This window comes from Flammeovirga aprica JL-4, from assembly GCF_012844305.1.
Taxonomy (GTDB): Bacteria; Bacteroidota; Bacteroidia; order Cytophagales; family Flammeovirgaceae; genus Flammeovirga; species Flammeovirga aprica.
The window spans coordinates 1-49,546 of sequence record NZ_JABANE010000068.1 but is presented as its reverse complement, the minus strand read 5'-3'; the positions used below and the strand labels follow the sequence as shown (position 1 = coordinate 49,546).

At 36.3% G+C, this 49,546-nt stretch carries 33 protein-coding genes; 20 read left to right on the top strand and 13 right to left on the bottom strand.

Annotated elements, in window-relative coordinates; genetic code table 11:
* Positions 1-387: 387 nt before the first annotated feature.
* Positions 388-1,494 (top strand): sensor histidine kinase, encoded by a 1,107-nt coding sequence (locus HHU12_RS21735; protein ID WP_169658846.1) that lies wholly within the window; start codon positions 388-390, stop codon positions 1,492-1,494.
* A gap of 81 nt (positions 1,495-1,575) precedes the next feature.
* A complete protein-coding gene (locus tag HHU12_RS21730; RefSeq protein WP_169658845.1) occupies positions 1,576-4,929 on the top strand; it encodes a methylmalonyl-CoA mutase family protein in 3,354 nt (1,117 codons plus the stop codon).
* A 251-nt stretch (positions 4,930-5,180) separates the two neighbouring features.
* On the opposite strand, the gene HHU12_RS21725 is transcribed toward HHU12_RS21730, so the two are convergent.
* The 4 genes from HHU12_RS21725 to HHU12_RS21710 all read right to left on the bottom strand — a co-directional run bounded on the left by HHU12_RS21725 (position 5,181) and on the right by HHU12_RS21710 (position 9,051).
* On the bottom strand, positions 5,181-5,552 hold the full coding sequence (locus tag HHU12_RS21725; protein WP_169658844.1) for a hypothetical protein: 372 nt from the start codon (positions 5,550-5,552) through the stop codon (positions 5,181-5,183).
* A 133-nt stretch (positions 5,553-5,685) separates the two neighbouring features.
* Positions 5,686-6,153, bottom strand: coding sequence for a hypothetical protein (locus HHU12_RS21720; protein WP_169658843.1), 468 nt, complete (start codon positions 6,151-6,153; stop codon positions 5,686-5,688).
* A 298-nt stretch (positions 6,154-6,451) separates the two neighbouring features.
* Positions 6,452-7,795, bottom strand: a complete 1,344-nt coding sequence (locus HHU12_RS21715; RefSeq protein ID WP_169658842.1) for a tetratricopeptide repeat protein — start codon at positions 7,793-7,795, stop codon at positions 6,452-6,454.
* 131 nt (positions 7,796-7,926) lie between these two features.
* Positions 7,927-9,051: a hypothetical protein gene (locus tag HHU12_RS21710; protein ID WP_169658841.1), complete on the bottom strand. Its 1,125-nt coding sequence runs from the start codon at positions 9,049-9,051 to the stop codon at positions 7,927-7,929.
* Between the two features lie 619 nt (positions 9,052-9,670).
* On the opposite strand from HHU12_RS21710, the gene HHU12_RS21705 reads away from it, so the two are divergent.
* The 3 genes from HHU12_RS21705 (at position 9,671) to HHU12_RS21695 (ending at position 12,598) form a co-directional block, all read left to right on the top strand.
* Positions 9,671-10,852 (top strand): hypothetical protein, encoded by a 1,182-nt coding sequence (locus HHU12_RS21705; RefSeq protein ID WP_169658840.1) that lies wholly within the window; start codon positions 9,671-9,673, stop codon positions 10,850-10,852.
* A 161-nt stretch (positions 10,853-11,013) separates the two neighbouring features.
* Entirely contained in the window at positions 11,014-11,721 is a 708-nt protein-coding gene (locus tag HHU12_RS21700) for a phosphoadenylyl-sulfate reductase (RefSeq protein ID WP_169658839.1), read from the top strand.
* 190 nt (positions 11,722-11,911) lie between these two features.
* The gene (locus tag HHU12_RS21695; protein WP_169658838.1) at positions 11,912-12,598 is read left to right on the top strand and encodes a hypothetical protein; all 687 of its coding nucleotides are present in this window, start codon (positions 11,912-11,914) and stop codon (positions 12,596-12,598) included.
* A 168-nt stretch (positions 12,599-12,766) separates the two neighbouring features.
* Here the strand turns inward: HHU12_RS21695 and HHU12_RS21690 are convergent, their stop codons facing one another.
* Together HHU12_RS21690 and HHU12_RS21685 are read right to left on the bottom strand one after the other, a co-directional pair.
* Positions 12,767-13,060 carry a Dabb family protein gene (locus HHU12_RS21690; protein WP_169658837.1) on the bottom strand — a complete coding sequence of 98 codons (294 nt, stop codon included), beginning with the start codon at positions 13,058-13,060 and terminating at the stop codon, positions 12,767-12,769.
* Positions 13,061-13,137: 77 nt separating this feature from the next.
* Positions 13,138-14,352, bottom strand: coding sequence for a hypothetical protein (locus HHU12_RS21685; RefSeq protein WP_169658836.1), 1,215 nt, complete (start codon positions 14,350-14,352; stop codon positions 13,138-13,140).
* Between the two features lie 557 nt (positions 14,353-14,909).
* On the opposite strand from HHU12_RS21685, the gene porX reads away from it, so the two are divergent.
* From porX to HHU12_RS21640, 9 genes are all read left to right on the top strand, one after another.
* Positions 14,910-16,460, top strand: a complete 1,551-nt coding sequence (porX, locus tag HHU12_RS21680) for a T9SS response regulator signal transducer PorX (RefSeq protein WP_169658835.1) — start codon at positions 14,910-14,912, stop codon at positions 16,458-16,460.
* 233 nt (positions 16,461-16,693) lie between these two features.
* Positions 16,694-17,536, top strand: coding sequence for an exonuclease domain-containing protein (locus HHU12_RS21675; protein ID WP_169658834.1), 843 nt, complete (start codon positions 16,694-16,696; stop codon positions 17,534-17,536).
* A gap of 12 nt (positions 17,537-17,548) precedes the next feature.
* Positions 17,549-18,898 carry a 1-acyl-sn-glycerol-3-phosphate acyltransferase gene (locus HHU12_RS21670; RefSeq protein WP_169658833.1) on the top strand — a complete coding sequence of 450 codons (1,350 nt, stop codon included), beginning with the start codon at positions 17,549-17,551 and terminating at the stop codon, positions 18,896-18,898.
* Positions 18,882-19,694 carry a patatin-like phospholipase family protein gene (locus HHU12_RS21665; RefSeq protein WP_205959955.1) on the top strand — a complete coding sequence of 271 codons (813 nt, stop codon included), beginning with the start codon at positions 18,882-18,884 and terminating at the stop codon, positions 19,692-19,694. The genes HHU12_RS21670 and HHU12_RS21665 overlap by 17 nt, the downstream gene beginning before the upstream one ends.
* Before the next feature lie 94 nt (positions 19,695-19,788).
* Complete coding sequence (locus HHU12_RS21660) at positions 19,789-20,565, top strand: hypothetical protein (protein ID WP_169658832.1); 777 nt, start codon at positions 19,789-19,791, stop codon at positions 20,563-20,565.
* Between the two features lie 112 nt (positions 20,566-20,677).
* The gene (locus HHU12_RS21655) at positions 20,678-21,238 is read left to right on the top strand and encodes a TerD family protein (protein ID WP_169658831.1); all 561 of its coding nucleotides are present in this window, start codon (positions 20,678-20,680) and stop codon (positions 21,236-21,238) included.
* A 218-nt stretch (positions 21,239-21,456) separates the two neighbouring features.
* Positions 21,457-22,080 (top strand): TerD family protein, encoded by a 624-nt coding sequence (locus HHU12_RS21650; protein ID WP_169658830.1) that lies wholly within the window; start codon positions 21,457-21,459, stop codon positions 22,078-22,080.
* A gap of 459 nt (positions 22,081-22,539) precedes the next feature.
* The gene (locus HHU12_RS21645) at positions 22,540-22,914 is read left to right on the top strand and encodes a n-acetylglutamate synthase (protein WP_169658829.1); all 375 of its coding nucleotides are present in this window, start codon (positions 22,540-22,542) and stop codon (positions 22,912-22,914) included.
* A 183-nt stretch (positions 22,915-23,097) separates the two neighbouring features.
* The gene (locus tag HHU12_RS21640; RefSeq protein WP_169658828.1) at positions 23,098-23,697 is read left to right on the top strand and encodes a superoxide dismutase; all 600 of its coding nucleotides are present in this window, start codon (positions 23,098-23,100) and stop codon (positions 23,695-23,697) included.
* A 98-nt stretch (positions 23,698-23,795) separates the two neighbouring features.
* Here HHU12_RS21640 and HHU12_RS21635 read toward each other — a convergent pair whose 3' ends face one another.
* Positions 23,796-25,430: a sulfatase family protein gene (locus HHU12_RS21635; RefSeq protein ID WP_169658827.1), complete on the bottom strand. Its 1,635-nt coding sequence runs from the start codon at positions 25,428-25,430 to the stop codon at positions 23,796-23,798.
* A gap of 439 nt (positions 25,431-25,869) precedes the next feature.
* Here HHU12_RS21635 and HHU12_RS21630 point away from each other — a divergent pair, with 439 nt between their 5' ends.
* The 4 genes from HHU12_RS21630 to HHU12_RS21615 all read left to right on the top strand — a co-directional run bounded on the left by HHU12_RS21630 (position 25,870) and on the right by HHU12_RS21615 (position 29,823).
* On the top strand, positions 25,870-27,441 hold the full coding sequence (locus HHU12_RS21630) for a sulfatase family protein (protein ID WP_240971065.1): 1,572 nt from the start codon (positions 25,870-25,872) through the stop codon (positions 27,439-27,441).
* 519 nt (positions 27,442-27,960) lie between these two features.
* Complete coding sequence (locus HHU12_RS21625; protein ID WP_169658825.1) at positions 27,961-28,938, top strand: hypothetical protein; 978 nt, start codon at positions 27,961-27,963, stop codon at positions 28,936-28,938.
* Positions 28,935-29,327 carry a hypothetical protein gene (locus tag HHU12_RS21620; RefSeq protein ID WP_169658824.1) on the top strand — a complete coding sequence of 131 codons (393 nt, stop codon included), beginning with the start codon at positions 28,935-28,937 and terminating at the stop codon, positions 29,325-29,327. The genes HHU12_RS21625 and HHU12_RS21620 overlap by 4 nt, the downstream gene beginning before the upstream one ends.
* Before the next feature lie 97 nt (positions 29,328-29,424).
* A complete protein-coding gene (locus HHU12_RS21615) occupies positions 29,425-29,823 on the top strand; it encodes a hypothetical protein (RefSeq protein WP_169658823.1) in 399 nt (132 codons plus the stop codon).
* Positions 29,824-30,059: 236 nt separating this feature from the next.
* Here HHU12_RS21615 and HHU12_RS21610 read toward each other — a convergent pair whose 3' ends face one another.
* From HHU12_RS21610 to HHU12_RS21590, 5 genes are all read right to left on the bottom strand, one after another.
* A complete protein-coding gene (locus tag HHU12_RS21610) occupies positions 30,060-31,598 on the bottom strand; it encodes a sulfatase family protein (protein WP_169658822.1) in 1,539 nt (512 codons plus the stop codon).
* Positions 31,599-31,670: 72 nt separating this feature from the next.
* Positions 31,671-34,118 carry a glycoside hydrolase family 2 TIM barrel-domain containing protein gene (locus HHU12_RS21605; RefSeq protein ID WP_169658821.1) on the bottom strand — a complete coding sequence of 816 codons (2,448 nt, stop codon included), beginning with the start codon at positions 34,116-34,118 and terminating at the stop codon, positions 31,671-31,673.
* A 203-nt stretch (positions 34,119-34,321) separates the two neighbouring features.
* Positions 34,322-37,213 carry a glycosyl hydrolase gene (locus tag HHU12_RS21600; RefSeq protein WP_169658820.1) on the bottom strand — a complete coding sequence of 964 codons (2,892 nt, stop codon included), beginning with the start codon at positions 37,211-37,213 and terminating at the stop codon, positions 34,322-34,324.
* A 78-nt stretch (positions 37,214-37,291) separates the two neighbouring features.
* Positions 37,292-38,830: a RagB/SusD family nutrient uptake outer membrane protein gene (locus tag HHU12_RS21595; protein ID WP_169658819.1), complete on the bottom strand. Its 1,539-nt coding sequence runs from the start codon at positions 38,828-38,830 to the stop codon at positions 37,292-37,294.
* A gap of 10 nt (positions 38,831-38,840) precedes the next feature.
* A complete protein-coding gene (locus HHU12_RS21590) occupies positions 38,841-41,894 on the bottom strand; it encodes a SusC/RagA family TonB-linked outer membrane protein (RefSeq protein ID WP_169658818.1) in 3,054 nt (1,017 codons plus the stop codon).
* 381 nt (positions 41,895-42,275) lie between these two features.
* Here HHU12_RS21590 and HHU12_RS21585 point away from each other — a divergent pair, with 381 nt between their 5' ends.
* A complete protein-coding gene (locus HHU12_RS21585) occupies positions 42,276-43,874 on the top strand; it encodes a sulfatase (protein WP_169658817.1) in 1,599 nt (532 codons plus the stop codon).
* Between the two features lie 297 nt (positions 43,875-44,171).
* Positions 44,172-48,191 carry a hybrid sensor histidine kinase/response regulator transcription factor gene (locus HHU12_RS21580; RefSeq protein WP_169658816.1) on the top strand — a complete coding sequence of 1,340 codons (4,020 nt, stop codon included), beginning with the start codon at positions 44,172-44,174 and terminating at the stop codon, positions 48,189-48,191.
* A gap of 48 nt (positions 48,192-48,239) precedes the next feature.
* On the opposite strand, the gene HHU12_RS21575 is transcribed toward HHU12_RS21580, so the two are convergent.
* Complete coding sequence (locus HHU12_RS21575; protein WP_169658815.1) at positions 48,240-49,346, bottom strand: Fic family protein; 1,107 nt, start codon at positions 49,344-49,346, stop codon at positions 48,240-48,242.
* Between the last annotated feature and the right edge of the window lie 200 nt (positions 49,347-49,546).

The window sequence follows — 49,546 nt, the reverse complement described above, 5'->3', positions numbered from 1 at the left end:
GGACGTCCATCTAAAAAAGACCAAATATTAATAGATAGGTGGTATAACAACACTTAAATAGTTATCTACCATCAGACATATGAGTATCTTTATTGAAAAAATGGGAAGAAATAGAACTGACCTTTCTGAATCAGTTTTTCTACAAATAGTTAGCTTTATTTCAAAATGACAACCAACATATCTTTATTTACTAAGCACAATAGTTGTTTTACCAGCGATATAATGAGTTGGGGTTATTATCATTTTGAGCATCACAATATTATTAAAATAAATGTATTTCACAAAACCTTTACCCAACAAAAAACAACTCCTTCCTAAAAGATTAAATGCAAAGTGATGTAGAGTTCGTATCTTGTGAAAGAATTTCATTTTTACCTTTTGAACTCAATGTTATCACTGCAAAAAATAAAACAAGATCATATATGGCAAGGTCTACTGATACTTGCTTACCTGCTTTTGACGTATAGTTTTTTTGAGCAACGGTTTGGTTTTGCTTATGGGTCAATGAAAGCGATTTTGCTGGTGAGTTTTCAGGTTTTTATTTGGCAAATCAATCTCAACTATTTAGTACCCAAACTTCTTTTAGAGAAAAAGCATGTGATTTATGCTATTTCTCTTTTCGCTTTTGTGTTGACAATTGCCTTCATTTATCAATACATCGAAAAGGAAATATTCCATGCATGGAAACAGTCTAATATTGAACGGTCGATGTTTCCCTTCGATGATCCTGAGCTTAGGGAAAGAGCTATGAAAAACCGTAATGTGAAAAGGGTTCGAAAGGGATGGAAGATTTTTGAGAGTACTTATAATGTCATTTTGTTTAGTGTGATTGCTTTGGCTAGTACGGCTTATAGAATGACGCTTTTTGGTTTGAAAAAGGAAAATGAAGCTACGGTATTAAGGGAGGAACAGGTGAAATCTGAAATGAGTTTTTTGAAGTCACAAGTCAATCCTCACTTCCTTTTCAATGTGCTAAACAATATCTACACGCTGTCTTTTATAAAGTCAGATAAAACACCAGAGGTGGTACTTCAACTTTCGGATATGTTACGCTACATGCTTTATGATACTTCTACTGAAACTGTTCCTATTCATAAAGAAATAGATTATCTCAAAAACTTTATTGAGCTACATTTACTTAAAAGTGATGGAATAAAAGAAAACATTGAGACAAGTTGGAATGTTGAAAAGCCATCCCTACAGATTGCTCCTTTGCTCTTTGCTCCATTTATTGAAAATGCTTTCAAGCATAGTCATATTGAAGATGAAGATCATGGATGGATTAAGGTAAAATTAGATGTAAGTGCTTCTAATGAAATTTACTTTGAGGTAGCGAACAGCAAACCCCGCACAAAGCTTTCAAAAGATCAATTAGGGGGCATTGGTTTGGAAAATGTAAAAAAACGTCTCAATTTGCAATATAACCTCAAACATCAACTAGAGATTATAGACACTCAAGACAGTTTTACTGTCAAACTTAAAATACACACATAAACACTAGTACAAAGCCAACTAACGGTGCTGGACTAGTACTTAACCATAACTTAAACACACATCACAAAAATGACTTCACAAATGAACAACACTACACCTTACAAACCGAAAAACAAAGTAAGGCTAGTCACCTCAGGCTCTTTATTTGACGGACATGATGCGTCTATCAACATCATGCGTAGAATCATGCAATCTTCGGGTGCAGAGATCATTCACCTTGGACACAACCGTACAGCTCAGGAAATTGTAGACTGTGCCATTCAGGAAGATGTTCAAGGCATAGCAATCACTTCTTATCAAGGAGGTCACTTGGAATATTTCAAATACATTTATGACCTTTTGAAAGAAAGAGGGGCCGGTTATATTGGTCTCTATGGCGGTGGAGGCGGAACAATTCTCCCTTCTGAAATTGATGAACTGCATGATTACGGCATCAAGAAAATCTACTCTCCTGACGACGGCCGTACGATGGGGCTTCAAGGAATGATCAATGATATCTTGATTCAATGTGATCATCCTACAGGAGAAAACCTAGGAAAGGAAAAACTGCAATTAAATCAGAAAAACCATAGAAATCTAGGTCGTATTATCTCAGGTATTGAGAACTTCAAAGCAGATCAAGCGGACTTTATTCAAGAATTGAAGTCACAGAATAAAGATAAAAATATCCCGGTGCTTGGTATAACAGGCACAGGTGGTGCTGGTAAATCTAGTCTTGTAGATGAACTTATTCGCCGATTCCTCTCTCAATCAGAAGATAAAACAATAGCGATTATATCTATTGATCCTTCTAAAAGAAAAACAGGAGGGGCGTTACTTGGAGATAGAATTCGTATGAATGCCATTGCAGATGGACGAATTTATATGCGTTCTTTGGCTACACGAAAGGCACATCAAGCTATTTCTGAACATATTGAAGATGTTTTGGAAGTAGTGAAAGCCGCTGACTTTGATTTGATCCTTTTGGAGACTTCAGGAATTGGGCAATCGGGAACTGAGATTGTGGATTACAGTGATGTTTCCCTTTATGTGATGACACCGGAATATGGCGCTGCTACGCAATTGGAAAAAATTGACATGCTTGATTATGCTGATGTGATTGCTCTTAATAAATTTGATAAAAAGGGAGCATTGGATGCATTGAGAGATGTAGCCAAGCAATATAAAAGAAATCATGGGCTTTGGGAACTGAAAGAAGAAGATGTGCCTGTTTATGGTACAATGGCTTCTCAATTCAATGATGAAGGAGTAAATGAACTTTACAATAAAATCATTTCTCTGTTAGAGGAAAAAAGTACGGTAAGTTTCCCTAAAGTGGAATTGAACAAAACCTCAGACCGTTTTCATATTATACCTCCATCAAGAGTAAGATATTTATCTGAAATTTCTGAAGTAGTCCGCAATTATAATTTACATGTCAATGAGCAGGCCACTATTGCTGATCAACTTTTTGGACTTCAGAAATCCATAGAAATTCTTCAATCAGATGAACATACAAAGGCTACCTTACAAAGTGCTTTTGATAAAATAAAAAGAGACTTAGACCACGATGTTTTTGATGTTTTAGAAGGATGGAAGGCGAAAGTGGAAGCTTATGCTGGAGATACTTTTACTTATCAAGTAAGAGGAAAAGACATCAAAGTAGAAGCTAAATCGGAAACTTTATCGGGTAATAAAATCTCTAAAGTTACACTTCCTAAGTTTACAGGATGGGGTGATATTACACAGTGGGTAATGCAGGAAAATGTACCTGGCGAATTTCCTTATACAGCAGGTGTTTTCCCTTTCAAACGTCAAGGAGAAGACCCTACAAGAATGTTTGCAGGCGAAGGCAACCCTGAAAGAACAAATAGAAGGTTCCATTACCTTTCACAAGGGCAACCCGCTGCACGATTATCTACCGCTTTTGACTCTGTAACGCTTTATGGGGAAGATCCTGATTTCAGACCTGATATTTATGGAAAAATTGGTAATTCAGGCGTGAATGTAAGTTGTCTGGACGATGCTAAAAGGCTGTACTCTGGTTTTGATCTTTGTGCACCAAGCACTTCTGTATCTATGACCATCAACGGACCTGCGGCCGCAATGACCGCTTTCTTTATGAATGCGGCAATTGATCAGCAATGTGAGGTTTACATTAAAGAAAATGGTCTTGAGAAAGAAGTTCAAGGCAAAATTGCTACTATTTATAAAGGACAGACGATCCCAACGTATAGAGGTGAATTACCACCAAATCATAACGGATTAGGGTTGATGCTTTTAGGAGTAACAGGTGATCAGGTTTTACCTTCAGAAGTTTATGATGAAATCAAGAAAGCGACGATTGCAAAAGTAAGAGGAACTGTACAGGCAGATATCCTTAAAGAAGATCAAGCACAAAACACTTGTATTTTCTCTACAGAATTTTCTTTACGTTTGATGGGCGATATGCAACAATATTTCACTGACAATGGTATCAGAAATTTCTATTCCGTTTCCATTTCAGGCTATCATATTGCAGAGGCTGGTGCCAACCCTATCTCTCAGCTCGCCTTTACATTAGCTAACGGATTTACTTTTATAGAGTACTATCTGAACAGAGGAATGAAGATTGATGACTTCGCTCCAAATTTCTCTTTCTTCTTCTCCAATGGTGTTGATCCAGAATACGCTGTGATTGGTAGAGTAGCTCGAAGAATCTGGGCGAAAGCATTAAAATTAAAATATAAAGGAAGCGAGCGTTCTCAGAAGTTGAAATACCATATCCAAACTTCAGGAAGGTCACTGCACGCTCAGGAGATTGCTTTTAATGATATCAGAACCACATTACAAGCATTATACGCTATTTACGACAACTGTAATTCCTTGCATACCAATGCTTATGACGAGGCAATCACCACTCCTACTGAAGAGTCGGTAAGAAGAGCAGTGGCTATACAACTGATCATTAATAAAGAGCTTGGTTTAGCAAAAAATGAAAATCCATTGCAAGGCTCTTTTATTATTGAGGAGTTGACGGATTTGGTAGAGGAAGCCGTAATGATGGAGTTTGATCGAATTACAGAACGTGGAGGCGTATTGGGTGCTATGGAAACCATGTATCAACGTTCTAAAATTCAAGAAGAATCCCTTCACTACGAAACATTGAAGCACAATGGCGATTACCCTATTGTAGGTGTGAATACTTTCTTAAGTAAGGAAGGCTCCCCTACTATTATTCCAGAAGAAGTAATACGATCATCAAAAGAAGAAAAAGACAGTCAAATTACCTCTCTCCAAAGTTTACATCAACATGCTGAAGAGCATGCCACTCTAAAATTAAAAGAGTTACAAAGTGTTGCTTTGGCCAATGAAAATACTTTTGATGCTTTAATGGAAGCCGCTAAATATTGTTCACTTGGACAAATCACTCACGCGTTATTTAATGTTGGAGGACAATACAGAAGAAATATGTAAAAATTAAAAGGGGCAATCACTACGTTTGCCCCTTTTTTAAGCAGTTATACAATTGTAATCGAAAGTTTTAGACTTTCTTTTTTTGACTACTCTGCGTTAGAATTTCATCACGTAGCTATACTATGCTCTTCAATTCTGCCTTGATTAGTCAAAAAAAAATAATCTAACTTTTCCCAATTTCAAATATATAACTACTTATTAATCAATAAACAACCCAAATTAAGCCAATTGATTCACTACGATTTATCATACTAATCATTAACACTTATCTTATCAATTACTTTTTCTTCTTTTATCAGCCCCATCAATTGATAGCTTAAAACAACTACTTCAACCAATGACCCTAAACTTTGACGAATAAAAAAGTCCATATCTAAAATTCCAATCATGACATTGCTTACAAGAACTATTGTCAGAATTAAGAATAATGTATCTTTCATATTTTGAGCTCTTAGAGCAGCAAACACATAAATACTACTCATAAGCGTAGTAATGACTTTTTCCGAAAAAGTGGCCAATTCAATATCCATTAAAATAAAATTCAGAACGCCTAACCCTAATAGGATAAACTTGATCTGATTCATTTTTTGTCCGTATTTCTTTAATTTTTCTTGTAGCATCATTGAAATGTTTTTGATTTAAGAGAGGTTTCATAGTATTATATCAGAAGGATTGAAATGTCACCATGGTGTATAAAAAAAGATAGAGCAACACCCTACCTTTTTCAATCCTTACTTTATTCACTCTTATATTAAACTAAAGACCTATACTAATTCCGATTTGCGCACCAGTACCAATATTACCCTGAATACCAAAATTGTCAGTAATATGGTATTTTGCACCAACACCTAGTCCCCAATGCAATGCATCACCATGTCCAAACTCAAACCCTACATCACCTACAGCATAAACATCCCATTTAGGGTTTGTAATATTTAAAACTCTATCTGCATACCATCTAAATCTGGCACCTGCTCCAAAAGAGCTTCCTTTGCCACTCCAGCTTTGGTAATCCACAAAGGCTCCCACTGTAAAATCTTTACCTAGTTGTGCTATTTCATAATCGGCCATCAAGCCTAATGTTCCATTTGTAAAACCAGAGGTAAAACCAATATTTAATGTTCCTGGCCCTTTAAAATCTCCACCCTTTGTGCTTTGAGCATAAGAAAGATTTGCAAATGAGAAGATTGATAATGTTGACAGAATTAAGATTATTTTTTTCATATCAGTAGATTGATTGTTGATAATTTTTTTTGTTACAACTACTTAAGCAGTTGTACAATTAAAATTGGAAGTTTTGAATTTTCTTTTTTAGCCTACTCTGCGTTAGAATATCATCACGTAACTATGGCTATGCTCTTCTATTCTACCTTGATTAGACTAAAAAATAATTATCCAATTTCTCCCAATTTCAAATGTTCAACTGCTTATATCTACCGATAAAAAATGTCACCGATTTTTTTCAAAAAAAAAGGCCAACCTCAATAAATAAGGTTGACCTCTCTATATTTTTCATTGAATTCTAATTCGTAGATTCAATTTCTTTAAGATCTTTCAGCTTCTGAATATCCGAAAACTCATATCTTACAGCACTCTTATAAGAACCTCCATAAGCGGCTTTCAAGAAAGTCTCTGCATTTTTATAATCTCCAATTTCTTTATATACCAATGCGATAGCAAAATTATACTTTGCCTTTACAGGAGGAGTGATACTTGGATTGTGAATCACTTTTTTCAATTTCTCTGTTGAACCTCCAATCTCACCAAGGTTTTTCTCACACATGGTTTTGATGAAGATCACGTTGATATTTCTCTCATTTTGAGGCAATGCATCTTGGAATTCCTCTAAGTGAATATATGCCGTTGCAAAATCTTCAGATTGATAATTTAGAGTGGCTAATTCAAGTAACTTTTGAGAACGCTTCTTGATATCTTTTTCCGCCATTAAAGCTCTATCTTGTGCTGCAATTACTTTAGTTTTATCAGTATGAATTGCTGCTAATTGCTTTTGCAAGTCAAATGCCTCAATATAAGATGAGTTGATACCTAAAGTAATATCAATCATTTTCTGCGACTTAGGGTAATCCATTACTTGGAAGTAAGTCTGTGCCAAACTGAAGTAATATTCTTCTCTAAAGATCGTAAACATTGCTTCCGCCTCGTTAGTGGTCATTTTGTCCATCCACTCACTTGCTTCTTTGTATTTTCCTTGATTGAATAATGACCAAATGTATTGATAATAATATCTCTCATTACCTGATAAAGGCTCAATATCACCGATAATTTTTGCCATTAACTCCTCCGCTTTTTCTGGATGATCCATTTCATTCCAGTACATTGCTTCATAGTAATCCAAATCAAAAGACTCCGCTAAATTTAATTTTCTTAAATCATCAATATGTTTTTTAGAAAAACGGTGTCTATTCGCTTGATCCAAGATATCTAAGATTTTAAGCTTATAAAGATATTTTTGATCAATATTTTCGTCCTTTTGGAAAGCTAAATCATAATATTTTACAGCTTCAGAAGGTTTTTTCTTCTGAGAATACAGATCGCCCAGCATTTCATACGCTCTGAAAAAACTTGGATCCGATTGTACACAAGCCTCTAATGTTTTAATAGCATCATTAAATTTTGTAATAGCCAGTAGTGTATTTGCTTTTTTGAAATAAACACTACCATCAGAAGGGTTAGCTTGTATTGCCTTGTCTAATTCCTCAAGTGCCTCACTATAGCGGTTGTTCGCTAAAAGGAAGTCAGCTGTTTCAAGATGTGCTTTTGCGGCATCTCCCTGAGCTTTTAATTCCGTGACAAAAATTAATGAACAGAATAAGGACAGTATAATATTTAAGTGTGATAGTTTCATAGATGCTATAAAAATGAATTACTTTCTCTTGTATTGTTATTAAAAAAACTTTGAAACTAAAGTGCTTCTAGTATTAAAACTAATAATTATGCCACTTTAGTATTTCAATTAAGTATTTCGTTATAGAAAAATTAATAGGATTTCAAGAAATCTGTCAATTGACCATCAACACCATAAGAATTCAAGATTTTCAGATAAGATTCTGCACTTTCTTTACTTACAAAGTTTCCAGCAAAAACCTGATAGGTGATATCACCACTATATTGATCAATCATAATATAAACATCTTCGATTTCATATTCTTGAACAATATGACAGTGCTCCTGAGCGGACTCAAGGTCACCTACATCAGTAATCAGTACAGACCATCTGTTTTTCTCTATTCTCACGCCGTTGGGGTTGTATAGGTATCTATACATAGGGTCAAAAGAGATATATTCTGCAAAATAGGTGGTTGGCTCTGCGTCAGAACCTTCCTTATTTTTCACATTGAAGAACCAGTAAGCTTGCAGTACATTAAATTGTCTGGCTTCTTCATCTCCTTCTACATATAAATAATAAGAGTTACCCTGATCCGTCAATTGTTTCGGGATACCTCTTCTCATTGTGTAAGCCGTTATGAGGTAGTTATTTACTAATTCCCCTGGCTGTTGATCTTTTGGTGGCTTAGGAGCAACCCTTAGGAAGTCCAGTTTACCATCGTTGTTAAAATCACCGAAGCTGTCTGTTCCTTGGTATAAACTAGAAAAAGAGGTTTGTCGGATTTGTGCTGGATCTGTAACATCAAACACATTATAACAACGGTATCTACAATTATCCCCCAAACAATCTTCTCTGAAGGACACCAACATCAGGTAGCTTCTACCTAAATATTCAAACTCTTTTGCTTCCAATACATTGGAGTAGTTCTGTCTGATAGATTTTTCCATCGAACAGAAAAAATTAAACTCTCTATTCCCTAAAATAATCCCAGTAGGGTTAGGGTTAAAGATGTTATCATACTGCGGTCCGTTTACAAAATAAATTTTGAAAGGGATCGACGCATCTCCATATATTGTAAAAGTTGTATCCCCTACCTCAGATGAACTGGTAGGAAACAATTCCTTTTTCACTTGTACAGGCTCCTGAGATAAACTTGCAGGAGTATATGAATGTCCTTCTGTTACTTCTTGCGCAATAGTTTGGTCAATCCAAATTGAAGAAATAATAGCAAAACAGAAAAAAAATGAATTTATCTTTTTAGTGCAACAAAACATATCCGACTTCTTAACAATATTCTAACTTGATAGTAATTACGATAAATTAACAAATGTAATCTGAAATTATTCTCCAAATTCAAATGAAAAACAAAAAAAATACAAGTTTTTCATTAAATACCTCTCAATTCATCAAAGGATGATTCTCAAAGGCTTTTTCTAATAAAATAACTTCGATATTTCTATACTAACAAATCTTGTTCCGTTAATGCATTACAATTCGCAGACCAAATGTACAAATCTATTTTGGATTCGTGTTAAACAAACTTCAATACGTAAGAAAATGTAATATTTCAAAAAGGTTTTTTCGTTGAAATCGCTAGGTTGAGAATAGTAATCTTTGCTATAAAATATCAATTTACTTTTGTCTTATTACTTAATTGAGTACTATTTTTGCAATTACCAACGTTGTACATACTAAAAGGCAAGTATCAGAACAAAATCATGTTTTAATGAGTCCTATGATTGTTTTGAGATGACTTCCTCTAAAGACTGAAATAGTATCACTATTGATAAATTTTTAGCGTAGTACTCTCATAAAAATAATTTAGGGTTACTTTTTGAACAATTTTTGAACTGTATACGTAAAGAATAATTTTATTTATTAGAAAAATTCACAATGAGAATCTTATTTATCTCAATACTATCAATATTTATTTTTAGCATACAATCCATCGCTCAAAACTCTTTAGACCGTACAAGAATAATATTTAAGTCTGGAAAATATTCTAATTCGACGCACATTGAAATAGAGATTCATGGCGTAGGTATTACACAGATGATGGCTAGTGGATCAAAATCTTTTGAGGGAGCTAGATGGATAAAATTTTCAAAGTTATTCTCTTATCACCTTTCAAATGGTGACGGAGTAAAGGAAGTTTATTTTAAATTTAAAGATGCGGATGGAAACGAATCTAAAGTATTAATGAAAAAAATAATACTGGATACGACTCCTCCTTCTGACATTTCTGTAAAAATTGACGTACCAACGAAATATTTTACAGATCCCAACAGCCTTAAAGTCGGCGTTATTTTAGGACATAAAGGTGCCAAATATTTTCAGATCAGTAATACTTCTGCCTTCCATGGCAATAAGTGGCGATTGATTCAAGATGAGTATGTAGAATGGGATTTGGCTCCAGGAGATGACGGTGTTCGCAAAATATATGCTCGATACAGAGATCAGGCAGGCAATATTACTCCAGTGATTACGGATGAAATCATTGTGGATAGAACAGCACCTTTTGCCGGTAAACTGACCATCAATGCTGGACAGAAAATAACCAACAGACAAGATCATAAAGTGGATCTGTCGTTTTTCTGTAGACAAGCCGATTCAATGATTGTAGCACAAAGCAGTAATTTTGATGGAGCAACATGGGAACCTTATGCGACGAAAAAAAGCTATAAGCTTTCTGATGGAGATGGTCCAAAGCAGGTATTCGTAAAATATAAAGACCTTGCTGGCAATCAAACACAGACCTACTCTTCAAGTATTTCTATAGATACGAGCGCACCTCAAAATATTACTCTTGTAATCGATCACGGTGCAGAGTCAACTAAAAATATCAATAAGCTTGTGGTTCTTCAGCTAGACGGGGATGATGCAACCATGATGATGGTCAGCAATACTTCCTCTTTCCAAGGGGCACACTGGCAACAAGTACAGCCTTCTATCTCTAACTGGAAACTAAGTGGTGAGACAGACGGAATGAAATATGTTTATGCCAAATTCAAGGATGAAGCTGGTAATATTTCAAGACCAATTAGGGCTAGCATAGAATTAAAAAGGGGTTTTTAGGTTGTTATTTTAGTAATCAACTTACTCTCAATACAGTAAAAAGGATTCATTTATACGTAAATGAATCTTTTTTTTTGTGATAAAATTTTGAAAAAAGTAGATTCTTTTATTAATTCGCATTTATCCTATATAATTAGTAGATTAAATAAAAGTTAAAGAATATGTCATCGCAAAGCATCATTCCACAAGCTTCAGCAATATCATTTGATCAGCGAGTTGATGAAATCGCAAAGCAGGTGGCTACCTATCATTCGGAAGGGAAAAAGATTTTCGCTAGTTCATCATTCCAACCACAAAGTGTTGTTTTGTTGGATATCATCAGCAGAGTTGATAAAAATATACCCGTATACTTTTTAGATACGAATTATCATTTCCCTGAAACAATCGAATTTAGAGATCAATTAGCCAAGAAGCTTGGATTAAATATTATAGACTTGAAGTCGAAAATCCCTGTTGATAAACAAGTGGATGAAAATGGCGAACCTCTTCATGTTCATCATCATGATAGATGTTGTCATATCAACAAGGTTGAGCCTTTAGAAGATATCCTTAAAGAAAACGACGTTTGGATTAATGGTATCAGAAAAGGACAATCTGCAGTACGTGCTCAAATGCAAAAGGAAGAAGTTGCAAAGCATGGTGTTATCAAATACCACCCTATCTTAGACTGGGACTCGAAAATGGTATTCCAATACATCAATGAAAGAAAACTTCCTTTACACTCACTTATTGCTAAAGGATATTTTAGTGTAGGTTGCTTGCCTTGTACGGCAAAAGCTGATCCTACAAAGCCTTTATGGTCAGATGACCGTTCGGGTAGATGGGCCGGTAAAGCCAAAACTGAATGTGGCTTACATACTAGCTTGTAAGATACTAACTGGTAATACAATGGAACAAATTAAGTCTCAAGTGTCATGCTTGGGACTTTTTTTATGCCCTTGTTTTTGTTCGTTGGTTGAAAAAAGAAGAACGTTCGTTGAAATCATTATCAATATTGAATCCCAGACATGACCTTTGGAGTATACAAAATCAAACAAAACAATTATAAAAATTAGTGTCATGAAAAAATCTAAAGTTTTTATTTTATCATTAATCACAGTCGCTACTCTAGCTGTATCATTTGCAGGAATCGCTCAAGAGGAAAAGAAAAAGAAAAGAGAAGAAGCTCGTAAAGAAATCAAAGCGTATATGAAAGCACAGGTCCTTCCTGTTGTTTTGGAAAACAGAAAAGACTTTGATAAAAAGCTCTCGAAATCTGAAAAGAAAACATTGGTTTCTTTGAGAAGCAGAATGGACGCACTTTCAAAAAAGAAAGAAGGAATGAAACGTCCTGAAGGTGAACCTACTGAAGCACAACAAAAAGAGCGTCAGGAAATGGAAAAAGAAATGCGTCATATCACTACTGCCGCTTGGGAAATTGTAGACAATCATGAGGCTGACTTAGAGGCTATCAAAGCTTCTACAAAAACGCAACAAGAGCAATGGAAAAGCGATATGCAAGCCATTATGGAGAAATATAAGCCTGAAAATAAAGAAGGAAAAGACGGTAAAGGAAAAGGTAAAGGCCACGGTAGAAGAGGCAAAATGGGGCAAGGTATGATGGGCCACTATCAGCCAGTGATGTTTGTCTTAATGGACCCTTCAAAATCAGTAGATGAAATTGCTGACGAGATGGAAAAAAGACAAATGAAGAGAATGAAGCATCACAAAGGTGGTAAAGGTCACAGAGGTGGCGGAAGAAACTAGTCATTGATAATTAAGAATGAAGATAAAATGGTCCTTATTGTGGTTCGTGAAAACGTTATATAGCTTCTAATTTGACCACTATAAAATCACTTTAAGAACGGCATTCTTCATACAAAAAAAGCCATTACAATTTCGGTTGTAATGGCTTTTTTGCATTTGATACAAATATTAGTACTCAATATCCGCAACAAGAATATCTTCTAAAATTGGCTTTACATTTTCACCTACAACTTTTACATGTGCTGGGTGAACTTGGTAAGACTCTAAATCTTCTTTTGAATCAAAGATAGAATAAAGAACTACATCAAAACCTTTTGAACGGTCTGAGAAGTTTTCCTTCACTTGAATCTCTTTCAACTCATCAATTTTTTCACCTAAAGCTTGTAAAGCGTCAATAAGTTCCTGCTTTTGAGTAGCAGTTGTCTCTTCTTTTAATTTGAAAAGTACTGTATGATTAATCATCTGTCTGTGTTTTATTGTTCAACACAAAATTAGGAACCTTTCCATAAATTAAAAGCAAACGGCTTACTTTTTAAAAGCTACTGTGCACTCACCTCATTTTCTAATTTACCTGGAAGAATTAGCTGATCACCATCTTCATTTTCAAATGATAAATTGTAAGAGGCCTTCGCTACTACAACGCCAGAAGACAATGGAGTTCCCTCTACCCTGTAAACTACCACAAGCGGAGTGTGGGCATTTTCTTCAGAGATAGAGTATTCCCACTCATCATCCGTGACAAAATCCATCGAAGTGAAATTATCAGCCGTAATAGAAACACCAGCATTACCATAAAGCTCATTTAAAGCACCAAGATGTTCTGACAACTTATTGTATTCATTGAGCTTCATTTCTCTTTTCTGTTGTAGCGCCACCACTTCATCCAAAGAACCTAATCGTTCTTTAGTTTCCGCCACTACATTATCAAATTTCCCTTTTTTACGATAGAAATTATCCTGAGAGTGCTTTACAATAATTTTATCATAAAGGTAATCTTGCAAAGCAATATAAAATACATCAATTCGCTCTCCATCATCACCAGCCTTACGGTGTTGATTATAAACATATTCGAATGCAAATAAAGTTCTTAATAGCGACCTTCCCTCTTCAAACAGGCGGGTATTGGCTACTTCTAATTCTTCAATAGCTTGCGTAACACCGCCTACTGAGGCATTTTGATTTTTAGCGTCATTCAACACATTCAATACCTTATCAATATTTTCCTGCATCAAATTAATATCTCTGATATAGCCATCTCTTGTAGATAAAAGACGTACAACCGCTGACTGCACAGCACCACTTTTTCCTGAAGCATCATCCACGGCGATTTGTCCGGCAATCACTTCAGTGTGCTCATAAATATCAGACATCCCAGAAAGTTCCTCTTGCAAATTTCGAAGACTGTTTTCCAGATCGCCCGTATCGTCACCAAGTGAATTCCATATTTTTTTAATATCAGCATCTACCTGCCTTACGCTTTGATCTGCACGTTCAACAGCATTCTCTACTTGTTTGATATTCATGTTGGGCAGACGCAAAGTAATAGCTACGGCACTTCCTTCAACGGCATCCCCATTCAACTCCCATATTGCTTTTTCTTTGATAAATTCATCAATAGTTACGAGCTGAGGGTCAATTTCCTCGTCATCACTAAAGATAAAAAAGAAGATAGTAGTCAAAAGTAAAACACCACCGAAAACAGCTCCAATTATAACTAATAGTTTTGTAGAGGATGTCCCTGTATTTTCTTCCATATGCTATAGTTAATTTAAAATTAGGTAAGTACTCTCTCAAAGAACACTTATGAAAACTAATTGTTTTTATGAGTACAACGACAAAAAAGCAATAATAGTGAGGCTATTTAAAGTTTTTTGAGGAATGTAGGAATAACAATTAGTATAAGTGATTTTAATGCAGTGCTTACTGTCTTTTTCTCATTAATAATTTGTACTCCATATATTAAGTACTAGGACAAAAGTAAACGGACATTTTATCTTATCTTTTTTATCCTACTCTTCGTTAGATTTTTATCACGTAACTAAGGCTATGCTCTGCAAATCTGCCTTGATTAGAATAAAAAATAACAAGCTAAAATTATCCCTTTTCTTATGTCCTAGTACTTAACACCAACTAGTGGTATGGAGTGTTGAATATAGTATGATATATAATATTCGTTTTATGTCCTATTTTTATAACGATTATTTGGATCTGAAATTTTAATAATCTAAAAAAAAATAATTGTGGTGAAATCTTGGTGTGTTTTGAATGACAATTTCATAAATTGTTAGTCCACAAAAAATACAAAAAACATATGAGCCAACAACGCATCTTATGGGCAGATGATGAAATTGATTTACTCAAGCCTCACATTTTATTTTTAACAAAAAAAGGTTATGAAGTAACTCCCGTTTTGAGTGGTTTAGACGCCATTGAAAAATGTGAAGAGGAAGAATTTGATATTATTTTTCTGGATGAAAATATGCCGGGCATGACTGGTCTTGAAGCTTTGGAGCAAATCAAAAGAATCAAGCCGAATATTCCTGTTGTGATGATCACGAAAAGTGAAGAAGAGTATATTATGGAAGATGCTATCGGGGCCAAAATTGCAGATTACCTGATTAAGCCAATTAACCCTAAGCAGATCCTTCTGTCAATCAAAAAAATACTGGACACAAAAAAATTAGTTTCTGAAAAAACCAACTCTGCTTATCAGCAGGATTTCCAGAGTATCATGATGTCATTTATGAATGATATGGAATGGGAAGACTGGGTGGAAACTTATAAAAAGCTTGTCTACTGGGATATTGAAATCACACAGACGGAAAACAGAAGCATGAGTGAGGTCTTTGAAATGCAAAAAAACGAAGCCAATCACAATTTCTGCCGTTTTATCAAAGACAATTATATTGACTGGATGGAAGATCCGGAAAACCGTCCTATCCTATCACATGAATTGCTTTCTGAAAAAGTTTTGCCTTATGTAAGGGAAAATGATGAGAGCGTATTCTTTATTCTGATTGACAACCTAAGATATGATCAGTGGAAAGTGATTGAACCATTGGTAGCGGACCTTTTCAATATTAAGGAAGAAGTCTACTGCCCGATTTTACCAACCACTACTGCTTATGCCAGAAATGCCATTTTCTCAGGTTTAATGCCTTCTGAAATTGAAGCGACTTACCCTGAATGGTGGGTAAATGACAACGATGAAGACAGCAAAAACAACTATGAGGAAGAGTTATTAGGCGAGCAATTATTACGTCATGGTATTCAGGAGAAGTTCAGTTACCACAAAGTAATTCGTGCTTCACAGGGCAAGCAAGTCAATGATCAATTAAATAGCTTATTGCATAAAAAATTCAACGCTGTTGTTTACAACTTTGTAGATATGCTTTCTCATGCTAGAACAGACACCAATATGGTAAGAGAACTAGCACCTGATGAAGCGGCCTACCGTTCGATTACAAAATCGTGGTTTGAGCACTCTACTTTGTATGAAATGCTGAAAATGCTGGCGGAGAAAAACTGTAAAGTTTATATCACAACAGACCATGGTACTGTAAGAACGAAGAAACCTTACAAAATCATTGGTGATAGAGAGACGAATACCAACTTGAGATACAAACAAGGCAAAAACCTTTCTTATAATAAGAAAAATGTACTTGTTGCTCGTCATCCTGAAGATTTTGGTTTACCAAAAACAGAGGTTTCTACTTCTTACGTTTTTGCTACTGAAGATTATTTCTTCGCTTACCCTAATAATTATAATTATTACGTAAGCTACTATAAAGATACTTTCCAGCATGGTGGAATTTCGATTGATGAAATGATTATTCCATTTATTGAGCTGAGTAAAAAATAGATCTTTTTTAGGTTAAGAATTAAGAAGGAAGAGTTAAGGTGGTTCTTGTTGTGGTTTGTGATATGCAAATCATAATGTCTAATGAACCTCATTATAGCTTCCTTCTTATCTTCCCCCTCACCTACCTCCTCTCTTAACCTTTCCTAATGAACAATATTGATGACCTAAACCATTGTTAATTCTGCTTCATAATGTCGAATTTTATAAATTCGATGTTCGAGGTATAAAAATATATGGAATTTACAGCATTAGATTTTGAAACAGCACATGGTGCAAGGTGGAGTATTTGTCAAGTAGGTATTGTCAAAGTAAAAAACGGTGAAATCATTGATCGTTATGAAACTTTGGTACGTCCTCCTGATAACCGTTATCATAGTTTCAATACTACTATTCATGGTATTACTGCTGAAATGACTAAGAATGCTCCAAGCTTTTTTCAAGTTTGGGAGGATATAAAACCTTATATCGAAGGGCAACTGATTGTGGCTCATAACGCTGGTTTTGATGTGGGAGCATTAGAACAGACCTTAGAGCTTTATGACCTTGATGTTCCAGAATTCCAATACGATTGCACGTACAGAATTACAGGTGCAGCACTAGATGACGTATGCTATACTTATGGGTGGACGCTCAATCATCATAATGCTTTGGCAGATGCTGAGGCTTGTGCAAAACTGTATATTGAATGCCTTTCGGAGAAAGAATTACCTATTTTTGAGAAAAATCCTTTTAAAAAGAAAAAAGGAAGCAACCCTTTCCGTACACAGCTGACTGGCGATATTTTAAAGCCTGATTTTGAAAATGCTGACCCTGACAGTCCATTTTATAGACAAAAAGTGGTTATTACAGGTATTTTTAATGCTTGGGAAAGACTGGAACTCGCCACTATTATTAAAGGATTGGGTGCAAAAATAAATACTAATATCTCAGGGCTTACTAATATTGTTTTGGTGGGATCAGATCCTGGACCGTCAAAACTGCAAAAGGTAAAAATGCTTAATGCAAGCGGTAAAAATATTGAAATCGTCAAAGAGGAAGAATTGAAAGAAATCCTCTCTGTTTTAAATCACAACTAACAATCGTTTCTCATGGGAAACCTTTTATACAATGTCATTCGCTTTTTTGCAAAATACGTATATTTAAAACTCGTATTTTACAAAGTAGAAAAAACGGGATGGGAGAAAATCCCTAAAGATGCACCTATCCTATTTGCTGTTACTCACCCTCTAATGTACATCGATGCATTAGTATTGGGATGCAGTTACAATAAACCTCTTTATTTTATTACAAAATCCACTGTTTTTAAGGGGAAATTCAATAAATGGCTCTTCAAAAAACTCAATATGATTCCCGTAGTTCGAAAACAGGACGTTCCTAAAGGGCAGCCTTTTTCGAATAAAGACATGTTCAAACACTGTATAGACACACTGACCAATGGCGGTGATATTCTTATTTTTTCTGAGGGAACAAGTATTTGGGAAAGAAAATTAAGAGGATTGAAGTCGGGAACGGCTAGGATTGCATTGGAGACAGAGGTCGCAAATCAGTTTCAATTGAATGTACATATCGTTCCGGTAGCATTAAATTATACACATATAGGTAGTGTTTTTCCTAGCGTGAGTATAGAGATTGGAGATCCAATCAAAGCCAATGACTACAAAGAGGACTACGAGAGCAACAGCGGTAAAACAGCTCAGGAAATCACTAAAAAAATTGAGGAGGAAATACTGAAAAGCTATTTTACTCTTCCTAATTTGGAAGCTGAAGCTTCTTTAGTACAATCTGTAACAATGTATACAGAGAGCACTCCTTTCAAAAGAAAACAATCGTTGAGGGATTACTTTCATTACCTTAATAAAGGGCTTGACTTTTTAGAAGAACTATCAGAAAGCCAATTGAATACCATCAGAGGTAAAATAGAAAATTATGATGCACTGCTGAAAAAGGAGAAAATAAAGGATGAATCTTTCTGGAATAACGGCAAATCGCACCAAAGTTTCTTTTCACTTTTACTCCGTTCGATTGTAGTACTTTTCATGATTCCTCTGCATTTGGTCAACTGGGTTTTAAATAAAATCCCTTACAAAATAGCCAAAACTATCGCTTTAAAATCTTCAAAAGAAATGGAAGTCTGGGGCGCCAATTTGATAGCGCTCTGCGGGATTATTTTTCCCATTTTCTATTTTGCATACCTTTTCCTTGCTCATTCATTACTGGGAGGATTTCCTTGGTATTACTTTCTGATTGTACTCATTTTTCCATTTTTTACCTATGCTTCGTATTTTTTCAATAATTATTTGAATTTCCTGATCTCCGACTGGAGAGTGCTTTTGATGTCAAAACGAAACAAAACGGTTTATCAATCCATCAAGGCTGAAAGGAAAACAATAATTGAAGCAATTGATATAATTATCAACAATCATGGCAAAGAAGCATAAGCTAGGCATAGTATTTTCGGGTGGCGGGGCCAAAGGTCTGGCTCATATTGGTGTATTATTTTATTTGAAAGAATTAGGAATTGTTCCTGATGCAGTAGCCGGTACCAGTGCGGGTTCAATCATAGGGAGTATGTATGCTTATGGTATCCCATTAACGCAAATTCAAGACTTTTTCCTTACTACTGATCTGTTTGATTGGGAAAGAAGAGCATTCTTCAAGTCCAATGTACTTTTCAGAGGAATTGTAGACCCCATGACACTCAAAAAAGACCTGCTGAAAGTTTTTCCTGATGATGATTTCAGGCACTGTCAGCAAGAACTTTCCATAGTGGCTACCAACATGCTTTCTGCTGAAGAAAAAGTATTTACTTCGGGTTCAATTACTGATGCCATACTCGCCTCAATCGCCTATCCTTTTGTTTTTTCTCCGGTAGAAATTGATGATCAACTTTACAGTGACGGCGGTATTCTGAATCACTTCCCTGTAGATGTTTTACGTGAGAAATGCGAAAAAGTAATAGGTGTATATGTTTCTCCAATCCGTCAATACGAAAAAGGTGAATTGAATAATATCCAGAAAATAACCCTTAGGGCATTGTCCTTGAAGGGAGATAAAGCAGAACTGAAAAAGCTGGAAGATTGTGATATTTCTATTTTCCCGCAGGATCTTGTACACTATAATACTTTTGATACTGATCCCGAAAAACTGATTGAAATTGTAGAAGTCGGCTATGATGAAGCCGCCAAATATCATGATCAATTCATCCAATTGAGAAGAGAATTAAGGGAAATTTAATACTAGAAGGACAGTTTGAAGCACTAGACAGTAAAAAAATGGAGGAATGTAAGTATATTGGTGATAAAATTATAAAGATTATCAAGTTACTGTGATGTGGAGTAAAATCGAAAAACTTATTCATCATAAATCATCCGCCAAAGAGATTTTAAAAAATACTTCTTTACAATTAGAGAAAGAGTCTGAACGCCTGTATCATTTACAGATGTCTTTACGGTCTCAGGTTGATGCTCTGAGAGGAAAGGCTGAAAATATTCAGAAACATATCAAAAAAAATCAATTTGATGTGAAAGCGGCTATTGGCAATGAGATGAGATCGAAAGCCATGGAACTGAATAATTATGGTAATACGTTAAAGAAAGAAAGAGATCATTATATCAATTCGATCAAAGATTTTGATCATCAATTACTCGATACCTCCACTCGTATTTCTGTTCTTCAAGTTCAAAAGGAAAAGGTTGCCACTCAATTGATGTTTATAAAGTCCAATCATGAGCAGGGTTCTTTTGATGTAAGGCAGTTTCTTTATGATGTATTTAATGAGGAAGAACCAATTGATTTTACTTCTGAGGAAGATATCCTTTCTATGGAAATAGATCTTGCATTACAGCAAACAAAAGAGGTGGAAGAATCGGAAGAGAAAATTCAAGATTTTTTCGATAAAGCCACTCCTGTAAAAGAAACTCCGCCTGCTCCAAAAGAAAATTCCGAGGATAAAATACATGAGTTTTTTGATAAGATTGAACCCAAAAAAGAAGTTCCTCCCCCACCTAAAGAGGAGAAGGAGAACTTGATTGATTCATTTTTTTCTAAACCGAAACCACAATCATCACAAGACAAAAAAATTGATGATTTTTTCAATAAAAAATAGACTGGAAATCTAATATTCAGTTTCTTATAAATATATTTAAGTCTATAAACAACTTCAGGCAAGTTCTGTCGTTTTATAAACAAACTTTTATTAATACTATTACAGCTTTATTATGAGTATTTCTCTCAAAAAAGGGAACAGATTCAACCTTACTAAAAACGAAAAAGGCCTAGACAAAATTATGGTAGGCTTGGGTTGGGATATGGTACCAGGCAACAACATGGATTTGGATGCTTCAGTTTTCATGATCAATGGCAACGGCAAGCTTCCTGCAGACGAATACTTTGTTTTCTTCAATAACCTAAAATCACCTGACAACAGTGTAGAACATACTGGCGACAACAGAACGGGTAAAGGCGATGGTGATGACGAAATGATTTTGGCTCACCTTTCTAAGATTTCTGAAAGTGTGGAAGAGTTGGTATTTGTAGCTTCTATCCACAATGCAGATGTACTAAGACATCACTTTGGTTTGCTTCAAAACGCCTATATCCGTATTGTAGATATTGATACGCAAAGAGAAATTGTCCGTTTTAAATTGGATGAAAACTATGTTGGTATCACAGACATGGAGTTTGGACGTTTGAAAAAGTCAAATGGAGAATGGCATTTTATTGCCGCTGGCGAAGGCTCTAAGAAGGGTCTTCAAGGCTATGTGGACCTTTATGCTTAATTCATATCCTCCTTTAAGACCAAACTTTAATGGATAATTAAGTCGACAGGCGAAATTAGTTTTCAATATCAACTCTGAAGTGGAAAAACTTCTTCCAACATCATAAATTAATTTCGCCTTTTTTCTTAAATTATCAGAGGATTTTTTCAAATCTATTTCTGTCTGAATTCAAAAAGCAAACGATCAGGCTATAATTAAACTACGTAATCCCTTAATCAATGAGTACATCTCTTAAGAAAAAAACAGGAATTTCATTATCGAAAGGAAGTAAAATTTCCCTTCTCAAAAAAGACGGCAACACACTTGACTATGTACGTGTGGGTGTAAACTGGGGTGCTATCAAAGAAAAAGTACTTTTTGGACTTATCAACAGCAAAGTAAATGTTGACCTTGATGCCAGTATCAGTGCTTTTGATAAAGAAATGAACGAAATCTATACTGTATACTACAATGAACTGGTTTCACCTGATGGTGCTGTCACGCACACTGGTGATGATTTAGAAGGAGATGGTGATGAAAACGATGGACTAGATAATGAGACTATTCAAATCCACCTTAATGAAGTCGCACAGGAAGTAGATCAAATTTTCCTCTACTTGAACTCTTACAAGAAACAGGATTTTGCTACAATTCCTTATTCTGAAATCAGAATTTATACAAGAAATGATGTGATTGCTACCTTCAACCTTTCTTCCAATTCAGAATTTGCCGGTTACGTTTCCATGATTATGGGACGCCTTTACAAAATAGAAGGCAACTGGAAATTTGAAGCTTTGGGCGAACCTATCCGCTCGAGAGATATTGAGGGTACAATCAAATATTTACAGGTAAAATATTCTTAAGTACTAAGCCAAAAATAAATGATAATTAATTCTTAGTTATTTTTTGTAAGTACTACGCTCAAAAACGTATAAATAGTGGTTCTATTTAAAGTTTTTGAAAGGCAGTAATCAGAAAAAATAATATGAATTAGTGTTATATAATTTTGTCTTAGTACTTAGTACTTATTACTTCACAGTTCTTTCTACAGAAAGTAATTACATGTATGGAATGAGTGAATAATGAAAGGATAAAAGCAAACGGAGAAGGAAGAAGGGAAGGAATGAATTGTATGTACGTTTCTATGAGATGTGCTTGCAGGGTGTAGCCTCCGTTTATTTTATTCTAAGTACTTAGTACAAAGACAAAAGAAGGCAATCATCTACTACTCGTTGCCTTCTTTTTATGAAAATATATATTCAGGTACTAATCTTTTAGTACTTTTCCGAATCCACTTAAACTTTTGACTATTACATTACGCTATGGAACGAATCAACTATCACAACAAGCGATTTAAGGCAATTTCCAACTCCGAAAACGGAGAAGTTGACAGCGAAACCTTTTTTCATTACAGACAAGGAGGAGATGTTATTTGGGCTACCTATTACGGCACAAACATCAGAATGGGAACAATTACAGGTATTGTTAAAGAAGACAGTTCTTTGGAATTCACGTATCAGCATGTGAATATCAACAATGAAATTATGACTGGAAAATGCACCTCAACTCCTGAGAAACAGTCAGATGGCAGTTTGATCATGAAGGAGACTTGGGAATGGACTTGTAAAGACTTTTCTAAGGGTACTTCTGAGATTGCTGAATTGGTAGAAAAAGAAAATCTAGTTCGCCTCTTCTAGCAGAACTTGCAGTATCAATAAACTTTATTGAATTATAGTTTTTTTCGATCGGATTTTAATTCACTTTTTAGAGTTTATTGTGTTAATTGCGAATGAAAAAAATGATCTATCTCACCAAAACTGCGATATATCATCTTTTTTGAAGACGAAAAATATTATTCATAACAATAAAAACTTACTACAATGGCATTCGAATTACCTCAGTTACCGTATGCATACGATGCTTTAGAGCCACACTTTGACGCTCGTACAATGGAAATTCACCACTCTAAGCACCACGCTGCTTATACTTCTAAATTAAACGCAGCTATCGAAGGTACTGCTGACGCTGACAAGTCTATCGAAGACTTACTTTCAGCTGACGAGTTATCAGGTGCTGTAAGAAACAACGGTGGCGGTTTCTACAACCACAACTTATTCTGGACAATCTTATCACCAAACGGTGGTGGAGCTCCTACAGGAGATTTAGCGGCTGCTATTGACGCTGTATTTGGTTCTTTTGATGCTTTCAAAGAAGCTTTTGCTAACGCTGCTGCTACACGTTTCGGTTCAGGTTGGGCTTGGTTATGTGTAGACAATGGTACTGTTTCAGTTTGCTCAACTGCAAACCAAGACAACCCATTAATGAAAGGTGAGTGCGGAGGAACTCCAATCTTAGGTCTTGACGTTTGGGAGCACGCTTACTACCTAAACTACCAAAACCGTCGTCCTGATTACATTTCTGCATTCTGGAATGTTGTAAACTGGGAAGAAGTTGCAAAAAGATTTGAAGCTGCTAAGTAATTAGAACTTAAGCACTAAGTCAAATAAATGTAAGAAGCCATCTTGGAATACTCCGAGATGGCTTTTTCATTACAAGCTAGTCACACACAAAAAATCTATTATCTAAAAATACGTTGAGAATAAGGAGTCACACATTCCTTATTTGAAGTTTTATAACCAATTCTTATTGCCTTAACTGTTATTGAATCTTTCTCTTCTATATCTATTGCTGTTGTATATACCATCCAATCATCATTATTTCTTTTATAACCTATCGAAGCACCTTCTGTAGGACATGATAGGTACAGTTTTCCGTTTTTCACCTTGTACTTCACATCTGCAGTCTGTGGTTGTTCTTGATTAGGCCACATCTCCTCTATCATTTCCGACTCCACTGCCTTACATCTATCATTTGTATTTTTTTGCCATTTATTCATCACTCCTCTCATGGTTTTCTCCACTTCTCTCACCTCCACTTTACCAATCAGGTTATTCAATTCATCAGGATCATTTTCTAAATCATACAACGCTTCTAATTCCTTTACAGGAGCGAACCACTTCATCTGATTTTCCGAAAGTTTCTTTTGTTCCTTCAATTCTAATAAGACTTGCATGGTAGGTACATTTTTTCTGTACTCTATATCTTGATAGCTTGAGGACAATTCATATAAATACTTTACATAAAGGTATTTTCCATCTGTCACACTTCTTCTTGCAGAAGTATGCTCATCCATTCTATCCCTTGCCGCAAAAGAGTATTTTCTCTTTTGAGATTGAATACTTGTCCCTTGTAAATGCTTTGGCACTTTCACCCCTGCCATTTCTAATACAGTTGGAGCTAAATCAATAAAGTTCACCACTTGATCACTGTATCCTTTCTCCGCATTTTGAGGATATTTTATCATAAAGGGAACATGCAACCCTGATGAAATCACTTCACGCTTCTGTCTTGGCATCGGCCCTCCATGATCAGAGAAGAAGAAAATATAAGTATTGTCATACAGCCCATCCTTCTTCAATTGCTCGATGATCTCTCCCACTCTTTTATCCAATAATTCAAGATTACTATATACTCTTGCGATATCTTTTCTTACTTCAGGAGTGTCAGGGTAATAGTCAGGAACATTCACTTTATCGGGTGAAACGGTAAGAGGAAGATGATTGTGTTTCCATAATTTCGACTCATGCGTTTCATTAAAATTAAACACCGAGAAAAATGGCTGTCCATCTTTTCTATTCCTCCAATGTGCTTTTGCATCATTTTGATCCCAGGCCGTAAAAGGAGAAGCAAACTGATAATCCGTTTTGGCATTATTCGTACAATAGTAGCCTTCTCTTCTTAGGTACTCTGGAAAACATTTCACCTCTGAAGGAATCACTGCACTGTATTCAATCACATTGTTTCCTTCTCTATCTGTTACATTTTTATTTTTATTATACACTCCTCTACTGTCTCCCATAATATCCCTTCCCGTTCGCATATGGTTTGTCCCTAAAAAAGTGGGATACATACCTGTAATAATGGCCGAACGGCTAGGTGCGCAAACTCCCGCTGTAGAGAAAGCATTATTAAAAACCTTACTGTTTTCTGACAGTGAATTAATCATTGGCGTATGAGCAGTAGAATCTCCATAGCAAGCCAATAAAGGGCTCATATCCTCAAATGTAATCCAAACAATGTTGGGCTTTTGATCTTCTGCTATTGTTGACAATGCTAATAAGAGTAATAGCATTAATGTTCCACTTCTTTTCATACTAAATAATAATTCTATTGACGGTGCGGTTATTCCGTTATTGCTGTTACAAATATCAGGGATAGGATTTTGGATGAGGGGGAAAAATTGTTCAATTATGTTTGCATTTGTGTTTTTTGCACACTTCAATAACAATTAGTATTGAAAATCAACCATTTACATTAATTTTATGTTTTTTTTATGAACTATTTTCCTACCTACTAGAATCATTATTCAACTTCAATAACAATGGTGCAAACTATTTTTGCATAAGTACCAAGACAAAAGTAATTGATAACTAATTCTTATTATTTTTTACTCGAAGTACTATAAATATTTTTTTAATAAGAAATGAATTGATCACGATTCATTCAATATAGTTGAAACCGATCAGATGAAAAGATTACTTATTTTTTTCCCATTTATAATTGGACTTCTTTCTTTAGGAAGTTGCTCCAAAATGAATAGTTCTCAAGAAGAGACACAACAACCTAATATTATTTTTATCATGAGTGATGATCACGCTACAAACGCGATCAGTGCTTATGGAGGAAGATTAGCAGAGCAGTTTCCTGACCTTACACCCAATATTGACCGTATTGCAGATGAAGGGATGATCATGCAAAACACATTCTGTACGAATGCAATTTGCGGTCCTTCAAGAGCGGCAATTTTAACGGGTAAATTCAGTCATGTAAACGGGTTCTTTAAGAATGAAAGCGGTGGTGATTTTGATGGTTCTCAGCAAACATTCCCTAAGTTATTACAAAAGGCAGGCTATCAGACAGCTGTTATTGGTAAGTGGCACTTAGGTACAGTTCCTACAGGATTTGATTACTCTAAAGTGATGATCAATCATGGCGGACAAGGTACTTACTTCAATACAGTATTTTTAGAAAACGGTCAGGATACCATTAAAGAAACTCGTTTCCACTCATCAAGACAAGTTTGGGAAGATGCTAAAAAGTGGTTAACGAAAGGGCGTGACCAGAAAAAACCATTTATGCTGATGTATCAGTTCAAAGCACCTCACCGTCCTTGGGACCCTGATCCAAAATTCCAACATACTTTTGATGATGTTGAAATCGTTGAGCCAGAAACTTTCAATGATACGTATGAAGGAAAAGTTGCGGCAGGTAACACTTGGCAAACGATCGAAAGAAACTTAAACAGAAAGGATTTAAAAGTACATCCTGAAAATATTGACGCAATGTCTAAGCAAGAAATCAATGCTTGGTACAAATACGGAAATAATAATGAAGAACCTTGGTCGCCTAATGACACATTAAAAGGTCAGGACTTGAAAAAATGGAAATACCAAAAGTACATGAAAGAGTACTTGGGTTGTGTGAAAGGTGTGGACCACTATATCGGTGAGTTATTAAACTACTTAGATGAGTCTGGATTAGCTGAAAATACAATCGTGATTTATACTTCTGATCAAGGTTTCTATTTAGGTGAACACGGATGGTTTGACAAGAGAATGATGTATGAGGAGTCTTTCAAAATGCCATTCTTAATCCGCTACCCAAATCATATTCAACCAAAAACGGTTTCTAATAAGTTAGCCATGAACGTGGATTTCGCCCCTACATTACTTGATTTTGCAGGTGTTGAAATTCCAAAAGACATTCAAGGTAAATCGTTCCGTAATATTGTAGAAGGTAAAGAGGAAGACAAGTGGAGAGATGCAGTGTACTATCATTATTATGAATTCCCTTGGTGGCACCACGTTTTACCTCATTATGGTATCCGTACTGAAAAGTACAAACTGATCCATTTCTATTACAACCCAGAAGTGGCGAAGAATAAATGGAGAGCGAATGACTGGGAACTTTTCGATTTAGAAAACGACCCTAATGAATTAAATAATCTTTACGGTAAAGCAGGATATGAAGAAATCACTGCGGAACTGAAAGAGCGTCTTTTAGCTGCTCAAAGTGAGTATAAGGAAGATTCTCAAGAAGATATGATGAAGAAAACAGACGTACGCATAGGACGCGTATATGAGCATAACAAGTATACAAAGTAATAGTAAGAGTACAGTTATAACGATCTTTAGGAAAGGCAACCTCTTTTGGGGGTTGCCTTTTTGTGTGTAAGAATATTAATCAATTGGCTAATAAAAATACCTTATGAGAGTACTCTCAACTTTGTTGAGTAGTAGATTAAAGACCTTGAATTCTCTAGTCTATATTTGCGTCAATTTTTTTCATAAAACCGAAACTGGTTCAAGTCTTAAGCTGAAAGCGTGACTTGGACCTATATCTGAAAAAAGTCTGTAGACTTTTAGTACTGTCTGCTGTTGCTATAAGTCTTCAGACTTATTACAGTTGTAAGCACAAGTGACGCTTCGCTGAACACTTGCGCTAGTCCGTTATTTATTTTCATGAAAAAGCCCTGAGGTTTGCCTTTTTTTGGAATATACATTGTTACCTGTTTATTTAGCGTTGCTTTATGCGTGATCTGAAGTTTTTTACGCAAACTTAAATTAATCCTTCAGATTTCTTCAAAACTAAAATTAACATTCTCCTAAATTTAATTTACTTCAATGCAAACTAGAGAAAAAAGCCAACGCTTGGAACAGCGAAAAAAAACTAATAACACTAATTCTATTGATAGCCAATACAATGGAGTTATTGATTTGGAAGACCTCAACAACTATTATGATAAAATAATCAAGGAAAGAAATGGTACTACATTAGATACTGATACCAGTAATCGCGGTATACAGCCTGATCAAAACCCAAAAGTGGATGTAAATGTTGAGCAAAAAAAATGTGATATAATTAAAAATAATTTATATGAAAATCTTTCAAAATATAATTCAATTATTGATTCATTAAGTAACAATGATCTTTTTTCAAATGTCCTAGATATTTTGGAATCTTATGAAGAATATATTGTTGTTTCAGAAAAAAGAGGCATTAAATCTGCCACAGTAACTGGAGACAATGGTTTTTTTAATCATGCAGAAGATGGAATAATTTTTCCAGGAGGACATTATTTTAATCCTCATGAAATAGAGCTTCAAGTTCCACAACCAGATAGTAGAGCTAATGGATTCACTGAAAGTACAATTTTTGAAGAACTGTTTCATGCACTTCAAATTATTAGTAAGGATTATCATGAAAAAGTGCTTCAGATTGAGACTGAAGCAAAAGTTGCAAAAATGTTCGTCTTATACGATTTAGCAAAATCTAAAGTCAAAAATGATGAATTTTCAATAGCAAAATCTATTCACAATAAGAATAAAAATGACTATGAGAGACACTTCTTTTTAAGTTATAATGGTGAAAAATATGACGGACAACTTAATTCTATTGTCAAAAAATATTTTGACGCCAAATTAAACGGCAATGATATCTCAAAAGAACTTGAGATACAATTCCGCTTAGAAGTTAAAAAACTTTCCGATAATGTGTATGATGTATATAAAGACGAATGGAAAAAAAAGGGGTTCAAAGTTGATAAAAATCAATACTTTGGAGAAACTCCACTTTTTAATGAGTTAACCGATTTAAAATGAAAAATTTAATAATTATTACTTTACTTTTTACCATAGTTTCAATTACTGATGGATTAATGGAAGAAAAGTCAATTCAAAAAAGTCATATAGATATATTTGAAGTTGAAAAAAAATACATAGAAAATGATCTCTCGAGGCTTTTTCAATTAGAAGATTATGAAGAATGTAAAAATGTTTTTGACTCAATAAAAAATAACACCTATGATTTAAGATTAGCTTTGACTTTTGAAGATGACAGAATTATTCCTATAAAATGCACAAAAGACACTCTAGAAGTTATAGTTACAGATGATCGTAAAATTTTTCATTGTATAAATGGAAAATGCACTACATATTTAATTCATTCACTTACGGAGTATATCGCTGATTCTTCAATCTATAACCGATAACTAAAAAAGCTAAACAAGTAAAGCTGAATATTTTCCCTTTAGTTACAAGCCTCAGTTCATTTATGGTATGAGCTGATTTTTAATTAATTGATTTAAAATGAAAAATGCAATACTAATTATTTTACTTACCATCACATCTTCAATTATTTATGTAAGAATTGAAGAAAAGTTGACACAAAAAAGTCATCTAGAAAGGTTAGAAAGTGAAATAGGATATGTAGAAAAGAACCTCTCTAGACTTTTTAATTTAGATGACTATGAGGAATGTAAAAATACTTTTGATTCAATTCAACATGACACTAATGATTTAAGTATTCGTCTTGGGTATAGGGTTATTCCTGTACAATGCACAAAAGACACCTTAGAAATGATACTTAAAGATGATGATAAAATCATTCACTGTATAAATGGAAAGTGTAATATATTTTATGTTAATTCACTTGTGGAGTTAATAGCTGTTCATTCATCACCTGTAACATTTTTCGAAGTTGATTAGACCTTCTTTCTAGACATTTGACCTTATCAGCTGATAAGCATGACTTGGACCTATATAGGAAAACGTTTTTAATGCTATTTTGGGAAAATTGTGCAATGAGAAGGTGTGTGTTTTTGACGTATTTATGATAGTGGTTCGTGAGCCACAACAAGTCCCTTTTTCATTTATCCCGGTAATAGCTCTACAACATAAAAACACCTTCCCTAACCGAAATTAGAAAAGGTGTTTATTATAATTTAAAGAACTTCCACTGCCTTTATAGAATCCAACTTCGCTTGAAGTTGTTCTACTATTTCAGGGTATTCTTTTGCTAGGTTTGTCCGTTCTTGAGGATCCTTGTCTAAGTTGAACAACTGTGGTTTATGAGACATCCCTCCTTCAATATTTTTGGTTCTGTCCATAAAATTCGGGATCCTTTTCCCTTTTGGAATGGGCTGAATGTATTTCCAATTGTGATTTCTTATAGCTAATGTAAAGCCTTCTTCTACCATATAATCACGACCATCTTGTGAGGCTCCGATTAATGAAGGAAGCATATTTTTGGAATCTTTTGCGATGCCTTCTGGTAGTTTTTTACCCAATAGATCTGCGAAGGATGCATAAAAATCGATGTGGGAGAATGTGGCATTATTCACTTGACCTGCTTTGATTTTTTTAGGCCAGTAAGCAATCATTGGTACTCTTGTTCCTCCTTCGAAAGAAGAATATTTCCCTCCGCTGAAAGGACCGTTGGGTTTGTGATCTCCTAGTAATTCGATGGCGTGATCATCGTAACCATCTGTGAGAACGGCTCCGTTGTCTGATGTAAAGATGACTAATGTATTTTCTTCTAAACCTAGTTCTTTAAGGGTTTTCATTACTAAGCCTGTCGTGTAATCCATTTGTAGAATTACATCACCACGAACGCCCATTTCTGACTTTCCTTTAAACTGATCTGAAGGAAGACGCGGTACGTGAATATCATGAAATGCGAAGTAAAGGAAAAACGGATTGTCTTTGTTTTTTCGGATAAAAGCTGATGCTTTTCCGGCTAACTTTTCAGGGAAATCCTCATCAGTCCACAATGCTTTTTCACCACCTTTCATATAGCCGATCCTTGAAATGCCATTGATGATGGTATTGCCGTGTTGTTTGTCTGCTCCTTGACGTAAAAGTTCAGGGTGATCATTTCCAGTAGGACGATCTGAAATATTCTTTTTGTAGCTAACGGTGATCGGGTCATTGGGATCAAGGTTGACTACATTATGATTTTCTAAATAAACAGAAGGTACTCTGTCGCCGGTGGAAGGTAAAAGGAAAGAGTAATCAAATCCGATTTCCAATGGTCCCGGCTTTACATCTTTGTTCCAATCTACATTTCCATTGCCTAAGCCTAAATGCCACTTCCCTACTACGGCTGTTTTGTATCCTTCTTCCTTCAACATATCAGGAAGGGTTTTCTTATTGGTATCAATCAGCAAAGGAGCATCACCCGGTAAGATTTGTGCTTTCTTTCTAAAGGCGTATTCACCTGTAAGCATAGAATAACGAGAAGGCGTACAAGTGGCATGCGGTGAGTGGACGTCTGTAAATAAGACACCACCGTTAGCGAGTTTATCAATTTCGGGGGTTTGAGCCCCCTTCAATCCATTCACACCTATATCTCCGTACCCCAAATCATCGACATAAAAAATGATGATATTCGGTTTTTCATTACTTTCTTGTTGGTTATGGAGGTTTGGCGAGCTACATGACATTGCTCCCAAAAGGGCTAAAGAGGTTATTATTTTTTTCATTTCTTATTGATTAAAAAACACCAAAACAAGGAGAAAAAGAATTCCTCCTTGCTGGCGTCACACATTCTAAAATTAAATTGAATTGGAAGTGTTGATTGTTAATTCACTTGACGATAATCCTTTTGATGTTACTTTCAAGGTCATTTTCCCTTCTTCTTTTGTGGATTGAAGAATGACCATACATTTTCCATTAAAAGCTTTTCGTTGTGGTGCTACAAATGATTCCAAAGAAGTCGGGTCTCCGTTGCCCACTGCTCTAATTGTACCTTGGCCTTCCACCTCAAACTGCATAAGGTGGTCTGCTTTCGGACAAATAATACCATTTTGATCCACAACGGAAACTGTAGCATAAACTACTTCTTCTCCATTGGCAGTGACTTCATAACGATCTGCTTCCACCCTGATCGCATTTGGCTTACCTGCTGTTTTTTTAATTTCTTCCGCAATCACTTCCCCTTTTTCATTCAATGCCACTACTTTCAATTCTCCTGCTTCATATGTGATGTTATCCCATCTCAAACGGTACGTATCATAAAGTGTTGAAGCATCTTTCGATTTTATACCTAAGCTCCTTCCGTTCAAGAAAAGCTCTGCTTTGTCGTAATTCGTGTAGCAATGTACGCTGACGGTCTGCCCTTCTTCCCAGTTCCAGTGCGGTAATAGATGCAGCACTTTTTCCTCTGACCAGTGACTTTTATACAAATAGAAACGGTCTTTTGGAATGCCTGCTAAATCGATGATACCGAAATAAGAACTCTTTGTAGGCCACTGTTCATTGTAAGGTGTGGGTTCACCCAAATAATCATAGCCCGTCCACACAAACTCACCCATAATAAAGTCACTTTTCTCTTGTGCTCTAAACTCACGGTCTGGCGTTTGAGCCCAGTTCGGGAAGTCCATATCAAAAGAATTGGAGTGCAGGTTCGGGCGGATTTTATGTTTTCCTTCTTTTGCTGGGAAAAAATATTCACCTCTCGAACTTACAGTAGATGCCGTTTCACTGCCATACATTTTCCATTCTGGATGATCTTTATGGAACGCTTCATATTTCTGTGGTTTATAATTCCAACCCGGAATATCCACTGCATCAGCCAAACCATTTTTAATAGCTCCTTTAAAATTATTGAAGCCTGCTGTAGAAGGTCTTGTAGGATCTTCTCTATGGACTATATCTGTCAGGAACTGAGCATTTTTAGCACCATTTGGATCATTTTGCTCTCTGATTTCATTACCGATAGACCACATGATCAACGAAGGGTGGTTTCTGTCTCTATGAATCAAAGCTACCAAATCTTTTTCAGCCCAATCATGCCATAAAGTATTATAACCATTTTCCGTTTTGGCAATTTCCCATTCATCAAACGCCTCTGCTACAAATAAGAATCCCATTTCATCTGCTAATTGTACCAAACTTGGATCTGAAGGATTATGTGTCGAACGGATGGCATTCGCTCCCATTTCTTTCATTTTCAAAAGGCGGTGTTTCCATGCCGAAAGGTTATGTGCGGCACCTAACGGACCTAAATCATGATGCAAGCAAACGCCTTTAAACTTCAAGGGTTTTCCATTTAAAAAGAAGCCTTTATCACTTGTAAATTCAATGGTTCTAAAGCCAAACTGACTTTCGTAAATATCCACTATCTCATTACCTACAGCTATTTCCGTCACCACTTTGTATAGATTTGGTGTTTCAATAGACCACCACTGAGGGTTTTCCACTTCCAAATCTATTTCAATATCATTGTTGTTTTTGTTTAGTTTAAAAGATTTTGTACTTGTACTCACTCTTTGGTTTTTGAAAAAGATAGATTGAATGAGTTCAATATTTTGAGCTTGAGCGGTTTTGTTTTCTACGCTAGTTTTGATATTGACATTTCCTTTTGATGCTGTGATTTGAGGCGTAGTGATGAATGTCCCCCAGTTTTTTACATAAACAGGATTCGTTTTCACAATTCTCACCTCTCTGTAAATTCCTGCTCCAGGATACCATCTTGATGAAAGTGATTTATTTTCTAAATGCACTTCCAGTAAATTGTCTTGATTGAATTGGATAAAGGGTGTCAGGTCAAATTCAAATGAAGAATACCCATAAGGCCAAGTTCCTACAAACTGTTTGTTGAGGTAAACTTTTGCATGGCTCATGGCGCCATCAAACTGAATAAAGACTTTCTTTTGCTGGTCTTCTTTTGAAAAGTAAAGCGATTTCTTGTAGAATCCTTTCCCGATATGTGGTAAAGCACCTGTTCTTCCTGTTCGCGTTTTCGGCACACGTTCCCCGTCTTCCAGTACGATGACGTCCTGCTTGTCAATTTCTTGATCGAAAGGCATTGAGATCGCCCAGTCATGTGGAACGGTTACTTGTTCCCATTGATTGGCGAGTGTATCATTGTATTGAAATTCCCATTGATCCGTTAAGCGAATAACTTCTCTGTTATTTTTATTTATCTTTTCAACTTTCTGGCAACTCACTCCTAGCCCCACAAAGATCGTCAGAAGATATAATAAGTAGTTCGTTCTCATAGTCTGTTTATTTAAAAAGGAAGTTTTGAATTAAGAATGAAGAAAAGGTGGTCCGTGTTCTGGTCCGTAAAATGGTTCTTGTCTAGTTCGATAGGATGTTGCAATCCAACTTTTCTATAAACATTTTGCATGAACGCAACACGAGCCATTTTTTCTTCATTCTTAATTCTTATCTCTTCATTCTACACAGTTCTCCTTACTGTTTATTTCTCTGTCACTGCAACATTGTCAAGGTAGAAGAACCCTGCCGCGTTGTCTTTTCCTTTATAGATATTGAAAGTCAAAGAAGTGTGACCTGCTGGTACAGTGTATTCAAATGTAGTTTCTGCCCAGTCTGTAGAAGCGTTGATTGTTTCTTGTGTTTTGAAGCCATTATCATTCGATGCCTTGATGGTAAACTTCAAGTCTTTACCAGGACCATCTGACCATTTTGTGAATAAAGAGAAAACATATGTCTTGCCTTCTTCTACCGCAATCGTCTGGATAATTGACGCTTCGTCTTTTTTCAAGCGTCCACATTGATCTCCTTCATATGGGGTTGCTAACGCTGAAGTTACAACATCAGCTGTGCCTGAATTATAACCTGACCAAGGAGATGAATCTGCTTTTAATGCTCCTGCAGTAAGGCTCTCAAAATCACCAGCCTGTACAAGATTCACCTTTGCTGGAGGTACAGGTGTTAAATCTGCTGTTTCGAATAATAATACATCATCGATCATTACTGTATTTTCAGCTTCTGCACCTGGCTTGATAATCGTGATTTGAATTTCAGCTGTGTTCTCTCCCGTCTCAAATGTAAATTGGCTATTTGTCCATTCTGTTTGAGAAGCATAGTTAGTGTTTAATAACTCTACTTTTCCACCGCCTGTCACATCAAATACTTTTACGATACCTGCCGCAGTTGGTGCTGTTCCCCATTTTGAATGAATATCTAGCGTGTACTCTCTATACGCTTTTACATTGCTTAATTTTTGATTTAAAAATGCTCCGTCTGCGTTATTGTCTGTTGACAGCAATGCGTAGTACTCACCTGTATGGGCTTCTACTACATCTTGAACGAAACTGCCATCAAAGCCGTACCATGAATTACCAGTATCTGGAAGTGGGCCTGCTGTTAATCCTTCAAAACCGCCATCTGTCATCAATCCTGCGTCAGGAACTGGATTTGGGTTTGGAAGATCTGGAGTTACATCGCCTGTTTCAAAAAGCAATACATCATCAATCATTACTGTATTTTCAGCTTCTGCACCTGGTTTGATAATTGTGATTTGAATTTCAGCCGCGTTTTCTCCTGTTTCAAAAGTAAATGAACTGTTAGCCCAATCCGTATCAGAAGCATAGTTACTGTTCAATAACTCTACTTTTCCACCGCCTGTCACATCAAATACCTTCACGATACCTGCTGTTGTTGGTGCTGTACCCCATTTTGAATGGAGGTCTAAAGTATATTGCTTGTAAGCTTGTACAGTAGTTACTTTTTGATTTAAGAAAGCACCATCAGCATTATTATCTGTTGCTAAAACAGCATACTTTTCACCTGTGTGTGCATCTGCAACATTGTTTACAAAATTGCCATCGAAACCGTACCATGCATCACCTTCTGAAGGAAATGGTCCTGCTGTTGCAGATTCGAAACCTCCATCTGTTATTAGGCCTGAGTCCGGTACTGGATTAGGGTCTGGTGTCGGTTCTACTTCCTCATCTGTTTTGAATACGGCTACTTCATCGATATACAACACCGTCAAACCTGCGTTGTTATTATCATTTGTTCCTCCTTTGTAGAATACTAAATAGGCTGAAGTCGTATTAGGTCCAGTTGTAAACTTTGTGGTTACATCTGCCCAATCTGTATCTGTTGAAATTTCTTCAGCATAAAGTCTCTCCCATCCTGCTTCAGGTTTCTTATCTGGCGTTCTGTCTTGCACTTGCACAGTGATAGTACCGTCAGGAGTTTCTGCCCATTTTGTCGAATACTTAAATTCGTATACTGTGTTAGGCTCTACTTCAATAGCCTGTAGCATTGAACCGCCATCACCATTCTTATCCGCTTGGATTTTTCCTGAGATTAATCCTTGTCTTGCCGTTGTCTCATCAGTGAAACCATTGTCATAACCCAACCAAGCACCATCAATATTTCTGAATTCAAAACCACCGTCAACTACTAAACCATAGTCGCCTGCTTCAGGCAATTCACCATTACCAGAACCTGTTTTAAGGTTAGGGTCATGCTCTGCGTATAATTTACCAAGGTTTGTCAGCATATCAGTGTTCGACTCATAAATTGTTGAGATATGTAAAGCCGCTTGATTTTTTGCTCTGCCACCGTCAAACCATGCATATCTTTCAATGTAAGACGCCTGATCCATCATTGGCAATAAGGCCTCCATTAAATCAAATGCCTGTTCTTTTGTTCTTCTGTTGGTTTCTGGAGAAGTTGCCGTCCAGTCAGCCAATCCCATCTCAGTAATCCAAACCGGCAATCCCCATTTTGTATGCGCAGTCTGGAACGCTTCCATCCATTTGTTAGGGTCGATAGAATCCGTGTAACGGTGCATACAAATAAAGTCTACTCTTAATCCTTTAGCATTGGCCTGACTCATAAAATCATCCAGCCAGCCACTGCTCATTGATGCTGGAGCAGGCGATCCTAGTGGCACACCTACAGTTTCTAAAAGTGGCCATAATTCAATGGCTTCTTCTACTGACATATGCGACTGATCTTCTTTGTCAGGTTCATTGAAACCTAATAAATACTTGATTTTTCCTTCCGCCGCCAATACTTTTAATTTCTCTACCTTTCCTGCTACATCATTTCTACCCCAAAGCATCGGTACAAATTCTACATTGTCTGGAAGATCTGCAGGGTAATCACTTCCCCATGAGTAATGCCAGTGCGGTAGTACATTGGCCACACAATTACTCCATATAGGGCTTTTTAAAGTTTGTCCGTATCCTTTTTTATTATACGTCACCTCCGGTGTTATTTCTTCTTCACCAGGAACGGGTCTGTTATTGATCATATCGTCCAAATCACAGCTCATCATAATGAAAAGGATTGGAAGCAGTACAGCTATTTTATAGGCAATTTTCTTCATTTCATTTCTTTTTGAGTGTCGAAACTTGATGCATTGCCAGAGGCTTTTATACCTCTGGCAAGCTCTTTTCAAAAAATGTTACCAACCTGTATTTTGAGAGAGGTTTGGATTTCTGTCGATTTCAGTTTGTGGAATAGGCCACCAATAATGCTTGCTTTCGTTGAAGTTTCTTTCATGGAAAATTACTTTATTTTCGAAGTCATTCTTCGCAGTTTTCCATCTTAATTCATCAAAATATCTCAAACCTTCCATTGCCAACTCTACTCTTCTTTCGTGTCTGATTTCTTCTCTTAATTCATCTTGATTCAACCCTCCATCAAAATCAGCCATATCTACTCTTCTTCTGATTTGGTTCAATGCATTAAATACATCACCAGAAGGTCCACTCAATTCATTTTTCGCTTCAGCATACATCAACAATACGTCTGCATAACGCAAAATCATAAAGTTTCTATCACCATCTCCATATAGCCCCACTTCAGTACGGATATATTTCTGAATTGCATATTTCGTAGCCTTTACCGAATTGTCCCATTTATCTTTATCCAACCATGGCTCACCACCTCTTAAAATTGTATGGTCCAGTCTTGGGTCTCTATTGGCAAATTCAGCCCAGTAATCAAAAATACTCAAACCTTCAGCTGCCAATTCAGCTTCTGTTTTAGGCACACCTTTTTCATCTGACCAAACAGAGAACGGGGTTGCATCAGGATCATCTTCAGGTTTCAAACCTTTTTTAGTGTAATAATCAAATACTAGGTTAGGCAATACACCGAAATGCGACTGAGGCTGCTTCTTGTAAGTACCGCTAAACTTCTCTCCTGATTTCATATTAGAAATAAACTGTACAGAAAAAATCGATTCTTGACTGTTCTGTCCTTCTGCAGAGAATAACATACCGTAATCATCCACCAAGCTAAACTTGCCAGAACTCATTACTTCCTCACAGTCTTTTACTGCATTTTCGAACTGCTCATTGTATAAATAAACTCTTGCTCTCAATGCCAGTGCTGCATATTTATTGATTTTCCCTACTTGCTCTGATTTCTCAGGCAACAACTCAATGGCCGTTGTAAGGTCTTCAATCATCTGTGCTACCACCTCTTCTTTCGGAGACTTTTCAATACGTGCTTCTTGAGGAGAAACTACTTTTAAAATCAGAGGAACGTTATTGAACAACATCGTTAAGTTGTTATAAAATAGTGCTCTAAGGAACAGGGCTTCACCTACAGCTGTATCAATCACATCCTTGTTGATGCTCATATTCGGTGCGTTGTCCAAAATTTCATTGGCTCTACGGATACCTTTATAGTTATCATTCCACACCCATTCAATTCTATCTGTAGCAGGGTGATGCTGTCCTACACTGATGTCCCAGTATTTCATCCAAGTCCACTCATTGTAGCCATTGTCACTGATGCAGTCCAGGTCGCGGATGCCTCTGCCATACAATTCTTCAGGAGTAAGACCTTCATAAGCGGCCGTCACTGCCAATGCCAGGTGGTCTTCTGTTTGCCAGAAAGAATCCTGATTTAATGTATTGTTATCTTGTAAGTCTAGAAAGTTACTGCATGAAAAACATGCGGCACCTAATAGTGTTATTATTGCTTTTCTCATGATGCTACTTTTAGAAGATGATGTTTGTACCAAAAGTTAAAGTTGTTGTTTGAGGATAAGCCTCATTTCTTGATTGATTTGCGTAGCGCTCCGGATCCCAGTGGTCTAATTGAGACCAAGTAAGTGGGTTCGTTGAGTTGGCATACACTCTTAAAGATTGTAACCTTAGTTTTTTACAAACACTTGGGTTGAAGTTATACCCCACTTCCACGTTTTTCAATCTTAAATAAGACGCATCTTCTACCCAGAATGAAGAACGTTGCTCGTTATTCACATTACCCAAGCGAGGCATTGAAGCATCTGGATTATCTGGCGTCCAACGGTCCATCCAATCTACTGTCCAGTTCATCAGGTTGTTGCCGCTGCCACTATGGTGTCCTGTTGCTGAAGAATAAATATCAATATTCTGTACACCTTGGAAGAATAATTTCAAATCAAATCCTTTGTAAGAAAGCCCCATATTGATACCGTACATGTACTCTGGATTTGGATTACCGATAATCGTTCTGTCCTCATCATTGATGACATCATCACCGTTCAAGTTCTCATAAATCAAGTCACCCAACTGTGGTGTTTGACCATCGATATAAGGATATTTTTCTAAGTCTTCCTCTGTTCTGTAAATTCCAATGCTTTTGTAACCATAGAAAGAACCGATTGGATGACCTTCCATATTCACTTGTCTGTTGTTAGGATATTGTGTTTCCCCCTGCATACTGATGATCTCGTTCTTAATGTTCGTCACATTGAAACCAATAGAGTATTCCACACCTGTATTTCCTAATTTATTATAGTGATTTACTGCCAATTCCCAACCCGTGTTTTTCACTCTACCGGCGTTTTGGAATGCTGGGTTTGCTACACCCGTTGCACCTGGAATCGGTAATTTCAATAAGATATCATCCGTATCTTTTACAAAGTAATCTGCGGTTACAGTCAGTTTATCATCCCAGAATCCTAAGTCTACACCCACACCATATGAAGTGGTAGTCTCCCACATAATATCAGGGTTGGCTAAGTCAGTAACTGCTAAACCTCCGTAAGCAATTGATGCTCCATCAAAAGGATAGCCATCAGTAGGCGTATACGTTTGAGAGTAAGGATAGTAACCAATTTTATCGTTACCCAACTGACCCCAGTTGGCTCTTACTTTACCAAATGAAATCATTTCAACATCTTTCAATAAAGCTTCGTTTGAGAAAATCCAACCTACTGACAGTGCAGGGAAAAGTGCGAACCTGTTGTTCTGAGGGAATTTTGAAGATCCATCTTGACGAAGGTTGGCTTCGAATAAGTAACGGTCATCATAGTTGTATTGGAATCTACCGAATAAAGAAAGTAATCTTGACTCGTTGAAGGATCCACCAACTGTAGGGTTACTGCCTGAACCAATCTCTGTCAGTGAGTTACTTGGAAGGTCCGTTACATTCACATTTGTAGTTTTGTGTGCATAAGAGTTCATCGTTGTACCCGCAAGCAAGTTGATGCTGTGCTTTCCAAATTTCTTGCTGTAGTTGATAGTATTTTCCCACTGCATTGATTCATACGTATTGCTCACTTCTCTTAATGAGTTCTGCACTCTGCCAATGTCTGACTCATTACCGTCAGGATCTGTCAACTGGAATGTATTTTTATGCGATTTGTTAAGCCCTTGCGTAAATGAATAACTCAAGTTGGTCTTTATCGTTAAACCTTTCACTGGCTGGAATTCCAAGTAAGGGTTTAAAGTTGTCTTGTTGCTATTGTTGTATTTTCTACTGGCTTCAGTAGCGTAAAATACTGGGTTTTTAGTGTTGATTTCATATGGATTTCCTGATGCAGAACCCCATGATCCATCTTGATTAAAAACAGGAACCAATGGAGAAGAGTTGGCAATCAAACGCATTACACCTTGATCATCCGTATCTGCTGATTCTTCTGACTTTTTCATGGCACCAAAGAAGTTCGCTCCAAAAGTAAATCCTTTACCCAATTTACTTCTCATGTTTAGTCTGTAATTGATTCGCTCAGCAGAAGTACCGTACATGATACCTTTTTGGTCTAAATAACCCACAGAAGCCAAGTACTGTGTGTTGCCAACTTTCTGAGACAATGAAAGCTGATGATTTTGGAAGAAAGCGCCATCTTTAAACGTTTCATCTGCCCAGTCTGTATTTGCATATCTGTAAGGATCGCTACCGTTTCTTGCCATTTCAATTTCCTCATCAGTGTAGATAGGAGTACGGCCGGCATTGCTGTTTGCTTCGTTTTTAAGCGTCATGTAATCCCAGCTGTCTAAGAAGTTAGGAAGAACTGTTGCTTTTTGCAATCCGGCATAACCATTATAGTTCACCTTCACTTTATCAGTCGTTCCACCCGTTTTTGTCGTTACCAAGATCACACCGTTGGCTGCTCTAGTACCATAAATAGAAGCTGATGCTGCATCTTTCAATACCGAAATACTCTCAATATCTGAAGGAAGAATATCCTGCATACTGCCTGGCACACCGTCAATCAATACAAGAGGACTAGAATCATTCAATGTACCGTTACCTCTAATAGTGATCGTGGCTCCACCACCTGGCTTACCACCTGCTTGTGTCAACTGCACACCGGCAATTCTACCTTGCAACATTTGCTCGGTATTGGTGACAGCTTGGTTTCCGATATCTTTATCGGGTGTTACCACACCAATTGCACCTGTAAGGTTTTCTTTCTTTTGAGTACCATAACCTACTACAACAATCTCTGAAAGTAATTCTGTTGATTCAACTAAAGTGATGTTAAATGTTTTTTTCTCTCCCACAACAACTTCTTGTTGCTCGAAGCCCATGAAGCTAAAAATAATTGCGGTCTCTGGAGAAGTTACAGATAGTTTAAACTCTCCGCTAAAGTTAGTGATGGTACCAGTGTTTGTTCCTTTTATTTTAATGTTCACCCCTGGCAAAGGTTCTCCTGCTTCATCTTTCACTACACCCGAAACAATTTGTTCTTGTGCTGTAGCTTGTAAGCCGATGAAAATAAAGCCGAGCATTAGTAATAGTTGAAAAGGAAATTTCATCTTTCCGTGATAGAAACTTTTCATAAAAAAAATGCTTTAATGTTTTCTATCAGAAGTACAGTAATATCAAAAAAATAGAATGGTATTCTTTCAGATAAATAGATGTTTTTGTACTTCTGATTAATTCATTTCATTAATGACGTCTTGCAACGTTGATGTAAATATGGAAGTTCAGATCGTTTTCTCTCTGTCCATATTCGTCAATATGTGACTATTTTACACTTATACACTTATGTTATTTATTATCAGACTATTGAGTTTAAAAAATCATAAATTCATCTTTCCTTGATGAATGATTTATGCGAAAAAATGACGAAAATGATCACCCTACGAAATTAATCAAAACCTTATATTTGTAGTGTCCTTGCAACGATTATTTTGTTAATCATTATTTAATATTTGTCAATGATACATTTTTCAAAATCTCTACTAGGGATATTTTTTTTAACGTCATTTATTGCCTGTAAAACAGAGCAGAAAAAAACGTATCAGTCCACTGACAAGGCCCCCAATGTTCTTCTGATTATTGCAGACGATTTGGGTGCGCATGACTTGTCCACTACGAATTCGAAGTATTACGAAACACCTCATATAGATCAGATCGCCTCAAAAGGAATTCAGTTTGACCAAGGATACGCATCCTGCCAGGTCTGCAGTCCTTCGAGAGCGAGTATTATGACAGGAAAGTCTCCGGCACGACATGGTATTACGGATTGGATTGGTGCGAAAGAAGGTGAGAAATGGAGAAAGGAAAAGCGTTTCAATCAGCTTCTCCCTGCCTATTATCAACATCAGCTGGACACCAATTATATCACAATGCCTGAAGCTTTCAAAGCCAATGGCTATACTACTTTCTTTGCAGGAAAATGGCATGTTGGTGGTGAAGGTTCTCTTCCTGAAGATCATGGTTTTGATATTAATAAAGGTGGCTTTCATGCAGGAAGTCCTAGAGGTGGTTATTTCTCACCTTACAAAAACCCTAAATTGGAAGATGGTCCTAAAGGTGAAAATCTCAGTAGTAGACTGGCACAGGAAACTTTGGATTTCATGAGAGATCATAAAGGAAAACCATTTTTTGCCTGCTTGTCGTTCTATGCCGTTCATGGTCCTATTCAGACCACTGAAGAGAAATGGAGAAAGTATAAAAATAAAGCTGTAGCTCAAGGTGTGGAAGATGCTGGCTATGAAATGGGCAAGTTCTTACCGATCCGTCAGCATCAGGACAACCCCGTTTATGCTGGTCTTGTTGAGTCTATGGATGATGCTGTAGGCAAAGTGTTAGAGGGTTTAGAAGAGTTAGGTTTAAGTGAAAACACCATTGTTGTATTTACAGGAGATAACGGAGGTGTAGCAGCAGGTGATGCTTTCTCTACTTCCAACTACCCGCTGAGAGGTGGAAAAGGGTATCAGTTTGAAGGTGGATTGAGAACGCCTTATATCATTAAAGTGCCTTGGCTGAAACATTCCAACAAACATTCTAATGTACCTGTAACACACACTGACTTCTATCCTACTTTGCTTGAACTTTCAGGTCTTCCTTTACACCCTGAGCAACATCAGGACGGTGTAAGTTTGGCTCCAATTTTCAGAGGTGAAAACATCGAAGACCGCTCCATTGTGTGGCATTATCCGCATTATGGCAATCAAGGTGGTGAGCCTTCTTCAGTGATCCGTTCGGGCAAGTGGAAACTGATTCACTATTATGAAGACAACCGCGAGGAATTATATAACCTGAATGAAGATGTACAGGAAAAACATAATTTAGCTGGTGAATATCCTAATATCGTCAAGAAATTGAGTGACGACTTGTTTACTTATTTGAACGACTTAGGGGCTAAATACCCTGAAAGAGATGATACGTGGTCGGAAGAGAAAGAAGAGCGTTACTTAGAAAATGTAAGAACAAAGAAAATGAAAGCCTTGGAGAAGAAACGCATGGAGATGTTGGGGGATGAATTTCAGCCTAACGCCGACTGGTGGGGATCTCAACGTATTGTAGATTAGTTGAGGGAAGAGTGAAGAATTAAGAGTTAAGAGTTAAGGTGGTTCGTGTTGTGGTTCGTGAGAGCCAAATATTTCGTTTCTTAAGAGGTAGTTTTCATTTAATGTAAATTACAAATTGACAAAGTATACTTGTATAGCACCAATGCACGAACTTCCTTTCTTCTTCATTCTAAATTCTTAACCTCTCATTAACATTAATAAATATTTTTTACTTGCTTTTTCTCATAGAAATCGAGTTAATTGAGGCGATCAGCAATTGTACTATTCTAACAGTGCAACGACTTAATGAACATTGAAATGAAATACTACCATTACTTATTACCACTAATACTATTTTTACTATCATCTACTCTTGGATTTTCGGATTCAAGCAAAGGTTATTTGTATGAATACCTCAATGTTTCCAATGGACTTTCTAGTAATTCTATCACAAGAGTAGTGAAGGGTGAACTAGGGCAATTCTGGTTTGCGAGCAGTGAGGGGATTGTGAAATTAGATGCACAAGGTTTTGAATATTTAAAGCCTTCGGCCCGTTATGATCAATTTTACAGTGAAGATGTGGAAACACTGGAATTGGGTGAGAACAATACGCTTTGGGTAGGTACAAAGAGTGGCGGGCTTTCGAGTTATGATATTGCTAAAGATCAGTTTGTTAGTTATAATCATCTCTTTAAAGACTACAGCAGAAATAATTCCTTCTTAAGAATTACATCTTTAAAAGAAACAAGCAACGGCCATCTCTGTGTGGGGACTTGGATGAGCGGTTTTTTTGTAATGGATATTGCTGCTCAAAAAATTATTTTTCATCAACCCAACAATCGAGTGATTCAATCCATACAAGAAGTGAATGATGGCAATGTATGGTTTGGTTCTGGAGGAAATCTATTTGAATATGATTTTCATTTCAATAAAGTAAAAAGACACTCGATCAAGTCGGAACAATGGGTCACTAAAATGATTTATGACCATAAAAGGGATGTTCTTTATTTTGGAAGCTCTAAAGGCGTTTATGAATATTCTTTCCAAACACATACTGCCAAGAAATTTATCGGTAAAAATGATGAAAACTTAAAATTGATCAACTCCTTAAGTATTGATCAGCAAGGCAGACTTTGGGTGGGAACATGGAAAAATGGTTTGTTCAGAAGTAATCCTGAAAAATCCATGTTTCATAATATCGATTTACGCCCTCCTCACGAATTCAACAAAAACTATCAGGGAGTTACGGATATCTTTATTGATAATAACGATATTATATACATTACCACAACACATGGTGGCGTAGTGAAGCTGACCGAAAATAAAGGCATCTATAAAATTGCCAATACTGTAAAAGAAAGTATCGGTTTACCTGATAATAATATCAACAGCATTTTTGTAGACCGACTAGATAATCAATGGATAGGTACTAAAAACGGTGGACTTGCTTATAAACGTTCTTCTGAACAGCAATACAACAAAATTCCTGCTTCAAAAAATCTGCTCATTTCTGATTTTGCCCCCATCAAGGACCAAATGTTTGTGGGGACATCTGATGGTCTTTTGGTTTTATCGCTTCATGATCCATTTGGAAAAAGTTCATTTTATGGCTCTTCAAAATTCAGAAAGATAAAATCTATTTTTCACGATCAGTCTAACCAGAAAATATGGTTTGGTCTACAGCAAAGCGGTATTGCCTGCGTGGATATTTCAGATGGAAATTTTGATCCTAAAAAAGCAAAGTACTACAATCCTATGAGCAAAGGAGGTCATTATTTTGAAGCAGACCGAGTGGAACACATAGTGGAAGCAGATCAAGAAAATTTCTGGCTAGGTACTTTCAATGGTCTTTATAAATTCAATAAAATAACGCGTACTTCCACATTTATTGACCTTAAGGGTAAATTTAATTTCCCTTCCAATATCATTCTTTCTCTGTTCAAACACCCTAGCCTTCCTGTGCTTTATGTAGGAAGTGCCAACGGCTTACTCGCCCTAGACACATCAAAAGAGGAACTAAAAGCGATAAAGTTTTATAATCACAATAGCGGATTGGAAAACGATTGTATCAATGCCATCACATTGGATCAGGAAAACAGGTTGTGGCTTGGTCTTTCTAAAGGTATCAGCTGTATCAATCTCAACAATCATACTATTCAGAATTATACTAAGGAAGATGGTGTCAATATCTCTTCCATTAATTTGGGAGCGGTATTCAACAAAAAAGACCTAATTTACTTTGGTGGTCAAAAAGGAATGATTTTATTTTCTCCCTCTTTTATTTCCAATCATAATACTCTGCCAGATGTTTATTTTTCTCAGTTGTATATCAATAATCAATACATACAAGTAGACGACACATTGAACAACAGAGTGGTACTAAAAGAAGCACTTCCTTTCACAAAAGAAATAGAACTAGGTTACCAAGATAAAGTGATCCGCTTGAGCGTGAATACCACCAATTACGTGGATCAGAAAAATGTAGATTATTTCTACAGAATAAAAACGGTATCGGATCAGTGGATTGACAACCAACATTCTTCAAGTATCAATTTCACTCAATTGCCGGTAGGTAAAAACGTGTTAGAAATTAAAGCATGTTTGTATGGCAACTGCGGTGAAACCAATCAACTTCTGATCGATGTAAAACCGGCTCCTTGGTTTTCTACTAGTGCTTTTATCATTTATATTCTAATTGCATTACTGATCATTTACGGTGTTTTCCAATTCTTTATCAGAAAGGAAAAATTGGAGAACCAAGTACGTTTGATTCATCTAGAGAAAGAAAAAGAGCATGAAATTACAGAAGCTAAGGTTCGTTTTTTCACTAATATATCACATGAAATAAGAACGCCTCTAACATTGATTCACTCTCCTTTGGAAGACCTTTTAGAGGAAGAAGATTTACCTTCAAAATACAGAAGCAAACTGCAGATCATCAATAAAAATGCAGATAACTTATTAGTTTTAGTCAATCAGTTGTTGGATTTCAGAAAAATGGAAAACAATAAATTGGAGCTTTCTTATGATTATGTTTCCATCAGAAAAGTGGTAGAAAGTAAATGCTGGGAATTCCAGTCGTTGTTACAATTATCTGGTTTACGTCTTGATTTTAAATCAAAGGTAAAAGAAAATCAACTGTATAAATTAGATCAGGAGAAAATTGAAATTGTATTGAATAATCTCCTATCTAATGCTATAAAATTCACACCAAAAGGAAAGGAAATCACGCTAGAATTGACGGTCAAAGATCAGATTGAGATTAAAGTGATTGATCAGGGTGTGGGGATTAAGGAGGAAGATTTGAAAAACATATTCAACCGTTATTATCAAGGCTCCGAGCAACCTTCTAAAACAGGAACGGGTATTGGTCTGGCACTTTCTAAAAGTATTGTGAACCTCCACGGCGGTGATATTCTGGTGAAAAGCGATTATGGAAAGGGCACTGCATTTACGGTAGAACTTCCAATACTTGATGAAAAAGTGGAAGATCAAAAACAAGTAGACAGCACTACGTCAACTTCTGAGAAGCAAAACAGTCTTCTTCTTGTGGATGATAATAAAGATATCTTGCTGTACCTTGAGTCTATCTTCGAGAAAGACTATCATATTACTAAAGCTGAAAATGGTAAAGAGGCACTTCAACTTTTAGAAAAACAGTCTGTAGATTTGATTATTTCTGATGTGATGATGCCCGTGATGGATGGTATGGAATTCTGTCAAACGGTCAAAAATCACCCTGATTATCAGAACATTCCTATCATACTGTTGACTGCAAATGCAACTACTGAAAATGAGTTGAACAGTTTGAAAATTGGTGCTAATGATTACTTGAGAAAACCGTTCAACAGTAAAGTCATCAAGGAAAAAGTCAATAACCTTTTGGCTTATAAAGCTCAATTGCTTCAGTTTTATACTTCACAACTTCAACCTCAAAGTATACAAAAGCAAGAGGCCGAGGAGAAACCAAAAATACTTTCTGAGGATGAGAAGTTCATTCAAAAAGCAGTTATCTACATAGAAGAAAATATTGATAATGATGAGCTGAATGTGGAACAACTTTCAGATCACATGTGCATGAGTCAATCCACTTTATACAGAAAAATCAAAGCAGTGACTAATAACACTATCGTTGGTTTTATCCGTTCTGTAAGATTGAAAAAAGGCGCTCAATTATTAATGGATACGGATCTAGAATTGAAGGAAATTGCTGAGAAAGTGGGGATCAATGACTTAAGGTACTTTAAAAGAGAGTTTAAAAAACAATATGGAGTGGACCCTGCATACTGTAGGGAAAATAGGTCTGTGGAGATACCTAAGGATATTGTTATTGATTAATCTCCACAGATTATGCGGTGAATAATGTGTTTATTCACCGCATTTTATCTAATACGGATCATTTACAAGCTCATAATTCGTATTTCTACCACCACCAGCTTCTTTTCTCAGAATATCTTTTTTAATCAAATCTTGAATATCACGAAGTGCGGTATCTTGAGAGCATTTACAGATTTTAGCCCATTTTGAAGTAGTCAGTTTTCCTGTAAAACCATCCAACAACTTTGTAATCATTTTTTGCTGTCGAGCGTTTAAAATTGTAGTGGAATGCTGTTGCCAAAATTCTGATTTTTGGATTACTTTATTCAATACTTCATAAGTAGAAATAAAAGAGTTTTGTAAACACTCCAAAAACCATAATACCCACTCTGTGATGTCAGAATTGCCTTTTTGTGTACGTTCAAGAATGGCATAATACTGATCTCTTTCTTTTCTAATTTGAGCGGACATACTATAAAAACGTCTCACACTTTTATCAGAACGTGCTAATACCATATCTGTGATTGCACGTGTTATTCTACCATTTCCATCTTCGAAAGGATGAATAGTTACAAACCATAAATGCACAATAGAAGCCTTTAAAACTGGATCTATTTCAACTTCATTCTCAATCCAATCCAACAACTTTTTCATTTCACCTTCTATTCTATCAGCATGAGGTGCTTGATAATGTACTTCTTCTTCTCCAATTCGCCCAGATACTACTTGCATAGGACCTTTCATATCTTTCCTCCAGTCAGCTACCGTAATTTTGAACATATTACTCCACCCTGTAGGAAAAAGTGCAGAATGCCAACCAAATAGACGCTCTTTAGTGAGAGGTTGATCGTATTTTTGAGTAGCATCAAGCATCATTTCTACGATACCATCAATGTGTCTTTCAGAATCAATTGCACCTGCAATATCTATCCCCAATCTTCTCGCAAATGAAGATCGAACCTGTTGTTGATGTAGTATCTCTCCTTCAATTTCTGACGACTTTACTACCTCCATGGTCAACGTACTCAGCATTGCTTCATTTTGTAAATCAAAACCAAGTGTCTCCATCCTACCAAGCAACTTTCCTTGCAAGTTTCTAGTCTCTCCTAGTTTTAATACTACTTTTTTACTGTCCCAAAAGAAATCAGTCCAATTATATCTTTCGTGTATGTACATAGGCTATTCTCCGCAAATTATGCGGTGAATATACGGTTTATTCTCCGCAAAATGAATATTCTCCGCAGATTTTGCGGAGAATAAAGGAGTTAATCTCCGCATTTGACGTTTTGATCAGACCCACAACTGAACCTTAGGTTTGTATATCAATCATTACTTGTAATATTCCAAGAAGGAGGTTTACTTAGTAAGAGGGTTTA

Excerpts from the sequence above, each read along its gene's own strand:
- HHU12_RS21735 (WP_169658846.1), top strand. The coding sequence starts at position 388 with ATGTTATCACTGCAAAAAATAAAACAAGATCATATATGGCAAGGTCTA.
- HHU12_RS21730 (WP_169658845.1), top strand. The coding sequence starts at position 1,576 with ATGAACAACACTACACCTTACAAACCGAAAAACAAAGTAAGGCTAGTC.
- HHU12_RS21725 (WP_169658844.1), bottom strand. The coding sequence starts at position 5,552 with ATGATGCTACAAGAAAAATTAAAGAAATACGGACAAAAAATGAATCAG.
- HHU12_RS21720 (WP_169658843.1), bottom strand. The coding sequence starts at position 6,153 with ATGAAAAAAATAATCTTAATTCTGTCAACATTATCAATCTTCTCATTT.
- HHU12_RS21715 (WP_169658842.1), bottom strand. The coding sequence starts at position 7,795 with ATGAAACTATCACACTTAAATATTATACTGTCCTTATTCTGTTCATTA.
- HHU12_RS21710 (WP_169658841.1), bottom strand. The coding sequence starts at position 9,051 with ATGTTTTGTTGCACTAAAAAGATAAATTCATTTTTTTTCTGTTTTGCT.
- HHU12_RS21705 (WP_169658840.1), top strand. The coding sequence starts at position 9,671 with ATGAGAATCTTATTTATCTCAATACTATCAATATTTATTTTTAGCATA.
- HHU12_RS21700 (WP_169658839.1), top strand. The coding sequence starts at position 11,014 with ATGTCATCGCAAAGCATCATTCCACAAGCTTCAGCAATATCATTTGAT.
- HHU12_RS21695 (WP_169658838.1), top strand. The coding sequence starts at position 11,912 with ATGAAAAAATCTAAAGTTTTTATTTTATCATTAATCACAGTCGCTACT.
- HHU12_RS21690 (WP_169658837.1), bottom strand. The coding sequence starts at position 13,060 with ATGATTAATCATACAGTACTTTTCAAATTAAAAGAAGAGACAACTGCT.
- HHU12_RS21685 (WP_169658836.1), bottom strand. The coding sequence starts at position 14,352 with ATGGAAGAAAATACAGGGACATCCTCTACAAAACTATTAGTTATAATT.
- porX (WP_169658835.1), top strand. The coding sequence starts at position 14,910 with ATGAGCCAACAACGCATCTTATGGGCAGATGATGAAATTGATTTACTC.
- HHU12_RS21675 (WP_169658834.1), top strand. The coding sequence starts at position 16,694 with ATGGAATTTACAGCATTAGATTTTGAAACAGCACATGGTGCAAGGTGG.
- HHU12_RS21670 (WP_169658833.1), top strand. The coding sequence starts at position 17,549 with ATGGGAAACCTTTTATACAATGTCATTCGCTTTTTTGCAAAATACGTA.
- HHU12_RS21665 (WP_205959955.1), top strand. The coding sequence starts at position 18,882 with ATGGCAAAGAAGCATAAGCTAGGCATAGTATTTTCGGGTGGCGGGGCC.
- HHU12_RS21660 (WP_169658832.1), top strand. The coding sequence starts at position 19,789 with ATGTGGAGTAAAATCGAAAAACTTATTCATCATAAATCATCCGCCAAA.
- HHU12_RS21655 (WP_169658831.1), top strand. The coding sequence starts at position 20,678 with ATGAGTATTTCTCTCAAAAAAGGGAACAGATTCAACCTTACTAAAAAC.
- HHU12_RS21650 (WP_169658830.1), top strand. The coding sequence starts at position 21,457 with ATGAGTACATCTCTTAAGAAAAAAACAGGAATTTCATTATCGAAAGGA.
- HHU12_RS21645 (WP_169658829.1), top strand. The coding sequence starts at position 22,540 with ATGGAACGAATCAACTATCACAACAAGCGATTTAAGGCAATTTCCAAC.
- HHU12_RS21640 (WP_169658828.1), top strand. The coding sequence starts at position 23,098 with ATGGCATTCGAATTACCTCAGTTACCGTATGCATACGATGCTTTAGAG.
- HHU12_RS21635 (WP_169658827.1), bottom strand. The coding sequence starts at position 25,430 with ATGAAAAGAAGTGGAACATTAATGCTATTACTCTTATTAGCATTGTCA.
- HHU12_RS21630 (WP_240971065.1), top strand. The coding sequence starts at position 25,870 with ATGAATAGTTCTCAAGAAGAGACACAACAACCTAATATTATTTTTATC.
- HHU12_RS21625 (WP_169658825.1), top strand. The coding sequence starts at position 27,961 with ATGCAAACTAGAGAAAAAAGCCAACGCTTGGAACAGCGAAAAAAAACT.
- HHU12_RS21620 (WP_169658824.1), top strand. The coding sequence starts at position 28,935 with ATGAAAAATTTAATAATTATTACTTTACTTTTTACCATAGTTTCAATT.
- HHU12_RS21615 (WP_169658823.1), top strand. The coding sequence starts at position 29,425 with ATGAAAAATGCAATACTAATTATTTTACTTACCATCACATCTTCAATT.
- HHU12_RS21610 (WP_169658822.1), bottom strand. The coding sequence starts at position 31,598 with ATGAAAAAAATAATAACCTCTTTAGCCCTTTTGGGAGCAATGTCATGT.
- HHU12_RS21605 (WP_169658821.1), bottom strand. The coding sequence starts at position 34,118 with ATGAGAACGAACTACTTATTATATCTTCTGACGATCTTTGTGGGGCTA.
- HHU12_RS21600 (WP_169658820.1), bottom strand. The coding sequence starts at position 37,213 with ATGAAGAAAATTGCCTATAAAATAGCTGTACTGCTTCCAATCCTTTTC.
- HHU12_RS21595 (WP_169658819.1), bottom strand. The coding sequence starts at position 38,830 with ATGAGAAAAGCAATAATAACACTATTAGGTGCCGCATGTTTTTCATGC.
- HHU12_RS21590 (WP_169658818.1), bottom strand. The coding sequence starts at position 41,894 with ATGAAAAGTTTCTATCACGGAAAGATGAAATTTCCTTTTCAACTATTA.
- HHU12_RS21585 (WP_169658817.1), top strand. The coding sequence starts at position 42,276 with ATGATACATTTTTCAAAATCTCTACTAGGGATATTTTTTTTAACGTCA.
- HHU12_RS21580 (WP_169658816.1), top strand. The coding sequence starts at position 44,172 with ATGAAATACTACCATTACTTATTACCACTAATACTATTTTTACTATCA.
- HHU12_RS21575 (WP_169658815.1), bottom strand. The coding sequence starts at position 49,346 with ATGTACATACACGAAAGATATAATTGGACTGATTTCTTTTGGGACAGT.